The sequence below is a fragment of the Salegentibacter maritimus genome, from assembly GCF_016236975.1.
Lineage (GTDB): Bacteria > Bacteroidota > Bacteroidia > Flavobacteriales > Flavobacteriaceae > Salegentibacter > Salegentibacter maritimus.
In genome coordinates, this window is record NZ_JAEHNY010000008.1 from 57,672 (window position 1) to 115,342 (window position 57,671).

Consider the following 57,671-nt stretch of genomic DNA (forward strand, 5'->3'; position numbering starts at 1 on the left):
AGATATGGAATCACCTAACATGCTTATGCGGGATCCGGTGATGTATAGATGTTTACATAAAAACCACCATCGTACCAAAGATAACTGGAAAATTTATCCAATGTACGATTGGGCCCACGGAGAAAGCGATTTTATTGAAAGTATTTCTCATTCTTTTTGTACTCTAGAATTTTTACCACATCGCGAATTGTACAATTGGTTTATTGAAAAAGTTAGTAAGGAAGGGGAATTGAAGCCCAAGCAACGAGAATTTGCAAGAAGAAACCTAAGCCATACCGTAGTAAGTAAACGAAAGCTTATGCAACTGGTAGAAAAAGGCGTGGTAAAATCCTGGGATGATCCTAGAATGCCTACCATTTCGGGATTAAGAAGAAGGGGCTATACACCAAATGCTATTAGAAAATTTGCCGATTCTATAGGAGTTGGAAAACGCGAGAATATGATAGACGTGGCACATTTAGAATTTTGTGCCCGTGAAGATCTTAATAAAACAGCACCACGGGTTATGGGTGTTTTAGATCCTGTAAAATTAGTAATTACTAATTACGACGAAAGTAAAGAAGAGTGGTTGGAAGCCGAAAATAACCCGGAAGATGAGTCGGCCGGGAGCAGGGAACTGCCCTTTTCAAGAGAGCTTTATATAGAAAAAGAAGATTTTAAAGAAAGTGCCAATAGAAAGTTTTTTAGGTTAACCTTAGGAAAGGAAGTTAGGTTAAAGAATGCCTATATAATAAAGGGCGAAGATGTTGTAAAAGATGCCGAAGGAAATATAACCGAAATTCATTGTACGTACGATCCAAAGAGTAGGAGTGGAAGTGGGACCGAAGAATCTATGCGAAAGGTAAAGGGCACCTTGCATTGGGTATCTGCCAAACACGCACTGGAAACCGAGGTAAGGCTTTACGACCGTTTATTTAGTGTAGAAAATCCAGATGGCGATAAAGAAAAAGACTTTATGGAATTTGTTAATCCAGATTCTCTTAAAGTAATAAATGCCTATGTAGAACCTAGTTTAAAAACGGCCGGGATTCAGGATAAATTTCAGTTTCAACGCATCGGATATTTTTGTGTGGATAAAGAATCTAAAGAAGGGCAGCCTATTTTTAATCGTACAGTAGGCTTAAGAGATTCCTGGGCAAAAAAGAAATAAGTTGGTGTTGATTTGGTTAAGTTGCTTTTTAAGAATAATTTAGTAAAGCATTTTAACATATTAACCGGTTATTAACAGCATTCGCTTTATCCATCTTGTATATTTGGATTTAGTATTAACTTAACTAATAAAAAACTATTATGGCAAATACAGGAAATACACTATTAGCATTGATTACCGGGGCTGCAATTGGAGCTGGTATAGGTATATTATATGCTCCCGATAGCGGTGATAAAACCCGTAAAAAATTGAAGGACGAGTCTAAAAAAGCTCAGGATAAACTGAATAAGAAGTATGCTGAAACTTCTTCTAATTTAACCGAAAAAGCAAAGCAAGCTCGTGTAGATTTTGAAACGCGTTTAGAAGAAACCCTTTCCTCAGCAAGTCATAAGGCCGATGATATTCTTTCGGCTATGGAAACTAAATTGGAAGAGCTTAGAAAGCAAAATGCCAAATTACAGAAAGACGGGGATGGAAAGGATAAACCTAACAAAGCAGTAGTATAGAGAAACATTTTTATGGCTTTTGAAAAACTATCTAATAGTATAGATGAGTTAAATTATAATTTAAAGGCATTTGCACATAGCAATTCCGAATATTATAAACTCCAATTCTTTAAACAGGCAATGAAAGGGGCTACAGGTCTCGTGTTTGGTATTTTATTGGGTATTTTTTTCATTTTCGCCGTAATCCTCGTTTCCGTGGCATTGGCAATTTTAATTAGCCAGGCTATTGGTTCTCCCAGTGCCGGTTATTTTATTGTTGGAGGTTTCTATTTTTTAATTTTTATATTAATCTTTCTTTTCGGAAAAAAACCAATTGAAAAATTACTGTTGGTAAAGGCTTCTAGGAAATTTTTTAATGACTAACTATTATGAAGGAATACAGTTCATTTAAAGAAATAGATAGGGATTTGGAAATTCTGAAGCTGCAAACAAAAATAGATCAGGAAGAAATAAAATTGAATGTAGCGCAGGTTAAAAGCTCGCTATCTCCCTTATCCCTTGCCGGAAGTATGTTTGGATCAATTTTACAAAAAGCCCTAATACTTAAAGCCGTAACAAAGATTACCGGGTTAAAGAAAGTAACCGCTAAAGTAAAGACTTAGACCACTTCTTATAGATATTGAAGAAAGGTTTGAAAGTTTATTTTTCCCATCAATTCGAACTTGTTTCAGAGCCTGCTCCGGAATTTGTTTGGAGTTCTAAAAAGTTAGATTCTGAAATAAATTCAGATTGACTTATGATAGAAAAATAAAGCTTCAAACCTTTCTTATTTGGTATCGCCAAAGGGTATAATATCCAGAGGTTTGCCTAGAAATTAAAAATTTGTTTTCAATGAATACCTTGTGGGCTTGCCCTGAGATACTTTACTTACGCAAGAAGAGTTTTATTTATCTCCTTTTCGAATTATCCTGATCCTTTTTTCCCTGTTCAATTTCTTCATTTTTTTTGCGCATAGCTTCTCCAATTTGGTTAGATGCTGTAAAAGAAGCCACCATATTATTTAGCATATCGCTTCCTGCCTGTGGAGAATTAGGCAATAAAATAAGATTGCTGTTGGTTTCTTCACCAATGGCCTGCAAAGTATCGTAATGTTGAGTTACCACAATTAGAGCTGATGCCTCCTGAGAGTTTATCCCAACATTATTTAATACATCTACACTTTCTTCAAGGCCTCTGGCAATTTCCCTTCTCTGGTCGGCAATTCCCTGCCCTTGTAAACGTTTGCTCTCTGCTTCGGCTCGTGCTTTGGCGACAATGCGTATTCTTTCGGCCTCTCCTTCGTATTCTGCGGCCACTTTCTCGCGTTCTGCCGAGTTTATTCGGTTCATGGCTTGCTTTACCTGTTCGTCGGGATCTATGTCTGTTACAAGCGTTTTAATGATGTTATAACCATAATCTTGCATAGATTGATTGAGCTCACGATTAACCGCAATTGCAATATCATCTTTGCGTTCAAAAACATCATCCAAAATCATTTTTGGAACTTCGGCCCGCACTACATCAAAAACATAGGACGTAATTTGATCTGATGGGCTTTCCAGTTTATAGAAAGCATCGTAAATATTGTTTCTAATTACCTGAAATTGTACCGAAATTTTTAGCTTAACAAATACATTATCCTTGGTTTTGGTCTCTACCAACACATCAAGTTGCTGTACCTTTAAATTAATTCTACCGGCAATTTGGTCTATTACAGGAATTTTTAAATGAAGTCCGGAGTTTTTAATACTTCTAAATTTTCCAAAGCGTTCAATGATCGCGGCTTTTTGCTGTCGCACGGTAAAAATCCCGCTAAAAAGAATCAATAGTATTAAAATAATAGCAATGGGGAGAAAAAGATAACTAAGCATAGTAGAATTTTATAGTTTGATTGTTCTCTAATATAGTGAAACTTTGCTCGATAATTGAGTTTAAGATTACAGGGCTTGCCTAAAAATCAAATTATATTTTCCAAAAATAATGGCTAGGGGTTCCCAGCCGGGTAGTTTAGTTAGCTATGCGGTAGAGGTTAAGAATAAAAAATAGGCTGTTTAAAAAACCTAGAAAAGGTCGAAGCTGTCTGAAAAGGTTTTAAAACCGTCATCTTGAATTTATTTCAAAGCCTGCCCCGATTCTTTATCGGGGATCTAACGTGTTGGTAATTAAAAACCTGTTAGAAGCTGAAACAAGTTCAGCTTGACGAGAATAGACTTTTCAGACAGCCTACTTTTATATGTAAACCTGAATTAATTTATCCCAGTGTTTCTATTGCTTTTTGCAAGCGGGAAATACTTTCTTCTTTGCCTATCATTTCGGCAATTTCGTAAAGATCGGGTCCCTGCATAGCACCCACCAGGGCTAACCTAAAAGGCTGCATTACTTTTCCAAAACCAACTTCTTTTTGTTGTATCCAGGCTTTTACTTCGGCCTGTACGGCTTCGGCTTTAAAATCTTCCTGTTCTTTTAATACCTCAATTAATTCCTGCATCAAACTGGCCGTACCTTCTTTCCAGGCTTTTTTTGCATTTTTAGGATCATATGAAGTAGGGGCAATAAAGAAAAAATAACCCTGTTCCCATATATCATTTACAAAAACAGCACGCTCTTTCATTAAGCTTACTACTTTTAAAACATAGTTTGAAGAAACTTCAATTTCCTTTTTCTCAATTATTTTTTCCAGTTTTTCAGCGATTACTTTTTCATCTGCTTCATGCATATAATGTTGCTGAAACCACTTGGTCTTTTCTGGATCAAATTTAGCTCCGCCTTTATGTACACGGTCTATTTCAAAAGCTTCAACCAGTTCGTTTAGTTTAAAGAATTCCTGCTCAGTCCCCGGATTCCATCCTAAAAAGGCCAGCATGTTGGTGACAGCTTCCGGAAAATAGCCATCTTCTCTATAGCCTGCCGAAATTTCTCCTGAATTTGGATCTTTCCATTCCAGTGGAAATACCGGGAAACCTAACTTATCTCCATCTCTTTTGCTTAATTTACCTTTTCCCTGTGGTTTTAAAATAAGCGGTAAATGGGCAAATTTAGGTGCATCCCATCCAAAAGCTCGGTATAACATAAAATGAAGTGCTAACGATGGCAACCATTCTTCACCACGTATTACGTGAGAGATTTTCATTAAATGATCGTCTACAATATTCGCTAGGTGATAGGTTGGCATTCCATCACTTTTAAATAAAACTTTATCGTCTAAAGTGCTGGTATCAATTTCCATTTCACCTCGAATTTCATCTGATATGTGAAGCATTTCATCTTCTGGAGATTTAAACCTTATTACATAATTCTCATCGGCATCTAACTTATCTCTCACTTCATCTTCAGAAAGGGCAAGGGAATTCTGCAATTTCATTCGGTTATGCCAATTGTAGATAAAAGTTTTCCCATTTTCTTCATGCTCTTTTCTATGTGCATCTAATTCTTCGGCAGTATCAAACGCATAATAGGCCAAATCTTTTTTTATAAGTTCTTCGGCATATTTTTTATAAATATCTTTGCGTTCACTTTGGCGGTAGGGACCATAATCACCTTCTTTCCCCGGACCTTCATCAAAAGGAATTCCGCACCAATTTAGGGATTCAACAATATAATCTTCGGCGCCTTCTACATATCGGTTTTGATCGGTATCTTCTATACGCAATACAAAATCTCCCTTATGTTTTTTGGCAAATAAATAATTATATAAAGCCGTTCTAACCCCTCCAATATGTAAAGGGCCGGTTGGACTTGGCGCAAAACGCACGCGAACTTTAGCAGGCATATGTTATTTTGTTTTTTAATTGCAAAGATACAACCTTATTAAACGAAACCTAATGAGAGTCTTATCAATACTCCGTAGAAATTACTGTATAATCTAGATTAATCCCGATGACTTTATCCGGACTTTTAGATTTGTCTTAAAACAAAAAACTTTACGTTTAATGCCTCGATGGCTTGCCATGATATAATTTACCTCCGCTAAAATTGTTGTATTTTTAAGCTTTGATTATGGAAAATTTTAAACAAATTAAAGGAAAGTTGGCAGGCTTTATCAGGAAGTTTTACCTGAATAAATTGCTAAAAGGAGTAATCTTATTCCTGGGCATTGGTTTGCTTTATTTTTTGGTGGTGTTAGCTATTGAACATTATTTTTGGTTGGAACCGGCAGCAAGAACTTTTCTTTTTTGGATTTTTATTGGGGTAGAGGCAATGCTTTTGGGCTACTTTGTTTTAATGCCCATAACGAAACTTTTTAAATTTTCTAAAGGGATAAGCAATGAAGAAGCTTCAAGAATAATAGGAGCACATTTTCCTGAGGTGAATGACAAATTATTGAATATACTTCAGCTAAAAAAAGATACGCATCAATCAGAATTATTGTTAGCAGGAATTGAACAAAAATCGGCTCAATTAAACAAGGTTCCTTTTACCCGTGCCGTAGATTATAAAGAGAATAAAAAATATTTAAAATACGCTTTATTTCCACTGATTTTGATTTTAGGTCTTTTGGTAAGCGGCAATATAAATCTTGTGGCTGCGCCTCTGGACCGACTGGCAAAATATAATACTCAATTTGAAGCCCCTGCACCATTTGAATTTATAATCTTGAATGATTCTTTAAAGGCCAGGGAATTTTCTGAATATAAAATCCTGGTAAAAACAAAAGGAGATATTATTCCCGAAAAGCCTGAAATTTCTTACAACAACCAAACCTATTTTTTAAAACAAATCGCGCCCGGAAGTTTTGAATATACATTTAAACGACTTCAGAATGATTTACAATTTAGATTACATGCCAATGGAATAAATTCTAAAACTTATACGCTTAAAACATTAAAAGTACCCAAATTATTAGATTTCAATTTAAAACTTACTTATCCCAATTATATAGGAAGACGAAGCGATAGCATAAATGGTTCAGGAAATATAACTGTTCCGGAAGGCACAAAAATTACCTGGGATTTTATGACCAGAAATACTGGAATAGTTAATTTTTCGACTAAAGATTCGTTGATAAAATTACCGGTTCAAAATACAAATGTTCAGTATTCCCAAAGCCTTTATTCTAATTTAAACTACAGTCTTAGTACATCAAATACTTCCATTAAAAACTTTGAAGCAATAGACTATTCTATAAATGTAATTAAAGATGAATATCCCAAAATTGAAATTCAGCAGAAAATAGATAGTATTGACGGTCGTACCCAATATTTCTATGGTAAACTTTCAGATGATTATGGTTTAAATAGCTTGAATTTGATTTATTATATTGATAATAAGGTAGATAGTGTTAAAAAGCAGGAAATCTTAATTTCTAAAGCTGCTTTTGATGATTTTCACTATACGTTTCCCGGAAATTTAGATTTAATACCGGGAGAGACCTATAATTTTTATTTTAAAGTTTGGGATAATGATGGTGTGAATGGAAGTAAGAGCAGCAAAAGTTCCATTTTTAGTTATAGAAAACAAACCGCGGCCGAAATAGAGGAGGAGCAATTAGAAGAGCAGGGCGAATCTATAAATAAACTTAGCGAAAGCCTGGAGAATATAAAATCTTCAGAAGAAGAGTTGGAGGAACTCAATAGACTTCAGAAGGAGAACATAAATCTGGATTATAATCAGCGTAAAAAACTTGAAAATTTTATTCAGCGACAAAAGCAACAATCGGAAATGATGCGGAATTATTCTGAAAAACTCAAGAATAGCTTTGAGCAAAATCAGGATGAATTCAATACAAATTCTCCCGAAGAAGAAGAATTGAAAAAGCGTTTAGATAGAAATGAAAAGCGCTTACAGGAAAACGAAGCCTTATTAGATGAATTACAAAAAATAGCCGATAAGATTAACCGGGAAGACTTAGGAGAAAAATTGGAAGAATTGTCTAAAAGAAATCAAAGTGAAGAACGAAATTTAGAGCAACTTCTGGAATTGACGAAGCAATATTATGTAGAAGAAAAACTACAAAAATTATCCAGGGATTTATCTGAACTTTCAGAAAGACAAGAGAAATTATCAGAAAATTCTGATGTAGATAAACTTAAAAAACAGCAGGAAATTTCAGCAGAATTTGAAGAATTCCGTGAGGAAATGGATCAGTTGGAAAAGGATAATAATCAATTGCAAAAGCCAAAAGATCTTCCCCGGGATGATGTTGACGAAGAAAGTATAAAAAATGAATTAAAGGAAGCAGAAGAGAATATTGAAAGTGGTAACGAGCAAAAGACAAAAGAGAAGCAAAAAAATGCTGCACAACAAATGGAGGAAATGAGTCGAAAAATGCAGCAACGCTCTATGCAACAAAGTGGAGAAGCATTAAAAGCAGATATCGAAACACTACGACAAATATTGGATAATTTAGTCACCTTTTCTTTTCAGCAGGAAGATTTGTTTGAAGTTTTTAATAAGATTGATATAGACAACCCGGGCTATGCTTCTAAGCTTAGAAGGCAAAGCGATCTTCGAGAAAATTTTAGACATATAGACGATAGTTTGTATTCCCTGGCCTTAAGCAACCCTATGATTACAGAGAATATAACAAAAAACTTAACCGATATTGAATTTGAAATTGATAAATCCCTGGAACGGCTGGCAGAAAATGAATTGTCTCGTGGCACGGCCAGTCAACAATATGTAATTACCGGTGCTAATGATTTGGGCGTTATGTTAAGTGAAATTTTAGCTATGATGCAACAACAGGCCAATCCGCAATTAGGAAAAGGGCAGGGGGAGCAGTCAGATTTTCAACTTCAGGATATTATTAAAAAACAACAGGAAATTAATAAAGATTTCCAGGAACAGCAACAGCAGAGAAATGGAGAACAGCAGGAAGGTAAAAGGCCTGGAGAGGGAATGGGGGAAGGAGAAATGGAACAACTCTATGAAATTTATAAAGAACAGCAACAACTCAGGCAAAGATTGCAGGACTTAAATAAGAAAAATGGTTCTGTACAGGGCAAGCAAATTGAAAGGGAAATGAGGAAGGCTGAAGAGCAATTGCTTAACAAAGGCTTTGATGCGAAAAATCTTCAACAATTGCTAAAATTGGAACACCAACTAATGGAATTGGAAGATGCACTTTTGCAACAGGGAAGAAATAACAAACGGGAATCTGAGACCAACCTAAAAGAATTTAATAATTCTGCTAAAGATCAAAGTATTAAGGCTAAAGAATATTTTAATTCTATCGAAATTTTAAATAGACAAAGCTTACCTTTGCGGCAAATTTATAAACAAAAAATAAAAAATTATTTTGAGCGAACAGATAATTAATTTTTTTTCGGAAAACGATTTTGAACTTCAGGATGAAAACAAGATTGATTCCTGGATAAGAAATGTAATTGCTTCAGAGGAAAAGGACCTGGGAGAAATCAATTATATTTTTTGTGATGACGATTATCTGCATAAGATCAATCTTAAATTTTTAAATCACGACACCTATACCGATATTATCTCGTTTGATAATACCGAAGGGAATGAGCTTAATGGTGATATTTTTATTAGTACCGATAGGGTGGTTGAAAATGCTAGGGAATACAAAGTTGAGTTTAACCAGGAAATAAAGCGGGTTATGGCTCATGGTATTTTGCACCTATGTGGATATCGTGATAAAACTGAAAGTGAAGCTGCTTTAATGCGACAGAAGGAAGACGAAAAGATTGCATTGTTCCACGTGGAACAATAAATTTAGAAAGAAGAAATTTTATGTTCGAAAGTGAATATGATGTTATAGTTGTAGGTGCTGGGCACGCAGGAAGTGAAGCTGCGGCTGCGGCTGCTAATATGGGCTCAAAAACCTTATTGGTAACTATGAATCTTCAAAATATTGCGCAAATGAGTTGCAATCCCGCTATGGGTGGAATTGCAAAAGGGCAAATTTTGCGGGAGATTGATGCTATGGGTGGCTATAGCGGTTTGGTGAGTGATACCAGTGCTATTCAATTTAAAATGCTAAATAAATCTAAAGGTCCTGCTATGTGGAGTCCCCGTGTGCAGAGTGATAGGATGATGTTTGCTGAGCATTGGCGATTACGCCTGGAGCAAACACCTAATTTAGATTTTTATCAGGAAATGGTAGCCGGTTTAATCCTGGAAGGAGATAAAATAAAGGGGGTGAAAACCTCACTTGGTTTAGAAATTAAAGCTAAATCTGTAGTCTTAACCAACGGTACTTTTTTAAATGGCTTAATTCATATTGGCGATAAGAATTTTGGTGGGGGTAGAGCAGGAGAAAGAGCTGCCACAGGTATTACAAAAGATTTGGTTGATGTAGGTTTTGAATCGGGGAGAATGAAAACCGGAACTCCTCCAAGGGTTGATGGTAGGTCTTTGGATTATTCTAAAATGATAGAACAACCCGGTGATGATCAACCTACTAAATTTTCGTTTTTAGACGAAACTAAGTCTTTAGAAAAACAGCGTTCCTGTTATATGACTTATACTTCTCCTGAAGTACATAATATTCTTAAAGATGGCTTTGATAGATCGCCTATGTTTAATGGGAGGATTCAAAGTATAGGTCCTAGGTATTGTCCAAGTATTGAGGATAAAATTAATCGATTCGCCGATAAGGACAGGCACCAGCTTTTTGTTGAACCCGAAGGTTGGAATACTGTTGAGGTGTATGTAAACGGTTTTTCTACATCGCTTCCGGAAGATATACAATTTAAAGCTTTGCGCTCTGTGGCTGGCTTTGAAAATGTGAAATTCTTTAGACCCGGTTATGCTATTGAATACGATTATTTCCCGCCAACGCAATTAAAGCATACTCTGGAAACTAAACTGGTAGATGGTTTGTTTTTTGCCGGTCAAATTAATGGAACTACCGGTTATGAAGAAGCCGCTTGCCAGGGTTTAATGGCCGGTATAAATGCCGCATTAAAAGTTCAGGAGAAGGACGAATTTATCATTAAAAGAAACGAGGCATATATTGGGGTGCTTATAGACGATCTTATAACAAAGGGTACTGAAGAACCTTATAGAATGTTTACTTCTCGTGCTGAATACAGAACTTTGTTGCGTCAGGATAATGCCGATTTTAGATTAACTGAACGCTCTTATAAATTAGGTTTGGCATCTGAAGAACGTATGCGGAAGATGGAAGATAAGAAACAGAAATCTACCGATTTTGTAAAATTTCTAAAAAATAAAAGTGTTTCTCACGACGATGCAAACCCTATTTTAGAGGCGAATAATTCTTCGCCTATGAAACAAAGTGATAAGATTTTTAAAATATTTTCACGGCCTAATATCACCATGAATGATGTTCGAAAATTTCCGGGGGTAGAGGAATATATTCAAGAGAATAATTTGAATACCGAGATTTTAGAACAAAGCGAAATTCAGGTAAAATATTCCGGTTATATTGAAAAAGAAAAAAATAATGCCGACAAATTGAATAGGTTGGAGGATGTAAGAATTCCTCAGGGCTTTGATTATTCTAAGATAAAATCTATGTCGTTTGAGGCCAGGGAAAAATTAAAAAAGGTGCAGCCTACTTCAATCTCACAAGCCTCAAGAATAAGTGGGGTAAGTCCTAACGATATTTCGGTTTTGTTGGTTTATATGGGGAGATAATTTAAACGTTCCACGTGGAACAAGTCTAAAAAATTGAAGCTTAAAAGCTGTATTTATTAGTACTAATAAAACTGTTTTAAGGAAGAAGTATGTTTAATTGATTTTAAAATTTAGCTTGGTTCATAACTCAAATATTCAATCTCGATTCTTGTTTAATTCTAAAATGGATTAGGTTACAGAATTAATTGGAATCTTATAAAATTGAATAGCAACCTAAAACTATATTAAAAATCTAAATAGAGATCGCTATTTTATTTGCGTGTAATTCTTGTAATTTGAAAGGATGCCATTCTGAAAAGGATGGCAGTTTTATATAGGATGCTTTTCAAGAAATAATGGGAAAATCACATTTTAAAACCCTGTTCAAAATTTTATGTAATGGCCAATAAAAAATTTCATGTAATCTGTAAAGATCATTTAGTTTCCGGTGAGGAATTTCGGTTACAATTAAGAAGCGATTTTGAGATATTGGAAACCATTCCAAAACCTGAAAATGTTTCGGCTTATTACCAAAGTGAAGATTATATTTCTCATACAGATGCCAGTAAAAGTTTTACCGATAAAATTTATCATGTAGTTAAAAATTTTATGCTCCTACAAAAATTGAAGTGGATCCATAAAGTTACAAAAGGAAATAACTTATTAGACATCGGGGCAGGGACAGGTGATTTTTTAGTGACGGCAAAAAAGAAAGAATGGAATGTTGCCGGAGTGGAACCAAATACACAGGCAAGAAAATTGGCCCAGGAAAAAGGGATTGAACTTAAAGAAGATTTAACTCAATTTAAAGATGCTTCTTTAGATGTGATAAGTATGTGGCATGTTTTAGAACATGTTCCAGATTTAGATTCTCAAATTGAAAATTTGGCTCGTTTGTTAAAACCAAATGGAGTAGCGGTTATAGCCGTTCCTAATTTTAAAAGTTTTGATGCAAAGCATTACCGCAAATTTTGGGCTGCTTATGATGTGCCAAGACATCTTTGGCATTTTTCCCAACAAGGCATTACCGAATTGTTTAAAAAGCATAATTTTAAAAAGATTCAAACAAAACCTCTGGTTTTCGATTCATTTTATGTAAGTCTGCTTTCCGAAAAAAACAAAACAGGACAACCAAATATGTTGAGGGCATTTAAAATAGGTTTGCAATCTAATTTAAAAGCACAGAACACTTCAGAGTATTCTTCACTGGTTTATTTCTTTCAAAAAACTTAAAATTCGCATTTTAAGCTTGTTTAAGCGCTTTTTAATGAATTCACAATACCTTACCTGTCTTTATCTTAGAAATTAGCTTATTCTTAAGCTATTTAAGTTGATTTCTATTTGTTTAATTTATTATAGTTAAGTTGTATATAAGTATTTCTTATATACAGTTTATAGCTTAATTTTGATTTATATTGAAAATTAAGTTTGCCTACATTTGCTGCAAATAAATTAAACTAATGATGAAAAAATTTTTAATGATTTTGGTAGTTGCTGTTTTATTAACATCCTGTGACCAGGAAAAAACAGCTTATGTAGATACCACTAAACTTATTCAAGAGTACAAAGAAATGAAAGATGTAGAGGCCGACTTTACCTCTAAATCAGATTCAGTAAAAAGGCAACTAGATTCTATTGCCAGAGGATTTCAACAAGAAGTTCAGGCTTACCAGCAGGAAATGAATTCTATGTCGCAGTCGCAGCGTCAGGAAAAAGAGCAGGAACTAATGCAAAAGCAACAAAGAATTCAGCAACAACAGCAAATGCAGGGCAATAGACTTAGAGAGCAGAGCGACGCTGTTATAGATTCTATTATAAATAAAGTAAAAGATTATGTAGCAGATTATGGGGAAGAGAATGGTTACACTTATATTTTTGGCTCTAACGAGTCGGCAAATATAATGTATGCGAAAGATGGAAAAGATCTAACCCAGGAAATTCTGGATAACTTGAATAAAACTTATAATAAGAACTAAATAGAGGTTCTGAGGATTTTAAGTAGGTCTGAGAAGTCATTCTTTTCGTCAAGCTGAACTTGTTTCAGCTTCTAAGTTAATTTTACCTAGATCCTGAAATAAATTCAGGATGACGAGTTTAGAAAACTTCTCAGGCCTATTCTATTTTAAGACATTAAAAAAACACCAAAAATTACCACAACAAAATATCCGGTTATGGTAAATGCACCGGCATAATCTTTAGCAACCCTTTGCCCAAATAATAGCATTAAAAGGGTAATAGCGGCTAATATGCACGAATAAAGCGCTATGGTAGGGTCGTTATAGGCTATTAGCCAAATGGCTCCCAGAATGGCCGCAAAACCGGTAATTATTTCAATAATCATAATTATTCCTACCATTAATGGCACCTGGCCCGCAAGAAAGGTTCCTGAAAAATGTTCTTTTAACCAACCGGTATTTCCTTTCCAATCGGTGGCTTTATCTATCCCGGATTGTAAAAAGGTAATTAGAATAAATAATAGAATAAGTATTTCGGTAATATTTGCGTAAAGGTTTTCCATATTGTTAAGCGGCTTTTTTATGTAAATATCTGGTTAATCTAATAGATAGGTCGGTAAGGATTATTTTTGCATTTCCGTTTCTTTCTATGTGATAAATGGCTTCTTCCAAAGCGGTAATAATATCTTTAATATTGTTGCCGTGCACAAAAGGAGCAAATTTTTCCAGTTTAAAGCCCGGTGTCTCCGGCTCCAGATATACCAGTTTTTCGGCTTTGTAATTTAACATTAAGGCCTGTCTAAAAAAGTCTATACAATAGAGTAAAAAGCTTTTTTGCGATTCACGACCCATTCCGGCAATTTCTTCGCTCCAGGCAATAAGTTCTAAAACCGTAGCTCTATTTCCTTTTGCTTTAAAAGCGCTACGCACCCAATTTATAAACCAGGTTTCAAATTGCTGATCGCTACTATCTTTTTGTAATAAATGTAAAGCACGGGTATAACTCCCATTGGCCTGGTGTGCAATTTTTAAAGCCGCAGGTTTACTACAGTTTTCATTTTTTTCTAGAAACGAGGCAATTTCATCTTCAGGTAAAGGGGGAAAATGCAATTTTTGACATCGGGACCTAATGGTTTGTATAATTTGTTCCTCGTCTTCAGTTATTAACAGAAAAAGCGTATTATTTGGCGGTTCTTCAATTAATTTAAGCAATTTATTGGCCGCTGCTGTATTCATCTTTTCGGCCATCCAAATAATCATTATTTTAAATCCGCCTTCATAGGCCTTTAAAGAAAGAGATTTAACAACTTCCTGGGCTTCATCTACCCCAATTTGGCCCTGCTTATTTTCAATTCCCAGTTTTTGGTACCATTCAAATAAGCTTCCGTAAGGATTTGTATTTACAAATTCCCGCCATTCTTCTAAAAAATGCGAAGAAACCGGGTGTTTTTTTATTTTTTGATTGGCAGCAACCGGAAAAGCAAAATGAAGATCTGGATGTGCAAGTTTTTTAAAGCGTTCGTTGCAATTACTATTTCCGGTGCTATTGCTGCCTTCCTTATTTTTACAAAGTATGTATTGTGCATAAGCAATGGCAAGTGGTAAAGTGCCACTACCGGTTTTTCCTACAAATAACTGCGCATGAGGCACACGTCCATTATCGGCAGTAGTAGTAAGATGTTTCTTTAAATGCTGTAAACCTATTATTTCTTCAAAAAGCATAAGCAAATATAAAATTTATATACACTTTAATGTCTTTGGAAAAATTTATATTTGTAAATAGTACAGGCTTATTGAAAGTACACTGTACTTAATGTTAATCAACCTAACCAGATAATTTGGTAAAAAAAAGAATTTGAAAATGAAGACTTTAAACGATTTTAATTTTAAAGATAAACAAGCATTAATAAGAGTAGATTTTAATGTCCCGTTAGATAAAGATTTAAAGGTAACCGATGCAAATAGGATTGAAGCTGCAAAACCAACTATTATTAAGGTATTAGAAGATGGTGGAAGCGTAGTTTTAATGTCTCATTTAGGAAGGCCCGAAGGCCAGGAAGAAAAATATTCTTTAAAGAATATTGTAAGTAAAGTTTCAGAAGTTATTGGGGTAGAGCCAAAATTTGTGAATAATTGTGTTGGAGAAGAAGCTCAGGCCGCTGCCGATAATTTAAAACCCGGTGAAATACTTTTATTAGAAAACCTTAGATTCCATAAAGAAGAAAAAGCGGGAGACGAAAACTTTGCAGAGCAGCTTTCTAAACTGGGTGATATTTATGTAAACGATGCTTTTGGTACTGCTCACCGTGCTCATGCTTCAACTACTATTGTAGCAAAGTATTTTGATAACAAATGCTTTGGTTACCTATTGGAAAAAGAGATAAAAAACCTGGATAAGGTGCTTCATAGTGATGAAAAACCGGTCACAGCGGTATTAGGAGGTGCTAAAGTTTCTTCTAAAATTACGGTAATCGAGAATATTCTTGATAAAGTAGATCATCTTATTATTGGAGGCGGAATGGCTTATACTTTTATTCTTGCCAATGGCGGTAAAATTGGAAATTCTTTGGTAGAAGAAGATAAACAGGAATTAGCTTTGCAAATACTTAAGCAGGCAAAAGCTAAAAATGTAGAAGTGCACCTTCCGGTAGATGCTATTATTGCCGATAGCTTTTCTGAACAGGCCTCTACCGATGTGAGTAAGATAAACGAAATTCCAGATGGCTGGATGGGACTGGATGCGGGCCCTGAGAGCATTAAGAACTTTGATGCTGTAGTACAGAAATCGAAAATTATTCTTTGGAATGGCCCATTAGGGGTATTTGAAATGGATAAATTTTCAAAAGGAACCATAGCCCTGGGAGATTCAATTGCTGAAGCAACTAAAAACGGAGCCTTTTCTTTAGTTGGAGGTGGAGATTCTGTTGCAGCCGTTAAGAAATTTGGTTTCGACGAAAAGGTAAGTTATGTTTCTACCGGTGGTGGAGCTATGCTAGAAATGTTAGAAGGAAAATCCCTGCCGGGTATCCAGGCAATTGGAGAATAAACGTACTAAATAGTTCTATTTTACGTTCTTTTTAAAATCTTGAATATTATGGTTAAGCATATAATTTTATCACTTGTATTACTTTTTGGAATTAGCTTGTACGCGCAGGAAGAAAACCAAAAAAAGCAGGTAGAGAAAGCTAATTTTAGAGTACAGATCTTTCAAAAAGTAGATAGTAGTGAAATTATTCTTGCTCATCCAGACCCTGAATTCAGGGATAAATTACCAATTTCGGCTGTAATTAGGGACTCTTCGGCGGTATCGCTGCAAGATTTACCTCGTGCAGCCGAAATTGATTCTGTTTGGCGGGCCCAGCTTACCAATTCAGATCTTTTTAACTCTATGTATAAAAGCATTAGGGAACAGGAGTATGAAAAACACGTAAATAAAGAACTTCCCACCGATACTTTAAAGGCCAGGCTGGCCAAATTAAATGCGCGTACCCCTTTTAATGTCCAATACCATCCGGTTTTGGAGAATGTTATAAATTCTTACTTAAAGCGGAACAAGAAAGCTATGGAACGCCTTATGGCGTTAAGCGAATATTATTTTCCAATGTTTGAGCAACAATTGGATAGATATGATATTCCGTTAGAAATTAAATACCTGGCCATTGTAGAGTCTGCTTTAAACCCAAGGGCAAAATCCTGGGTAGGGGCTACGGGGCTTTGGCAGTTTATGTATAGAACCGGGAAAGCCCATGGTTTGGATGTTAGCAGTTATGTAGATGAGCGTATGGATCCGCAGAAGTCTACCCAGGCCGCTGCAGAATATCTGGCAAACCTATACCGCACTTTTGAAGATTGGGATTTGGTATTGGCTTCTTATAATTCTGGTCCCGGAAATGTTTCAAAAGCAATTCGTAGAAGCGGCGGATCTAATAATTACTGGGAATTAAGAAGGTTTTTACCAAGGGAAACTGCCGGTTATGTTCCTGCCTTTTTAGCTACCCTTTATCTTTTTGAATATGCCAACGAGCATAATTTTCAACCCCCGGCCCCCGAAATTGCTTTTTTTGAAACCGATACAATTAAGGCAAAACAATTAATTACGTTTGAACAAATCTCTAAAGTTACCGGAGTAGAAGAAGAGATGCTTCAGTTTCTAAACCCAAGCTATAAATTAGATGTAATCCCTTTTATAGAAGGTGAAGATTATATGATAAGACTTCCTGCCACTGCCAGCGGTGCTTTTGTAAGCAATGAGGCGGCCATCTATAACTTTGCCAAAGAAGAGCTGGAAAAGAAAGAAAAAGCCCTTCCTGAATATGTAAAAGCTGAAAATAAGATTAGGTACCGGGTAAAAAGTGGAGATTATTTAGGAAGAATTGCAGAAAGATATGGAGTAGGGGTAAGCAGTATTAAGCGTTGGAACGACCTTAGGGGCAATAATATTAGAATTGGGCAGTATCTTACTATTTACCCCAGAAAGCCCGGTGTAACCAGCCAAAATGCTTCTGCCGGAAATAGCCAAAACAAAGCTGCCAAAACCTATACAGTTAGAAAAGGAGATTCACTTTGGAGCATTTCCAGAAAATTTCCGGGAGTTACGGTACAGAATTTGAGGTCTTGGAATGATATGGGAACTAATAGCCTAAAACCCGGTATGAAACTTAAACTTTCTAAGGGCTAATCATTTCAAACCAAACTAAAAACAATGAAAAAAACATTATTTCTTCTATTCAGTGTAGTTTTTCTAATCTCCTGTAATGAAAATGGAGATAAAAAAGAAGAACGAATCTTATCAGATTCCTCGGGAAATATAAATCAAATCACCTTAATTATAGAGAATGAACTTTGGGAAGGTAAGGTTGGTGAAGCTATAAGAGATAATTATGCAGCCGCCGTAGAGGGTCTTCCACAAGAAGAGCCTATGTTTTCTATAAGCCAAATCCCGCCAGAGACTTTTAGTGGTTTTGTACGCAGAAATAGGTCTTTTATCTCTGTTCAGGAAGGCGATAAGGCTGAGGCCAGAATAGTTAAAGATTTGTATGCCCGCCCACAAACCGGGGTAATCATCTCGGGTGAAAACGAAGAAGAACTTATTCATGTAATTAATGAAAGCTCCAAAAAATTAGTTTCGGCCTTTAAGGAAACTGAAATGAAAGAGAAACAACGCCGAATAGGCAAGTCTCTAAAAAAGGATGGAAAGCTCGAAGAAAAGTTTGGTTTATCACTCAATTTCCCATCAGCTTATCGATATGCACTTGAAGAAGATAATTTTGTGTGGATACGAAAGGAAATCCCAAAAGGGAATATGGAAATCCTTATCTACGAGGTGCCAATTAATCAAATTGAAGCCGATACCAATACTATTGGAAATATTATAAAAATGCGTGATTCTATTGGAAAAGCCCATATTCCAGGGCCTACCAAAGGTACCCATATGATAACAGAGGCCGCCTACGCACCTTATCTTTTCGAAACCGAGATTGATGGTAAATTTGCTTATGAAACCCGTGGAACCTGGGAAGTAAAAGGAGCATTTATGGCTGGCCCATTCTTAAATTATGCTATTAAAGACGAAACCAACAATCGGTTCTTAGTGGTAGAAGGATTTGTTTTTTCACCTTCAAGGGGTAAAAGAGATAATATGTTTGAGTTAGATGCTATTCTACAATCTGCAGATATTGAATAGAGCATAAAAAACAATAAAAAAGCCCAAACTAAATTGTTCGGGCTTTTTTTATAAGGTAGATCTTTGTTTATTTTTTCTCGTTAGAAAAATTTTTGTCATCAGAAGGAACTTTGTTTTCGCCATCTTCATCTTTAGAAGCGTCTTTAAATTCTTTAATTCCACTACCTAATCCTCTCATCAATTCAGGAATTTTTCGACCTCCAAAAAGAAGCAAAATTACCACAACAATTAAGATAATTTGTGGGGCACCAATGGCTAATGGTAAAATAAATGCATTCATAATATATGATTTTGATATTACAAACTTAACAAGAATTAAATAATTACAACGCTATTATAGCTTAAATTTAAGTTATACTTGAAGGTAAAACTTAATTTTTAAGCATCTTAAAGTCAAAAACAAGCTTCTGTAAATAGTATATTTAGGATTGAAATAAGTTTTTAGAGAAGATTGGTGCACTTAAATTATCTTTGTACGTGAATTATGACCGAAAAAAAAAATAGAAAAAAAATAACCAGGAAGTTGCTTCATAAGTATCGAATGATTATAATAAATGAAGATACATTTGAGGAGAAACTTTCTTTTAAATTAACCCGGCTGAATGTTTTTGTAAGCATTACGCTAAGTGCTATAATTCTTATTGCTGCCACAACCTATATTATAGCTTTTACACCGCTTAAAGAGTATATACCGGGCTATTCTTCTGCAGAGTTAAAACAACAGGCATCTCAATTAGCTTATGAGTCAGATTCCCTACAACAGGTTTTAAAACTTAATAATCAATATTTAAATTCCATAAAGGATGTGCTAACGGGGAAAGCCGATACTTCCAGTCTTAGTAGAGATTCTCTTATAGAAAACCCTATAATGGGGCAGGAGATTGAACCCATAGAGCCATCCCGGGCCGATTCCCTTTTGCGGGAAGAAGTTTTACAGGAAGACAAATACAATGTTTTGCCATCGGCCACAGATAATATAGATTTTTCCCTGTTTCCACCGGTTAAAGGAACAATTTCGGAAGAATATGATGCCAAAGAAAAGCATTTTGCCGTAGATATTGTGGTGGCTAAAAACACACCGGTTAAGTCTGTAGCCGATGGCCGGGTAATTTTTTCTGAATGGACTACAGAAACCGGTTACGTAATAATTATTAAACACGAATACGGTTTGCTGTCTGTATACAAGCATAATGCTTCTTTGTCTAAAGAACAGGGCGAAAATGTGAGAAGGGGAGAGGTAATTGCCACTGCCGGTTCTACCGGAGAATATACTACCGGCCCACATTTGCATTTTGAACTTTGGAACGAAGCGGTGCCTGTAGACCCTACAGATTATATTGATTTTGACTAATAAATCACGACCTTTGTGATGCTAAGTCTATTATAGAAGTAGAATTACGCCATTTAATTTTAAAAAAACCTATGTCTTTAAAATCGTTTGGAGCCAAGATTTTCGCTAAAACTATTCGCAAACAAATAGATAATTGGGCTTCTAAACCTGAGGCCACCCAAGAAAAAATATTTCAGGATTTAATAGAGAAGGCCAAAGACACCAAATTTGGCAAAGATCACGATTTTAAGAATATTAAATCTTATAGCGATTTTGCCAAAAAAGTGCCGGTTCGTGATTATGAAGAACTGCGTTTTTATGTAGATAAAATGGTGGCGGGCGAACCCGATATTTTATGGCCTGGCAAACCTTTATATTATGCGAAAACATCAGGTACCACCAGCGGTGCAAAATATATTCCGCTTACCAAAGATTCTATGCCTTCGCATATTAATGCTGCCCGAAATGCAATTTTATGTTATATCGCCGAAACCGGAAACGCTAAATTTGTAGACGGGAAAATGATCTTTCTTCAGGGAAGCCCCGAAATGCAAGAGAAAAATGGGGTGAAACTAGGTCGTTTGTCAGGCATAGTAGCGCATTACGTACCTTCCTACCTTCAGAAAAACCGAATGCCAAGTTGGGAAACTAACTGTATAGATGATTGGGAAAAGAAAGTTGATGCTATTGTAGAAGAAACCAGGAACGAGAATATGAGCGTAATTAGCGGTATTCCATCCTGGGTACAAATGTATTTTGAAAGACTTCAGCAGAAAACCGGAAAAAAAGTAGGAGAGTTGTTTCCCAATTTTGACCTGTTTATTTATGGCGGGGTAAATTATGAACCTTATCGCTCTAAATTTGAAAAGCTTATTGGGAGAAAGGTAGATAGCATAGAGCTATATCCCGCTTCAGAAGGATTTTTTGCTTTTCAGGATAAACAAAGCGAAAAAGGAATGTTGCTGCAGCTCAATTCGGGAATGTTCTACGAGTTTATAAAAGCCGATGAATTTTTTGACGAAAACCCTAAAAGGCTTAGTATAGGCGAAGTGAAGACAGGCGTTAATTACGTGATGCTGGTTTCTACCAATGCCGGTCTTTGGGCCTATAATATTGGAGATACTGTACAATTTACCAGCACTAAACCCTACCGGGTTATTGTTTCGGGAAGAATAAAACATTTTATTTCGGCTTTTGGGGAACACGTGATTGCCAAAGAGGTTGAAGAAGCGATTCAGGAAGCTACTTTAGCTACAAATGCCCAAATAAGTGAGTTTACCGTAGCCCCGCAAATTACCCCCGAAGCTAAGGAATTGCCTTATCACGAATGGTTTATAGAGTTTGAAAAAGAGCCTGAAGATTTGTTGAAATTCAGAGACATCCTGGATAAAAGCCTTCAACAGCAAAATTCTTATTATTTTGATCTCATAGAAGGGAAGATTCTTCAGCCATTAAAAATAACAAAAGTTCCACAGAATGGTTTTCAGCAGTATATGAAGTCTATTGGCAAACTTGGCGGACAAAATAAATTGCCGCGCCTGGCCAACGATCGTAAAATCGCCGAAGTCCTGGAAAAAATTATAAAAGCATAAAAAATGATAAATCTTAAATTACTGGGCCGTACCCGTGCTCAAGAAAGTACACACGCTATAGAACGTATGTATATAACCATGCGTCATCTTTTTAATCGCGGTTTTTATAAACCTATGGGCGTTTCCGGTGAAACTTTAAGGGAATCTTTACTTATTCTTCGCCCCGAAATTTACGGTTCTATTGCCGATGATAAAGCTGAGTTAAGCGGATTGCTTTACGTGATAGACCGTTTGCCAAAAGGAATTGAAGAGTGTAGGTTTATAAACCTTACCAGTGATGAAGGTTATGGTAATTCGCATTTTAAGCCCATTGTTCCTCCTAAACGCCGGCGTAACTGCTACAGGATAGATGATGAGCAAATGAATATTGAAATAACCCGCGGCCGTTCTGAAATTTATGATATTCTTACGCACCTTACTTTTCTTTTTATAGAATCTCATAAAATAATGCGTCGCGTAATTATAGATGAAGAAGGCAGTGTTACCCGAGACTGGCAAAAGCTGGAAAAGGCGGTGCTACAGGGAGAGCCTCTAGACCAAACAGAACGGGAAATTGCGTTAACCCATACCGCAAATATTTTAGGTAGAACTTTTTATGAAGTCCAGGAAATCTATCCAAAATTCTCCCTTCCGGGAAATACAGAACGCTTTTTAAATATAATTTACTGGTTAGGAAAACTCGCTATTGCCGAAACCGTTAATAACAATAAGCGAATTATAACTTTTAGCCCTGTATTGCGAGAGCGTTTAGGGCATCATATTCACGGAGAGATTTGGGCCGATAATATTAAACAGCATCTTATAAAAGAGAATTTAATGCACCGCCCATTGCACATTATTAGTGCAAATATGCATAGTGTTATGAACACGCTTTACACTCCTTCGGCCTTAAAAACAGAGCTTAAAAAGAAAAAGCCGCTGGAAATTTATGAAGCCCTTAGCGATAGTGCCAATGGTAATTTGCGAAGTAAAGTTATGAAGGCTGCTTTAGAGACTGGCATGAGCTTTTTGGAAGACAAGAGCGGAACCAATATTGACGTGCAAATCTTTGATACCGCTAAATTAAATGGGAAATACGGCTCGTGGGATATCAAAACTGAAGAAGAAGCACCGGTTATTATTGTGATGGATTATGCCTTTGGAGAGCAGGCTTATGAAACCATGGATGAGTTGCTGAAACCTTATAATTTTGAAGGTAACGAGATTAAAATGAATGTAGAGTCTATCTCAATTATGGGAAAAGCCGGGATTCTAGAAGGTGGAAAAGGCGATATTATGATTCCTTCTGCCCATTTGTTTGAAGGTACTGCAGATAACTACCCGTTTAAAAACGAACTTAGTCGTACCGATCTTGAAGAGAACAATATTGCGGTTGTAGATGGTGCAATGATTACCGTTTTGGGTACCTCTCTTCAAAACAGGGATATCCTTAAATTTTTCCACGATTCTACCTGGAACGTAAGCGGATTGGAAATGGAGGGGGCCCACTATCAAAAAGCCATTCAGGCGGCTTCGAAATTACGGGGTAGTATTCGTAACGATGTAAAGGTGAGATATGCTTATTATGCTTCAGATAATCCTTTAGAAACCGGTAGTACCTTAGCTTCAGGAGGATTGGGAACCACAGGTGTAAAGCCCACTTATTTAATCACCGAAAAGATTCTTGAGCAAATCTTTAAATCCTAATTTATGAAAATTGAAGAAACGCCTTTAAAAGACTGTTTTATCATAAAACCCGAAATTTTTAGGGATAAAAGAGGACTCTTTTTAGAAAGTTACCACAAAAAAAAGTTTATAGAATTAACCGGGATAGAAAAGGAGTTTGTTCAGGATAATCAATCTATTTCCAAAAAAGGCGTTTTACGCGGAATACATTACCAAACCGGGGAATTTGCCCAAACCAAATTGGTTCGTGTAATTTATGGGAAAGTTTTGGATGTGGTAGTAGATTTAAGGCCAGAATCCCCCACTTTTAAACAGAGCTTTAAAATTATTTTGGATCACGAGAATTTATATCAACTCTATATCCCCAAAGGCTTTGGTCACGGTTTTATAACTCTTTCAGATACTTCGGTTTTTGCTTATAAATGCGATCAATATTATATGCCGGGTTCTGAGGCCGGGATTATTTATAAAGATCCCGATTTGGCGATAGATTGGGAATTTCCGGAGGAAGAAATGATTATTTCAGATAAAGATTTAAAACAGCCGTTTTTAAAAGAGGTTTTTTAATGAAGAATATTCTCATAACCGGTGCCAATGGTCAATTAGGAGCTTGTTTTAAAAAGATTTCGGGAGATTATACTGAATGTAACTTTATATTTAAATCTTCTTCGGAAGCCGATATTACCGATAAATCTAAATTAGTTAAGCTATTTGCTGAAGTTAAACCCCATTGGGTAATTAACTGCGCCGCTTACACCAAAGTTGAAAAAGCCGAAGCCGAAGAAGAAAAAGCCTTTAAAATTAATGCTGAAGCTTCTAAGAACCTGGCTGAGCTTTGTGTAGCTAACCAGGCAAAACTGGTTCATTTTTCTACCGATTATGTGTTCGATGGTAAAGCTGAAAAGCCTTATAAGGAAACAGATAAAACCAATCCCATTAATGTTTACGGGGCTTCAAAACTAAAGGGAGAGATTTTAATTGCTAAAACCTTAAAAGAGCATTTTATTTTTAGGACCTCCTGGTTGTATTCAGAATTTGGGCATAATTTTTATAAAACTATTGGGAGAAAAATAGACGAAAAGGCCGAGCTCAATATCACTACTTCCCAAACCGGAACCCCAACAAATGCAAATGATTTGGCAGGGTTCGTAGTGGAGATAATCGCTTCAGATAATAAAAACTTCGGGTTATATCACTTTAGCAATTTGGGACAGGCTACCTGGTACGATTTTGCAAAAGAAATTTTGGAACTTACAGGAAATTCAGAAGAAATAGTTTTAAACAAGAGCAATAATTTTAAAACCATAGCCGCAAGGCCTGATTATAGTGTGTTAGATAAAACAAAATTGCAACAAGTGTTTTCAATACCTATTTTAGACTGGAAAGTGAGTCTTAAAAACCTAATTAAGATATAAATCTGCTAGAATTTCATTAATTTGAACTTAAATCTTATCAAATGGCGAAAAGAATACTTATAACCGGCGCGGCAGGCTTTTTAGGCTCCCATTTATGCGACAGATTTATAAAAGAGGGCTACCATGTAATTGGAATGGATAACCTTATTACCGGAGATCTTAAGAATATTGAGCATCTTTTTAAGCTGGATAATTTTGAGTTTTTTCATCACGATATTACCAAATTTGTTCATGTGCCCGGCGAATTAGATTATATTCTGCATTTTGCTTCTCCTGCCAGCCCAATAGATTATCTAAAGATTCCAATTCAAACCTTAAAAGTAGGTTCGGTGGGAACCTGGCATTGCCTTGGTTTGGCTAAGGAAAAAAATGCCCGTATTCTCATTGCCTCTACTTCTGAAGTTTATGGCGATCCCCAGGTGCATCCCCAAAGTGAAACATATTATGGCAATGTAAATACCATTGGCCCACGTGGAGTATATGATGAAGCAAAGCGTTTCCAGGAATCTATTACCATGGCTTATCATCGTTTTCACGGTTTGGAAACCAGAATTGCGAGGATTTTTAATACTTACGGCCCCAGGATGCGTTTAAACGATGGACGGGTAATTCCCGCGTTTATTGGCCAGGCGCTTCGCGGTGAAGATCTCACTATTTTTGGTGATGGCTTGCAAACGCGTTCTTTTTGCTATGTAGACGATCAAGTTGAAGGAATTTATAGATTGCTGCTAAGCGATTATTCCGATCCGGTGAATATTGGAAACCCTGATGAAATTACCATTAAAGATTTTGCAGAAGAAATTCTAAAGCTTACCGGTACTAACCAACAAATTGTATACAAGGAATTGCCCGAAGACGACCCACTAAAAAGACAGCCCGATATTAGCAAAGCGAAAGAGATTTTAGGCTGGGAACCAAAAGTTGCCAGAAGCGAGGGAATGAAAATTACTTATAAATATTTTAAAAGCCTTAGTGCTGAAGAGCTCGAGAAAAGCGAACACAAAGATTTTTCAGGACATATAAGACGTTAAATTCAAGTATGAAAAATCCCCTGGTTTCAATAATTATGCCTGCCTTTAATGCGGAAAATTTTATTGAAACCGCCGTAGCGTCGGTTATTTCTCAAACCTATTCTAATTGGGAATTGTTTATTGTAGACGATGCTTCTACCGATACCACTTTTTCTAAAATTGAAACGCTGGCAAAGCAAGACCCCCGAATTAAAATATTTCGAAATCAACAAAATTTAGGTACCGGAATAAGTAGAAATAAAGGCATTAAAGCTGCGCAGGGAGATTTTATTGCCTTTTTGGATGCAGATGACCAATGGAAACCAAAAAAGCTGGAAATACAGCTTAGAGTAATGCAACAGAAGGATGCACTGGTTTGTTTCTCCAGTTATTTGCAAATAGATGAAGGCGGAAACTCATTAAATAAAATAATTGAGGCCCTTCCTGTTTTAAGTTATCAAAAACTGCTAAAATCAAATTACCTGGGCAATCTTACCGGAATTTACAATGTTAAAAAGTTAGGGAAAATTTATGCTCCCGAAATTAGAAAAAGACAGGATTGGGCACTTTGGCTGGAAGCGGTTAAACGATCTGGCCGGGCTATGGGAATTCAACAGTGTTTAGCGAAATACCGGGTAAGAAAAGGATCTATTTCCGGGGACAAACCACAAATGCTGAAATATAATTTTTATATCTACCATAAAGTATTAGGTTACAATTTTTTTAAAAGCAGTTTTTGTATGCTGGTATTTTTAAAAGAGCATTTTTTTGTAAAAACTAAACAAGTAAAGAAGCTTAAATGATGTACACCTTCCAGTCCTGAAAGCTGTCAGGATTATTTTAGGGCATTTTTTAGAAAAATAATTGAATTCGTGGCGGTAAAAATTACAATTCTGAAATAAACTGTTTTAATTTCCCGCTTTTATTTCGCTTCAGGATACTTTTTCGCTCAAAATTTACCTGAAGGTTTTTGCCTACGTAGGTTTCAATAGCCTGTATTACTTTTTGCTGCTGATCTTTGGAAAAAACTTCCTGGCTCACATATTCAATGCTAAAAGAATCGGGGGTAATTTGTTTTACGATAAATTCTTTGATGTTTCCGGTATCTTCAATAATGCTTTTTGTTACATAATAAAAGGTGAGTCCCGGTACCACTTTGCCATTAGGGAGTTTGGCGATATCGTTGGTTCGGCCAATTAATTTTTCTAAAATTGGCTTTTTTGCTGTGCTTTTAACCGAAAGTATGCCTGTATCTCCAATTTTATAGCGAATAATGGGATGTGCTTTGTTGTAAAGTGAGGTAATTACTATGTTTCCTTCGGTCCCTGAAGGCACCGATTTATTTTCTTCATCAAGTATTTCCACAAATAGATCTTCAGAATTCACAATCCATTCGTTGTTCTGGTCTTCAAAAGCAATAAGGCCTACTTCACTGGCACCATATTCGTTTACTACCGGAACCCCAAATGCGGCTTGCATTAATTCCCTGTCTTTTTTAAACAAGCGTTCAGAGGTTACTATACAGAGCTTTAGGTTTGGACAAACCTCTTTTAAAACCAGGTTTTTCGTTACCATAAACCTGGCAAAAAGCAATACAGCACTGGTATAGCCATTAATATAGCTAAAATTTGACTTTTGAAATCGCTTTAAAAATTTCTCCATTTTTTGTTCACTAAGATCAAATATGGGAAATCTGCGCCGTAAACTAATTCGGTCTTTAATGCGCTCCTGAATGTTTCCGTATAAATCTAAGGGAATACCGTAAAATCTGGCCTGCAAGGATTTGTTGAGGTCTATACCGTGCCACTGATACCTGTTTTGAAACCCTGCCCAACTCAAGGCATGGGTAAACTTATCTTTGGCAAAAATAAAGGGCGTCCCACTACTACCGGAGGTTTTACCAATATATGCTGTATATTTTGTAAAGCCTTTAGTAAGTCGGTTTTCTAATTTTTGTTGCAAATCGGTTTTGGTCATTACCGGTACGTTCTCCCAGGTAGAAAAACTCTCTCTTCCAAAAAAATCTTTATAAAAGCTATTGTTTTTTAAGTGATAATCAACAATTTCCCGTTGCTTTTCTAAAAGATAAGTTTCGTAGTGTTCTTCGGGGATAGCTTGTATTTTTTCCAATGTTTTTTGTGCCCGGTCTATGGGGAATTTATTCAATTGTAGAGAAAGTTTAAACCAGTCCAAGGGCAAAAAATCTTTTTTATCAAAAATAATTGGTGCTTCAATTTACAAACAATTATTTTTGAAGCCATAACTAAAATCACTTCAGGATGAAAATATTAATTCTAGGCGCGGGCGGGCGCGAACACACTTTTGCATATAAATTGGCACAGAGCCCAAATTGTTCTCAACTTTTTGTAGCTCCGGGGAACGCAGGAACCGCCGAGATAGCTAAGAATATAGATCTTAAAGTAACCGATTTTGAAGCAATTAAAGACTTTGTGCTTCAGGAAAAAATTGAAATGCTGGTGGTAGGTCCTGAAGATCCACTGGTTGCAGGTATTACCGATTTTTTTGCAGAAGACTCTGCTTTAAAACAGGTTAAAGTGATTGGCCCCTCTAAGCGTGGTGCCCTTTTAGAAGGAAGTAAGGAACGTGCCAAGGAGTTTATGGCCATGCATAAAATACCTACCGCCTCCTATGAGAGTTTTACTAAAGAAAGCCTGGAAGCAGGAAAAAAGTTTCTGGAAACTTTAAAACCACCCTATGTTTTAAAAGCTGATGGCCTTGCGGGCGGAAAAGGGGTTTTAATTTTAAACGAGCTTGAAGAAGCCAAACAGGAACTCCAAAATATGCTGGCCGATAATAAATTTGGAGCCGCAAGCGAGAAAGTAGTGATTGAAGAGTTTTTAGATGGTATTGAATTAAGCGTTTTTGTTCTTACCGATGGTAAAAACTATAAAATTATGCCAACGGCCAAGGATTATAAAAGAATTGGGGAAGGGGATACCGGTTTAAATACCGGAGGAATGGGTGCTATTTCGCCGGTTCCTTTTGTTGATGATGATTTGATGCAAAAGATTGAAGAGCGCATTGTAAAACCTACTGTAAACGGACTTCAGGAAGAAAATATAGATTATAAGGGCTTTATCTTTATAGGGCTTATAAAAGTGAACAATGAACCTTACGTGATAGAATATAATGTGCGTATGGGAGATCCTGAAACAGAAGTGGTATTACCAAGAATAAAATCTGATCTCGTTGAAATCTTTGAAAAGCTTTCTGAAGGAAAACTAAACGAAGCAAGTTTAGAGGTAGATGAACGTGCGGCAACTACAGTTATGTTAGTATCTGGAGGCTATCCTGAAGCTTATGAAAAATCTAAAGAGATTACCGGTTTTGATAATGTAGAGGGCTCTATTGTATTTCACGCTGGAACCAAAAATGAATCAGGTAAAGTTGTAACTAGTGGTGGCCGGGTTATTGCCGTAACTTCATTTGGGAAAGATTATAAAGAAGCACTAAAAAAATCTTATCAAAATGCAGCTAAACTACATTTTGATAAGATGTACTATAGAAAAGATCTTGGATTTGATTTATCCTAAAAACGAGTGTGCAGTTGGATCGTAATCGTCGTCTTGAATTTCGTTATAATGTTTTAGCTGTTTCATCCAATAAACAATAGCCGCGAAGCAAATTATAACGAAAATAAAGTTTAGGGCATTAGCAGCCCACCAGGAATCTAATTCCAGGTCTCTAAAAAAGTCAAAAGGAATAAATAATATCTCCTCAAACAAGTAGGCGATCCCTTCAAATATATCTGTTAACATTTTAAATGAATTTAAGTTCAATTTACTGCAAAGTTATATTAAAATGTCTCTGTAGACGTTACAATAACTAACTTTGTTGCCTTTAAGGATACAAAAATATAAAAAACCACAATGCTAACAAGCTTTTTTGGTAAATCAAAACCTGTAAATGGTATAGTGATCACTCTTTTTTTGATCCTGTTTTTTACGATCGCAAATTTTAGATCGTGGTTTTTAGATTTTGAGCTACTTATTTTTCTGGAGAAATTTGTAGTTTTAGTATGCCTTATTCTGAGTGTTTTTATACTAAATTTTATCGCTAAAAAGAACGAACTTACTCAACGTAGTGCGTATAAAATTTTATTTTTCGCGATATTTTCGGCTTCTTTTTTTAGTCTTTTAAAGAACCATCAGGTTATTTTCGCAAATTTATGTGTGCTTTTTGCCTTGAGAAGGGTTATTAGTTTACAAACTAAAAAAGTGGTACAACGAAAAATCTTTGATGCTACCTTTTGGATATGTATCGCCTCCCTTTTTTATTTCTGGGCTATTTTGTTTTTGGTGGTAGTCTACGCAGGAATTATCTATTATTTGCCTAAAGCTAAAAATTGGCTAATTCCGCCTATTGCAGCCCTAACGGTCACTTTATTGACCCAAAGTTTTCATATTATAGCCTACGATCAATTTTATACGCTTGGAGAGTGGTTTCAGTGGAATTATTTTGACTATTCAAATTATCAGGATCCTAAAATCCTTATTCCAATAAGTATAATTTTAGCCCTGGCGCTTTGGTCACTGGTTCAATTCTTTTCGGTAGTGAATAAAGCAAGTGTCTCTGTAAAAGCTTCTTTAAACCTGGTATTACTTAGCTTGCTAACAGCTGTTGGGGTAGCCATTTTTGCACCCACCAAAGATGGAAGTGAGCTTATTTTCTTTTTTGTACCGCTTAGTATTATTGTTTCTATTTATTTTGATCAAAAAAGCGATAAAGTATTTAGGGAAGTCTTGCTGGCATTACTTATCTTAATGCCATTGTGTATTCCCTTACTTTTTTAAATGAATCTACCGGTACCTAGAAGTAAAATAAGAAAGGCCGTCAATACGAATATAGATGTCTCCGGAAACAATATAATTCACTGGATAAGTTGGCTAATACGGCCTGGATGTATAAATTTTTTTAAAGTAGGTAAAGGAATCAGCATAAAAAGGATTAAAGCTGCAGCCAACAGATTTTGAAATAACAGCATATTTGTACAGGGTTAATCAAGAAGATACCAATCAATAGATAAGAGAGATTGAGGGGCTAGGGTATATCCTATATTTAGACCCACCCTACAAAACACAATATGGTACTAATTATCATATCTTATATACCATTGTAAAATATGATACCTTTGCACCTGGAGGTAAAACCAGACTTCGGGTTTATTATCGCTCTAATTATTGTAAAAAGAATCATTTTACAATTTGATAGCGCAAGCGAAGTTTAGGTATATATTTTTCAGTTATAATAATGAGGGATTAATGCCTTCAGAAGAAATAAAAGAAATAATGAGCCGTTTTGGAGATTATGATTTGGCCACTAGAAATTATAGGCGCTTTAAAGCCGATAAAATCGAAAACCGGAATCATAAAGCCAATAACACTAAAGAATATCTACACATTTTAGAAAAAAAAATAATTTATGTTTTCAGATAAAGCAAATAAGATTTTTCAGGAAGTAATAGCAAAATACCACGAAAAAGATAGCGTGGATCAGCCATTTAATAATCCTTACGATAGCGAAAATGAATTAATAGAACATTTATTGTACAGAAAATGTTGGATAGATACTGTACAATGGCATTATGAAGATATTATTCGCGATAAACATATAGATCCGGTTGATGCTTTGGACTTAAAGCGCCAAATAGACGCTTCTAACCAGGACCGTACCGACACCGTAGAATATATTGATAGTTATTTTCTGGAAAAATTTAAAGAAGTTACGCCAGAAAAAAATGCTACCATTAACTCTGAAAGTCCGGCCTGGGCCATAGACAGGCTCTCTATTTTAGCTTTGAAAATTTACCATATGGATGAAGAGGCTAACCGGGAAGATGCCTCGCAAGAGCACCAAATGAAGTGTAAAGCGAAGCTTGATGTGTTATTGGAGCAACGTGTAGACCTTTCTTTGGCCATAAACCAATTGCTGGAAGATATTGCCGCCGGGAGAAAATATATGAAAGTCTACAAACAGATGAAAATGTATAACGACGATGAGTTAAACCCTGTTTTAAGAGGAAAATAAGCCAGTTTATTGGCCAAAACAAAGGAGGCTGTCTAAAAAGTCTATTCTCGTCAAGCTGAACTTGTTTCAGCTTCTAACATGTTTTTAATTACCAACACTTTAGGTTTTGAAATAAATTCAAGATGACGGTTTTAAAACCTTTTCAGACAGCTTCTTAATCATTCGATAATAATGGCAGAAAATCACCAAAATCCTAAAGACTTTTCTTCCGTTTCTTCAAACGAAGCAGCGCATATTCTGGTGATTCGTTTATCGGCTATGGGCGATGTAGCGATGACCGTGCCCGTTTTGCGAGTTTTAACAGCCACGTATCCCAATTTAAAAATTAGCGTTTTAACCCGGGGCTTTTTTAAACCAATGTTTGAAGGAATCCCCGGGGTTTCGGTTTATAAAGCCGATATTAAAGGAGTGCATAGTGGGGTGATTGGATTGGCCCGGCTGGCAAAAGAACTTAGGGATTCCGGAATTGATAAAGTAGCCGATTTGCATAATGTTTTACGAAGCAATGTGCTGAAATCTGTGTTCTATTTGTTTGGAATCCCAGTGAAGCAAATTGATAAAGGCCGAAGCGAAAAGAAAGCACTTACCCGCGAAAACAATAAGGTTTTTAAACAATTAAAACCCACCATACAACGCTATGCCGATGTATTTGAAGCTTTGGGCTATCCTTTAGATCTAAAGCAACATCAATTTCCGGAAAAGAAAAAGCTTTCAGAAAAAATAAGGAAGCTGCTGGGCAACGATTCTAAAAAGTGGTTGGGGATAGCCCCTTTTGCACAACATGCATCAAAAGCCTATCCGACCGATTTAATGGAAGAGGTTTTAAATGAACTAAGTGAAAATTCAAAAATCAAGGTTTTATTATTTGGTGGTGGGGCCGCAGAAGAGGAAAAATTGGAAAGCTGGGCCAAAAAATTTAAAAATACCCTTAGTATTGCCGGCAAATTAACTTTGGCCGAAGAATTGGCACTTATTACCAATCTTGATGCTATGCTTGCTATGGATAGCGGAAATGCCCATATGGCTGCTACGTATGGAATTCCGGTTATTAGCCTTTGGGGCGTAACACATCCCTATGCCGGTTTTGCCCCCTTTAACCAAGCCCCCGAAAATAGTTTACTTCCTGATTTGGAGAAATTCCCGAAAATTCCAACTTCCGTTTACGGGAATAAATTTCCAGAAGGTTATGAAAAGGCCATTCGTAGCATTCCTTCTAAAAGTGTTTTAAAGAAAATTGATGAGGTTTTATTTTAAAATGTATGTAAAGTAAGCTATTAAAAAACAGTCTGGTTTATTTTCAATTACAAGCAGGTTGTAACTATTTTTTACTACAAACCGGGTAGAATTGGGATAGATTGGCGTTGACCTTCATTATAATAGAAAATTTACAAGGCAGCTCAAAATTTAAATTTAATGACTCTTTAATATTTACGGAAATTGAGTTTTCCGAAATTCAAGTCTCTATCCTAAAAGGGTTAAGCTTATTATCTGAAGAGTTTAGTTACCTAAATAGTAAAATTAAAATGCCTTTAGCTCAAGAAGAGTTGTCTTTTCCTTTTTCTTATGATATAGAAAGCATTTATTACCTTAACCAAAAAAGTACACTATCTTCTAATTATACAGTTTTTCTCAGAAAAAATGAAGCAAGTTTTTTAGCGACATTTTGGGAAATTTCTTCTGGAGAAACTTTAATGTTGGATGGTATCTGGACAGGTTTTTAATAACATAGAAGTTGAGTCTTTAGCAAACGAAATTGAATAGTTATTTTGTTATGAAAGCCGAGTATGCACTAGAAATTTAAGAAAGTAAATGAGTTTTTAAACCCTGGCGATCTAATGGCAACGCCTTGCATTATAGTTTAAATAGTTAGATGTGATTTAGACTAGAAACTGTAACAAAAAATGAGACTTTCTGTCTTTTAGAGTACATCATCAATCAAAATAAAAAATGAAATACTTAAAACTTCTAACACTGTTTGCAGTTATCAGCTTCAATTTGAACGCTCAGAACAATTTAAATTTAGAAAACAATCAACAGGAAAAGGCATCTTATGTTATAAAGAATGTGAATGTGATTCCAATGACTAATAATAATAAAGTCATGGAAAATGCAACAGTTGTAATCCAAAATAAAAGAATACAATCCATTAATGATTCTATTCCAACGAACGCAATAATTATTGATGGAACCGATAAATGGCTCATTCCCGGATTTATTGATATGCACGTTCATAATCTAGCGGATGGGCCGTATAAGTCTTATCCTACAAAAGGTCCTGCAATACACTTTGATACACAAAATTTTATGACACTCTACGTAGCAAACGGAGTTACTACTGTATTCGAGTTAAGTGCAAGAGCAGAACATATTGGGCAACGAAACGAAATTTTAAGAGGAGATGTGGTAGGTCCAAGAATTGCTTTGGCGGCATTAATAGACGGGAGTAATGCAAATATGACTGCTACAACACCATCTGACGGAAGACAAACCGTTAGACTTGCAAAAGGTGAAGGTTATGAGTTTATAAAAGTATATTCTCAATTGAATATTGAGACCTATAAAGCTATTATTGATGAAGCAGAGAAACAGGGAATCAAAGTTGTGGGTCACGTTCCTGCCGCATTTGAAGGAAAACCTGCCGAGGATTTTTTTGTTCCTCACTTTGGGTTAATCGCACACGCAGAGGAATTATCAAAACAAACGGAAGAGTTCAGCTTTGAAAAAGCACAAGAGTATGCACGTTTGGCTAAAAAAAATGGTACTTGGTTAATTCCTAATTTATCCAATCTTGTTTATATAGCAAAACAAGCACGTTCGCTTGATAGTGTATTAAACCTTAAAAGTTTTAAGTTTGTCCACCCGCTTATGCAGAGTAAATGGATTGAATCCAATCAGTATTACCAGGGTACAAATGCCAAACGTATTGCTTACTTCGATAAGCTCGTAGACTTTCATGTTAAAGTAGTTAAGGCTTTTAAAAAGGAAGGTGTTCCAATGGTTACAGGAACGGATGCAGGAACTTCTGGAATTGTATGGGGGTTTTCACTTCACGACGAACTTAAATTATTGGTAGAGGCAGGCTTAACTAATGAAGAAGCTTTAGCCTCTGCAACCCGATTAGGCGCTGAATGGCTTGAAATTGACGATAAAATTGGAACAATCGAAAAAGGAAAGTTTGCAGATTTAATTCTATTAGATAAAAATCCGTTGAAGAACATTAATAATACCCGCAAAATTTCTGGTGTCTTTATAAATGGCAAATGGATTGATGAAAATAAACTTGATGATATGCTTTCTTATGTTGAGGAGTGGAATAATGCCAATAAAGAAAATTATAATTGGAAAGAGGTGATAAGAAAAATAAGAGGGAGATAAATTAAAACTATGCCTAATAACTAAGCTTTCCGAGAAGATAAATTCGAAGCGGGCGGTATTGCTAAAAATGAAAGTATTTTTTACTAAGCCGGTTTCTTGCTAGTGAGCCATATATGGGATTTAGTTTAATGAAATACATATAATTATTATAAATATTTGTACATAAAAAAGAGGCTGTCTGAAAAGTCTATTCTCGTCAAGCTGAACTTGTTTCAGCTTCTAACATGTTTTTAATTATCAACACGTTAGATCCCCGATAAAGAATCGGGGCAGGCTTTGAAATAAATTCAAGATGACGGTTTAAAACCTTTTCAAACAGCTTCTTTAAAATAGATACTAAATAAATTATCCTTTTAGGTTTTCTTCAGTTTTATTGGGTAAAGTCTCAAAGCCCATATTGTAAAGTGTAAAGCCAAAAATATCGGCATATTCTTCAATAATCATACTGGTAGGCTTTCCGGCTCCGTGCCCGGCTTTGGTTTCAATTCTTATTAAAGTGGGGTTATTACCGGCTTGTTTTTCCTGCAATTCAGCAGCAAATTTAAACGAGTGTGCAGGTACTACACGGTCGTCATGATCTCCTGTAGTAATTAAAGTAGCAGGATATTCTGTTCCTTCTTCAACATTATGAATTGGTGAATAATTGTAGAGATACTCAAACATCTCTTTGCTATCTTGAGATGTTCCATAGTCATAAGCCCAACCTGCACCGGCGGTAAAGGTATGGTAACGTAACATGTCTAACACCCCAACGGCCGGCAGGGCTACTTGCATAAGATCTGGGCGTTGGGTCATGGTAGCTCCTACTAAAAGTCCGCCGTTAGACCCTCCGCGAATGGCCAGGTAATCGCTAGATGTATAGTTTTCTTCAATAAGGTATTCGGCAGCTGCAATAAAATCGTCAAAAACATTTTGTTTCTTCAATTTTATCCCGGCATCGTGCCATTCTTTACCATATTCGCCACCACCCCTAAGGTTTGGCACGGCATATACGCCGCCTTGTTCCATCCAAATCGCATTTGCGGTATTAAAAGAGGGCGTTAAACTTACATTAAAGCCTCCGTAGCCATAAAGTATTGTTGGGTTCTTACCGTTAAGCTCAAGGCCTTTTTTATGGGTGATGATCATAGGAACTTTTGTTCCGTCTTTTGAAGTATAAAATACCTGTTTGCTTTCGTAATCTTCGGGGTTGAATTTTATATTTGGTTTATTATAAATCTCAGAAGTCCCTTCTTCAATATTGTATTTGTAAATCGTACCCGGAGTTACATAATTGGTGAAAGAATAATACAATTCCTTATTTTCTTTTTTAGTTCCAAAGCCACCTGCAGAACCAACTCCCGGAAGTTCAACTTCACGAACCAATTCGCCTTTATAATCATATTGTTTTACTTCTGAAACTGCGTCTACCATATACCTGGCAAAAAAATAGCCTCCGCCGGTAGAAGGGCTTAATACATTTTTGGTTTCAGGAATAAAATCTTCCCAGTTTTCAGGACCGGGATTTGCAGCGTCTACGGTTACAACTTTACGATTAGGTGCTTCTAAATTAGTAACGATAAATAATTTACTTCCTTCATTTTCTATAACATAAGTATCAGAATCTTCGTGATCTAAAATGCTTACCAATTCTGAGTTTTCTTTAGATAGCTCTTTCATAAAAAGTTTTCCTCCTGAAGTAGAATTCCTGGCAGAGATAAATAAAAATTGATCATCTTCTGAAACACTACCACTAACATAACGATGCTTTTGTGCTTCTGAATCTCCAAAAATTATTTGGTCTTCATTCTGTGGGGTTCCCAGTTTATGATAAAACAGCCTATGTTGATCTGTTTTTGCCGAAAGCTCGCTACCCTCGGGTTTTTCGTAGCTGGAATAGTAAAAACCTTCGTTGCCTTTCCAGGAAATCCCACTAAATTTTACATTTTGGATCGTGTCTTCTATACGTTCTTTATTTTCGGTATCTATTACAATCACTTTCCTCCAGTCGCTACCGCCTTCAGAAATGGCATATGCCGCTTTGCTACCGTCTTTAGAGAAACTTAAACCGGCCAGGGAGGTGGTGCCGTCTTCGCTAAATTTATTAGGATCTAGAAAGGTTTCTGTTTCACCATCGTCCCCTTTTTTTCTATAAACCACATATTGGTTTTGAAGTCCGTCATTTTTATAAAAATAAGTATAATCACCTTCCTTAAAGGGAGCCCCTATTTTTTCGTAATTCCATATTTCAGAAAGTCGTTCTTCGAGTTCTTTTTTATACGGAATACTGTTTAGATAATCAAAAGTAACCTCGTTTTGGGCTTTTACCCATTTTTCTGTTTCTTCGCTTCGGTCGTCTTCCAGCCAGCGGTAAGGGTCTTTTACTTCGGTCCCAAAATAATCGGTTACCGTATCTACTTTCTTGGTTTCTGGATAGTTCAAAGTAATTTCTTTTTCTGATTTAGAATCGTTGCACGAAGCCAGGACGGCAAGGGCAAAAATTCCGGAGAATGTTTTTTTCATAAATTATTATTAATGAGGATAATGCCAAATGTAATTAATTTTAGAATGTATTTTTATAAAGTTGATAAATTAATGATGGCCGTATTATTAATAATACGGCCATCATTAGTAGAATTAAAAGTTTAACTATTAGTGGTCATGGTCATGGTCATGGTCATGATCGTTACCATCACCATCATGATCCCCTTCTATATGAAGTTCAAGAAAGGCTTGCGACTCGTTGCCGGCAGCATCGGTTACAAATAAACCAAAATGGTAATGCCCTTCGCTAATATGCTCTCCATTAATTTCAGCAGGCACTGGAATATGATGATGAGCTTCAAAGCTTTTTTGTCCTGGTTCTATTTCAAAAACCTCACTGTAGCTCCACGGATTATCCTTATGCCCTTCCTGTTTTGCAATGGCGTGTGTATGCCCGTCAAAAGCATTGTGAATTTCCACCTTATAAGAAGCCAATTCTGTATTATCGGTTAAAAGTGCATCAAAATGAACTTCCCCTCCCGGGGCGATTTCTTCTCCGTCTACTGGATCTGAAATTACAATTTCCGGAGCTTCTGTGTCTATTACATTGTCATCGTCTTCACTACAAGAGGCCAGGAATAATGTTGCGGTAATACTAAATAAATAAACTAATTTGGTTTTCATTTTTAAATTTTTTTATGTTTTTCTCTATATCGGGATTGAAATTTTATGTTTTTATTTTTTATATGGGAAATTACTTTTGAAAGGTGGCCCACGTAGCAGAAAGTTAAAATTAGGTTGCTGTACATAATTTTCCAGGCAGCAGTGTTTTATACGATTTCTTAGCGTTTCGCTTTTGTGCGATTTCTTTAACTTTTCTTCGCTTAAGATTAAAGGAGAGAATCCATTTAGATGGTAGTTGCAGGTATGATATTCAAACTCATTTGACTTCTTAAAAACAAGCTTGCTATTATCGTAGGAGTGATGCTTTACGACAAAATAATGCATAGCACTTACTCCCTGCGGAAATAAAAACACGGCAAGTAAAAAGATGCTGATATGTTTTTTAAGCTTTTGCATTATTTGATGGGTATCTTCACCATTAACTGGATGTTTCTACCCATTTCAGGGATTTCCAGGGCCCGGTAAAAATTGGTATGGTTAAAATATTTAGTATTAAAAATATTGCTAACCTGAAGGTTTATGGCCGCTTTAAAGTTTGCTATTTCGATATTAGTCCTTAATCCACCACCAAAAACCTGATAACCGGGAGTTATTTCTTCATTTTGCGCAACCCTTTCCTGTTGAAAGGCAAAAGTGCTATTGGCAAAGATTTCGGTATTTTTAAATGTTTTAGACTTATGGGAAAAATCGTAACCTATTTCAAGAAAACCATTTACGGGCGGGGTAAAAGGTAAAGGGAAGTTGCGGGATTTGTCACTGGTTACCTGTCGGTTATATAAATATTCAAAAGTAAATTGGGTATGCCACTTTTCTGCAAAAGCTGTATAAAAATCGAACTCTACTCCGGTTAATAGTGCTTCACTTTGAGTGAATTGGTAAACTTGTCCGGCGTGTGGTAAAATTGAAAATCGTCCGCTGGGGTTTAGAAAAATGTAATTTTCAAAATAATACAGATAAGGGCTTAGGGAAGCCTTTAAATCGTTTTTACGGTAATTCAATTTTGTATCTAAAACATAGCCTTTTTCAGGGTCTAAATTTGAATCGCCCCGCTCGTGCCTAAAAGAACCGTGGTGAATACCATTGGCACCCAGCTCTATGGCCGTAGGTAGCCTAAAACTGGTGCCGGTATTTATAGAAAAGTCCCAATTTTTGTGGAAATTAAATAGCGCCCCGGCCATTACATTTACGTTGCTGAAGTTCCTGGTTGTTTGTTCGCTACGGGTGGCATAATCTGTAGCGGTGGCTGTGGTGCTTCCATTTCCAATTAAATATTCATATAAATTGCTATCGTAAAAGCTTTCAATTTTAATCTTGCTAAGATCCAGTCTTGCACCTGCATTCAAATTGATGTTTTTTGAAACCCGGTAGGAATGTGTGGCATAAATTCCCTGGTTAACGCGAGCGTATTCCGGGAGCAAAAAATTGTAACCACTAATAGTATTATCCTGAAGCTGGGTTTGAACCCCAATAGAAGTAGTATGATTTTCAATAAAATCTTTAGTAAATTTCACCTGGGCGTCATAAGTGTTAAGGTCAAAATTGAGCTCTAAATCTGGGTTAACTGCAGGGGCTAGCTGCCCGGTATAATGTGTATGGAACCGGCTCCATTCCTGCCGGTGGTTATTTTGGAAACCTAAGATAGCTTCTAGCTTGAAGTTGTGAAAGAACCATTCATTTTTATTGATAAGCTTTAGATGGTTAACCCGCTGAAACGGATACTCGATATTTCTTTGGTCCCCATCGTCCTGTACCCTGTTTGTAGAAGGAATACCATGAGCCCCAGGAAAAAAACCAGATTTAAAATAAACATTGCTAATGCTAAGGCTTCCTTTGTAATGCTCTCCCAAATAACCCACCTGTCCATATAAATTAATCTCTTTTCCTGCGGTGTTTTTTAGCCTATTATTAAAAATAGGGACATTTCGGTTTAAGTATACAATAGTATCTGTAGGTACCGAATAATCTCCAAATTCACTTCCGGTGGCTTTAATTTTATAAAAAAACCGCTTATTTCTTAAGGCCAAATTGGTTGAAGCGGTCAGAGTATTGTTCACGCTTTTGGTAAGTCCAATTACTTCGCCTGAAAGCCCTTCCCCGGGCACTCTATCATTAATTATTTTTATAACTCCGCCAATGGCGTCGCTACCGTGTTCTATAGCACCAACACCTTTTATAATTTCAATATCTTCTACAGAGAATGCGTCTATTTCAAGCCCATGGTCGGCACCCCATTGCTGGCCTTCCTGTTTAATACCGTTTTCGGTTACCGCTACACGGTTAAACCCAATTCCGCGAATTATAGGTTTAGATGCACCTGCACCAATTTCAGAAGCATTCACGCCGGGTAAGCGTTCCAGGCTAGTAGCCAGTGAGCCAGAAAATTGTTCCTGGAGGTACTTTTTGTTAACTTTTTCGATATTTTCAGAAGACCTTCTGCGTGCATGGCTATTTATAAAAACTTCTTCTAAAGCAGCAGCGTCTTCTTTTAGTTTAAAATTAACCACAGTATCTTCAGCCAGTGAGATTAGTGTATCTAAAGTTCTAAAACCAATATATGAAACGTTGATACGATGCTCACCTTCCTTTAAAGCACCTATGCGGTAGCTGCCATTTTCCCCGGCTAAGACAAACCGGTTATTTATATGAATATGAGCTCCTAAAAGAGCTTCATCCTGTTCATTTACAACCCTTCCCTCCAATGTTAATTGTTGGGAAAAAGTAATTGTAGGAAAAATGGTAAAAAGCAATAAAACAAATTGTAATTGTTTCATAGAGAAAAATACTGTGATTAATAAAAAGAGAATACAGTAAAATCAACTTTTAAAAAGTTCGATTTTATGCTTAAAAATTATTTAGCTAATCACAGCTGGAGGAGCCCTAAGGGAAAATAATCGGTTGGGAAAAAGGTTAACTGTTTCTGCTAAAGAGATAGCGTAAACTGTTTCTTTTTGGGGAGTATATATTTCGTAAGTAAATATTGAGGGGGCATCAATATTGGAAATTTGGAAATCACATACATCACAATCTATAGATGCCTGGGTAAACTCTATACTTATTGCTGAATTGCTTTCAGAGCTTACTTCATGATGAAACGCGTGCAGGGCAGGCAGAAGGCTTGCTGCTAATATCACTATACCTAAAATAGTGCTTATATGTACGCTAATTTGTTTCATTGGTCACAAAAGTAGAAAACCGGCTCATAATTACAAGCCGGTTTCTTTCTTTTAACAAAATTAGTCGAAATTTACACCAATTTATTTTCAACCAGGTATTCGGCAATTTGTATAGTGTTGGTAGCGGCGCCTTTTCTAAGGTTATCGGCTACTATCCACATATTTAAACTTTTGGGTTGCGAGTAATCCCGACGAATCCTACCTACAAAAACATCGTCTTTGCCTTCGGCATAAATAGGCATTGGGTAAGTATTGGTGTCTGGATTGTCCTGTACATTTACTCCCGGGAATTCACTTAATATTTTTCTTACTTCGGCTTCCTCAAAGTCGTTTTCAAATTCAATATTCACAGATTCTGAATGCCCGCCAACCACAGGAATTCTAATCGCGGTTGCACTTACCAATACCGATTCGTCTCCTAAAATCTTTTTGGTTTCTTTGGTAAGCTTCATCTCTTCTTTGGTATAGCCGTTTTCCTGGAAAACATCGCAATGTGGCAAAGCATTCTTATGAATAGGGTAGGGGTAGGCCATTTCCCCTTTTTCATTTTTATATTCGTTTTCCAATTGTTCTACAGCTTTTACGCCGGTACCGGTTATAGACTGGTAAGTAGAGACAATAACTCGCTTAATTTTAAAAGCGTCGTGCAATGGTTTTAATGCCATTAATAACTGGATAGTAGAACAGTTAGGGTTGGCAATAATCTTGTCTTCTTTTGTTAATTCTGAAGCGTTAATTTCGGGAATTACCAGTTTTTTGGTTTCATCCATTCTCCAGGCCGAAGAATTATCTACTACCGTTGTTCCGTTTTCGGCAAATTTTGGAGCCCACTCTAAAGAAGTTTCGCCCCCGGCAGAAAATAAGGCGATATCAGGTTTAATATCTACCGCAGTTTGAAGACCAATAACTTCATAGTCTTTTCCTTTAAAATTGATCTTTTTTCCTACAGATCTTTCAGAAGCTACCAGGTATAATTCAGTAATTGGAAATTCCCTTTCGGCTAATACTTTTAGCATAATTTCGCCAACCATTCCGGTGGCACCTACCACTGCAATTCTCATAATTATATTTTTTTGTCATTTCCGCAATTCGACTAAGTCTAGCATAAACTTTGGCGGAAATCTTATTTGTTTAATACATGTTATTAACAACAAGCCGCAAATTTATTATCCCTGGCTTAACTTACATAGTTTCAGTCCTTAAAATTGAAAAGAATTATTGTTTTTAAACTAATTTGTGATTTTAGTTAAAAAAAGACCCCGCAGTTTCCTGTGGGGTTTAGTTAAATTACGACATTTTTAATATGAGCAGTATAGCGGTACTCGTATCTTAAGTTCTACTGTTTTGTTTTTTTAACTCATCTCTAATTTGAGTAAGTAAATCTTCCTGGGTGGGACCTTTTGGTTCTACTAACTTTGGAGCCTCTTTTTCTTTTTTGGTCTTTTCGTAGGCACGCAGTACTAAAAATATAAAAAAGGCAACAATTAAAAAGTGAATGATCGTATCTATTAAATTTCCATAGGTAATTACAGCGGCTTCAGCTTCTTTTGCTGCTTCAAGGCTGTTGTAAGAAGCGCCGTCTAAAGAGATAAACTTCTGTGAAAAATCGGTTCCACCTGTTATTAAACCTATTATAGGCATAATAACATCGGCCACTACAGAAGCGACAATTTTATTAAAAGCAGCACCTATCACTACTGCAGTTGCAAGAGCTATAATATCGCCCTTGAGAATAAATTTCTTAAAATCTTTAAAAAAACTCATGCTAAATTTTGGTTAGATTACTAGAAAACCAAATTACACAATAATTGAATATAAAAGGAATTAAATTAATTAGTCGATAATTAAGCGCTTTACTCGTTGTGAGATACCGGTAATAAGTTCATAGGTAACAGTGCCTCCTTTTACTGCTAAATCACTAGCCTGCTGTGGGCCACCAAAAATAATTACTTCATCACCTTCATTACAGTCAATACCTGTAATATCTACCATAATACTGTCCATACATACAGTACCTACAATAGGAGCGTACTGTTCGTTTATAAAAACTCCAGCTTTTTTATGGCCATAAATACGTTTTATGCCGTCTGCATGGCCTACGGGCAGGGTAGCGGTTTTTCCAGTTTTCTCTGCTTTAAAAGCTCGCCCATAACCTACCGTATTGCCTTTTTCTAAATATTGAATCTGAGAAATAATAGTTTTAAAAGTGGCAACAGGTTTAAGTTTTTTGTTGAGGTTTTCATCGTTGGCAAAGCCATAAAGTCCCAGGCCGCTTCTTACCATAGAAAAAGCAGCAGAAGGATAGTTGAAAATCGCTGAGGTATTACAAAGGTGCAATAAGGGTTCGTAGCCAATATCCTGTATAAGTTTGCCTGCCAGTTCTTTGAATTTATAAATTTGAGAAAGGGTGAATTCCCTTTCTTTCCAGTTTTCGCTGGCTGCTAAATGAGTAAATGCCGAAACTACTTTAACAGATTGTGTGCGCCTTAAACTTTCGGTAATATGGTGGTAGTTAGCCTCGGTAAAACCAAGCCTATTCATACCCGTGTTAAACTTTATATGTACCGGATAGTTGTGTTGCTTTTGTTTTTCAGCTAATTCTATAAAAAGCTGAAGTGTTCTGGCGCTATATAAATTAGGCTCCAGGCAGTGTTCAATAATTTGCGGATAATTTACAGGTTGCGGATTTAATATTAAAATAGGTGAAGTAATTCCTGCTTTTCTAAGCCTAACTCCCTCTTCTGTATAGGCAACCGCAAAATAATCGGTACCTAAACTCTCCAATTTTAGGGCTATGGTATCAGCATCATGACCATAGGCAAAAGCCTTAATAACCGACATAAATTTAACACCCGGTTTTAGCTGGGATTTTATCGTTTTAAAATTATGAGCTAAGGCGTTAAGGTCTATTTCCAGAACGGTTTCTTCGGCTTTAGGCATTTTTATTCTTTAATTTAGCTTGTAATTCTTCGGCATCTTTCACATCAAACTTATTCACTCTTTCTTTAAGCATAGCCTTATAATAAGCAGCACGGCTTAAAGGTTCGTACTCTTCATTCTCCCCAAGAAAAACCAAATCGTCATTAATTGCTTTTCTGTAACTAAATTGAGCCAGGTTTCCGGTATGGGTACAAACGGCATGTACTTTGGTAACATATTCTGCCGTGGCCATAAGATAGGGCATAGGGCCAAAGGGGTTTCCTTTAAAATCCATATCCAATCCTGCTACAATTACCCGAATTCCCCTATTGGCAAGATCGTTACAAACCGTTACAATCTCATCGTCAAAAAACTGGGCTTCATCTATACCTATCACGTCGCAGCCATCGGCCAGAATCCTAATGTTGGAAGCCGAAGGCACGGGAGTAGACCTAATTTCATTAGAATCGTGAGAGACCACCATTTCCTCGTCGTAACGGGTGTCTATGGCAGGTTTAAAGATCTCTACGGTTTGTTTGGCAAACTGGGCCCTTTTTAAACGGCGAATCAGTTCTTCGGTCTTGCCCGAGAACATACTACCGCAAATAACCTCAATCCATCCAAATTGCTCTTCGTGATTTACTGTATTTTCGAGAAACATTTTGTAATTTTCAAATCGAAATGGGAACTTGCCCTTTTTGATAAAGTTGGAACAAATTTATTAAAAATACAAGCTGTTAGCGGCTCGTAATTACTAAAGTTATTAAAGTGGGCTATACGAGCCCGATTAAAACCGGGGAGCTAAGTATTGCAAAGAGAAATCAATAATCCCGAATAAAGGTAAAAGTTAAGGACTGCTGGGGGAGTTTAATGAGTAAGGCACTTTTTTTGCAGCTATATTAGCTGTTGGTTGGTGCGTAAATACTCCTGGGAGGCTTGGAACTCGTAAGTTTTCCTATTTAAAACTTTATAGGTTTCTCCTAGGTGATTTTATGGATATTTGAGTTATTGTAGATAAAATTGGGTTTATAAATATTGCTAAAAAGATGAAAAACAGACTTAAAAAAAGCTTAGTAGAGCTTGCCGAAGAAATAATTTCGGAAAAGGAAAAGTTAGATACCAAAGCCCTTAAATTAAAGGCAGCGAGCTTATATGAGCAGCTTTCTATATTGAATTTTATGGAACAAAACCTCGAGGCACTTGAAACTCCTGAGGAAGTTCCGAGCCCTAAAATAGAGAAGAAGCCCGAGCAGAAAGAACCAATGCAGTATCAAAGGGACGATTATGCGCCAGATGGAACAGAATACCGAAAGGATGCCGATGCCATTACCGAACCTAATACAGAAAAAATAAAAGATATAGTTGCACAAATGCCTGCGGAATCTGAGCGTGTAGATGAACTTATAGAACAGGAAAACCCTAAACCACAGGCCCCTCCGGCACAACAATCTCTTCAAATGGATATAGAAGAGCAATCAAAACCTAAACCCCAGGCGCCTAAAAACGATTTTAGAAATATTGGGGTAGATTATGATAACCTTCCAGATTTTACTCCTTTAAATAACAAACAAAAAGACCAAAGGCCTAAATCGGTAAACGACAGGTTGAAAAAAGGAATTAATATTGGCCTTAACGAACGTCTCGCATTTATAAAAAATCTTTTTGATGGAAATACTTCAGATTACAATCGGGTAATTTCCCAATTAAATACCTTTAGCTCTCTAGAGGAAGCTCAAAAATTCATCCAATTGGTAGTGAAGCCAGATTATAACCACTGGGAGGGAAAAGAAGATTATGAAGAGCGGTTTTTGGCCAAAATAGAGAATAAGTTCAGTAATTAAAACTGTTTTAATGGCAAAATTGTTCCTGGTGCCGACTCCAATAGGAAATTTAGACGATATGACTTTTAGGGCTGTAAAAGTGCTAAAGGAGGTTGATACCATACTTGCGGAAGACACCCGAAATAGTGGTAAACTTCTAAAGCATTTTGATATTGGTACGCCTATGCAAAGTCACCATATGCATAACGAGCATAAAACCGTAAATCATATTGTTGACCGGATTAAGAGTGGAGAAGACATAGCATTAATTAGCGATGCCGGTACGCCCGCTATTTCAGACCCGGGATTTTTATTAACACGGGCCTGTGTGGAAGCAGGTATAGAGGTAGATTGTTTACCCGGGGCAACAGCTTTTGTCCCGGCGCTGGTAAACAGCGGTTTCCCTAACGATAAATTTATTTTTGAAGGATTTTTACCGGTAAAAAAGGGCCGGCAAACCCGTTTAAATTTATTGGCAGAAGAAACCCGTACCATGATTTTTTATGAGTCACCCCATAAATTACTAAAAACACTAAAGCATTTTTCAGAATATTTTGGCCAGGACAGGCCGGTTTCGGTTTCAAGGGAAATTACCAAACTGCACGAAGAAACCATTCGCGGTACAGCCACCGAGGTGCTTGAACATTATACAAATAAACCTCCTAAAGGTGAAATTGTTATTGTGGTAAAGGGGAAATCTTAATGCAACAACTGCTAAAAGAAGCCCGGAATTGTAAATTTTGTGAAAAGCATTTACCGCTTGGGGCAAAGCCTATCGTAAATGCCACTAAAAATTCTAAAATCGTTTTAATTAGTCAGGCGCCGGGTAGAATAGTGCATCAAACCGGGGTTGCCTGGAATGATCAAAGCGGAAAAAAGCTTCGGGAATGGTTGGGGGTAAACGAAAATACTTTTTACCAGCCTAATAACTTTGCCATTCTGCCTATGGGCTTTTGTTATCCCGGAAAAGCTAAAACCGGAGATGCACCACCCCGAAAGGAATGTGCACCTATGTGGCACAATACTATACTTTCAGAATTAAAAAATATAGAACTTACAATTCTTATTGGAGCCTATGCAACAAATTATTACCTGCCCGACGATTTAAACCTTACCCAAAAAGTAAAGGCTTACCGGGATTTTTTGCCCAATTATTGGTGTTTACCACATCCTTCGCCGGTAAACCGGTTTTGGCGCACTAAAAACCCCTGGTTTGAGGAAGAAGTAGTCCCTAAATTACAAAACAGGATCCGGGATATTATTGCTTAGAGTAATCTTGTTACCAGGATTTAAATTTTCTGTAAATCAACAAAATCAAACTTTTTCCCGCTAAACAAGCCTTTGTCCGAAAGTTTTAGATCGGGAATTACCAAAAGAGCCATAAAGGAAAGCGTCATAAAAGGAGCTTTTAGAGTACTGCCCAATTCTTTGGCCATTTTATCTATTTCCTGGTATAATTTGCCGGTTTCCCAGCCATCTTTATCGCTAATAATTCCGGCAATTGGTAGCGGTAGAACTTTTTGATCATTTTCATTCACGCTACAAATTCCGCCTTTATTTTCAATGATGAGGTTTACCGCATTGCAAATCTCTTCGTCTGAAGTTCCCACCGCGATAATATTATGCGAATCGTGCGCAACCGAGCTGGCGATGGCTCCTTTTTTCAACCCGAAATTCTTTATAAACGCTACCGCAGGAGCTTTGTCTTCATACCGGTTAACCACCGTTATCTTTAAAATATCCTGTTCAATATCTGAAATTAGTTCCCCCTTCTTTTCTAAAGCTTTCTGCTGAATTTTATTAGTAATAAGTTCTCCATCCAGGGCTTCGATTACTTTTATAATATCTCCAGCGGCTTTTATTTTAAAATCTTCCGGGTTTTTAGAGGAAGTATTAAAATTATTCGGCTTTTCAAAGGCAGAAGATTTGATGTGAGAGTTACCGTTTTCAGCAACTAACTTACCGCTGATATAAGTTTGTAAAACTTCAAAGCTGGTTAGGTCATTTACCACAATAAAATCGGCTGGATCGTCTATTCTTAGTTGTCCAACTTCCAAATTATAATGATTCACCGGATTAATACAGGCAACTTTCAGTACTTTAAAAACATCAATTCCTTTGGCAACTGCTCTTGCACAAAGCTGGTTAATATGCCCTAAAATCAGGTCGTCTGGATGTTTATCATCAGAGCAAAACATCATATTTTTATAATGTTCGGGAAGCAAACCTATAAGCGCTTCAAAATTTTTGGCGGCACTACCTTCACGAATAATCACTTTCATGCCTAAGCCAAGCTTTTCGGCTGCTTCTTCTGCGGTATAGCATTCATGATCTGTAGAGATACCCGCTTCAGCATATTTTTTGGCATCGTCGCCGCGTAAACCGGGCGCATGCCCATCAACGGGTTTTTGAAAATGTTTGGCCCAGGCAATTTTCTTAAGTACTTCTTCATCTTTAAAAATTACGCCGGGATAATTCATCATTTCGGCAAGATATTTTATTTCAGGTAAGGCCAATAAATCTTTAATAGCTTCAGAATCAATAATCGCTCCCGAAGTTTCAAAACTGGTTGCCGGCACACAGGAAGGCGCACCAAAATTAAATTTCAACGGACTCTCCTTTCCGTTTTCAATCATAAACCTAACGCCTTCTTTCCCTAAAACATTGGCAATTTCATGCGGGTCGGAAACTGTGGCTACCGTACCGTGAATTACAGCCAGACGGGCAAACTCTGTGGGGACCAACATAGAACTTTCAATATGAATATGTGCATCTATAAATCCGGGAAGTAAAAAGCTTTTTACATTGTGTTGCTTTTCTTCAATCTTTGTGATTTTCCCGTTTTCGATGCTGATTTCTGCAGGAAAAATCTTTCTGTTTTGAATATCTACGTACTGTCCCTGTATAATTTTGGTCATATTTTATCTATAAATCCTGAAGTGTGAAAGTAGGGATTATTATTAATTACTGAAATTTTTTGGAAGTCGGTTTTAGTGAAATCCCTCTTATTTTGATTGAAATACAATACGTATTTTTGGGAAAAAATTACAATGCGCTGGACTATAAAACCTAAACCCGACCCCTTATTAGTTGAAAGATTAGCCGAAGAATTGGGGGTAGAAACACCCGTGGCAACATTGTTGGTTCAGCGGGGTATTTGTAGTTTTGAGGCCGCCAAAAAGTTCTTTAGGCCCAGCCTGAAAGACCTGCACGATCCATACCTGATGAAAGACATGAATTTGGCGGTAGACCGAATTCAGCAGGCCATCGCTTCCGGGGAAAATATTATGGTGTATGGCGATTATGATGTAGATGGGACTACCAGTGTAGTCCTCATGGCTTCTTACTTAAAAACCCTTACCGCAAATATCGCCACCTATATTCCCGATAGATATACCGAAGGTTACGGGGTTTCCTACTGCGGGATTGATTTTGCAGCCGATAATGATATCTCCCTAATTATCGCGCTTGATTGTGGAATTAAAGCTATAGATAAAGTAGCTTATGCGGCCGAAAAAGGAATAGATTTTATTATTTGTGATCACCACCGGCCGGGAGAACATATTCCCGAAGCTGTGGCAGTTTTGGATCCCAAACGGGAAGATTGTGAATACCCCTATAAAGAACTTTGTGGTTGTGGGGTTGGTTTTAAATTAATTCAGGCCCTAAATACTAAAAGAGGGGGAGCTCCTGAGGTTTTATTGCCTTATTTAGATCTGGTTGCTACAGCCATTGGTGCCGATATTGTGCCTATTACCGGGGAAAACAGAATTCTGGCTTATCATGGGCTGAATGTAATTAATGTAGCCCCAAGAATGGGTTTTAAAGCAATTTTAGCTCAGGTTAAAAAGGATAAACTCACGATAACCGATGTGGTGTTTATTATTGCACCGCGTATAAATGCCGCCGGAAGAATGAAGCATGGTTTGCATGCGGTAAATTTACTTACCGAAGAAGATGAGGCTACTGCTATGAATTTTGCCGCAGAGATAGAGAGTTTTAATGCGGAAAGAAAGGATACCGATAAAGCAATAACCGTGGAAGCACTTGCCCAGATTGAGGACTTAAAAGAGCAGGAACGATATAGTACCGTGGTGTACCATGAATCTTGGCATAAAGGGGTAATTGGGATAGTAGCATCGCGTTTAACCGAAACCTATTATCGTCCCACCCTGGTTTTTACCAAAAGTGGGGAAAAGCTGGCTGCTTCAGCGCGTTCGGTGAAGGGATTTGATGTGTATAATGCCCTGGAGGCCTGTAAAGAACATATAGAACAATTTGGCGGGCATAAATATGCAGCGGGACTCACTTTGGAAGCTTCGGAATATGAAAATTTTAAGGTAAAATTCGAGTCGGTGGTTTCTGAAACTATAGATAGGCGGCTGCTAACTCCCGAAATTGCTGTAGATGCCGAAATTGACCTGGATGAAATTACTCCGAAATTCTTTAGAATTTTAAAGCAATTTGCTCCTTTTGGCCCGGGTAATATGAGTCCTGTTTTTATGACCCAAAACCTTAGTGATACCGGTTATGGCAAATGTGTGGGTGCCGATGAAGCACATTTAAAATGCCGGGTAAAACAAAGGGGTAAAGAACCCGTTTTTGATATGATTGGTTTTGGGCTGGGAGAGAAATTCGAGACAATTTCAGAAAAGAAAACTTTTAAGGCGGTGTATTCTTTAGATGAAAATGAATGGAACGGGAAGGTTTCCATTCAGTTGAAATTAAAAGATATCAGTGAATAAATTACTTCTATTTAGATTCATTTTAAATAAAAACTTTATATTTGACTAAGCTTCCTGGAAATAAGGTAAGTGGTTAGGAAATGATAGTTGAACTTTGAGCTTGGTTTCAAAGTTTTTTAATCTCGATTATCGAGAAAAATATTTTAAAATGGAAGATGTAGCTTTAATTTATCATAACAAATTGGGGATTTCCTTTAGGTGGAAAAATAACTTACCAAACGCCGATCCCGCACGGGTACAGATGGTTTTTAAAGATATGGGCTTTTATTTATTACCCGAAGAAATTAAGCACTTCTCCAGCAATATACAGGCAGCTAAATATTATAATTGCGGTAATTGTAGTAGAGAAAAATCCTGTAGGAATATTCTTTTGAGATCTCCACTTGAAAAAATGGATTTTGCGGTAAGTGCCATAGAGCTGGAACAAATTTCAGATTTAATAGAGGGAACTTTATTTAAGTTAAACCTGGAAGATTATTTAAACGGCTGTGGGAAGAATTAATTTTAGAACAGAATTTATTTTTAAACTTTTTAATATGGTTTTTTCTTTTTTGCATTGCCCAGAAAAGAAACAAAAAATTCTAGGCTTACGAAACTTTGTCTAAATTTATCATTCAATCCCTAAATTTTAGGAACTCGCCAATGAAATTTAGTATAAGCCTAAAAAACATTTTTGGCTCAAACAGCCTAAAATTTTACGGAATTTTCACTTCAAATTTTACAATAAATTTTCGATAGGCCAGCCAAAAAAATCGTATTACGAAAAACAACCCAACTTTTATAAAGTGCTGTCAGCACCCAATTATAATAAGTCCTTACAAAGTATTTCCAAAACCGTAGAACGCTATTTAAAAATAAGCTTTTTTCAATTACTTAATTTCTTTAAAACCGTCTTCTCACCATCAAAAACCGCGTAGGTGTAAAAGTCTATCCAATCGCCGGTGTTGATATAGGTAGAATTTCCGCTTAAATCTATTTCCAGGGGTAAATGCCGGTGACCAAACAGAAAGTAATCGTAATGTTTTTCTTTTAATTTTCTACGGCAATATTGAATAAGCCATTCTTTTTCTTCTCCTAAAAACTCCTGCTCTTCCTTTCCCGAAATTGCCTTGTTTTTTACCGAAAAATATTGTGCCAGCGGAATGCCTAAATCGGGATGTAACCATCGATAAAGCCATTTTGAAAACGGATTGGTAAATACCTTCTTCATGCGCTTATAGCCGTGATCCCCAGGTCCCAAACCGTCCCCATGGCCCACAAGAAAAGTTTTATCGTTAAAAGTGAATTCCTGTGGCTTATGAAATACAGGGATATTTAATTCTTTTTCAAAATAATCGTGCATCCATAAGTCGTGATTGCCTACAAAGAAGTATACGGGAATACCACTGTCTTTAATTTCGGCCAGTTTTCCTAAAACCCTCACAAAACCTTTAGGCACAGCGTGTTTATACTCAAACCAAAAATCGAATAAATCTCCGAGTAAAAATATGGCAGCAGCGTCTTCTTTAATTTCATCCAGCCATTTTACAAACCTTATTTCCCTTGGTTTGCTTTCTTCCTGGGTAGGTGCACCCAGGTGATTGTCACTGGAGAAATAAACTTTTTTGCCTTCGGGGATATTCATTTATTATAATTCTAAGCTGTAAATATAAATATTTTAAAAGACCTCACAGGTTTTAAAACCTGTGAGGTCTATGTGTTTTAAGCTTTCCGTTTTAATCTTTTTTTGAAGATTAGCCTATCGAGGCTGTCTTAAATGTCTAGTTTCGTCAAGCTGAACTTGTTTCAGCTTCTAAGATGTTTTTAATTACCAACACGTTAGATCCCCGATAAAGAATCGGGGCAGGCTCTGAAATAAATTCAGGATGACGATTTTAAGAACTTTTCAGACAGCTACCTTGTGTCTACTTCCCCTTCGCGTTTGGGGGCTTATTGATCGCTTGCATACCATTCAGCAAAACTGGATTCGGTTTCCTGTAGTTTTAGGGAATGTAGTTTTATATGCTCGGGTAAATACTTTTTAATCTTTTCAGCAAAATCCACTACCATATTTTCGCTGGTAGGCTGGTAATTTACCAGGATTACGTGATGCCCTCTATTTTTTAATTCCCCGGCAAGCTCTACGTGGGGGGTGTTTTTATTGAAAACCGTTGCGTGGTCAAACTGATCTACAATTTCAGATTTTACAATCTTTTTTAAGTCCCCAAAATCTATCACCATACCAAACTTTACATTGTCTTTATCGGTAATTGGCTCCCCAATCACACAAACACTAAGTTTATAACTATGGCCGTGAACATTTCGGCATTTTCCATCATAACCATACAGGGCGTGGCCGGTTTCAAAAGAGAACTGTTTGGTAATTCTAATCTTGCTCATTCTGCGTTATTTTTGGCAAAGTTAAGGGTTTTTTAGCGTTATATTTTTTTTCTAAACAATTAAGTTTCTGTTGTATATTTGTAGGCTTTTTTTATAAAAAATGAAAACCAAAACTGATTTAGAACTGTTTGAACAACTGGATTTTAAAGAAAATCCTTTCTACGAAAATATTATTACCAATTTAGTTGAAAATCACTATAGCATTGTAGATAATTTCTTTAATGCTGAAGAGGTTGCGATGCTTCGAAGGGCATTAAAATTAAAATTTGACGAATCCCAATTTAAAAAGGCTGCAATTGGTAATAGAACCAACGAAATTGTGGCGAAGTCTATTCGGGGAGATTTTATTCTATGGCTCAATGAAGCCGAAGCAGGGGAGGCTGAAAATTTGTTTTTTAATAAAATCAATTCATTAATAGCCTATTTAAACAAAACCTGCTTTTTGGGGATTTTAACCAAGGAATTTCATTATGCGCTTTATCCCGAAGGTACTTTTTACCAGCGGCATTTAGATACCTTTCAAAATGATGGAAGGAGAAAACTTTCTTTGGTATGTTATTTAAACGAAGAAGATTGGAAACCTGAAAACGGTGGGGAATTGGTAATTTATTCCGAAGAAAATGGGGAGGAGGTAGCCAAAGCTATTTATCCAATGCCGGGTAGGGTAGTGATTTTTGAAAGCCAGTTAATGGAACACGAGGTAAAACCGGTAAAAACTGCCAGGTTGAGTATAACCGGATGGTTAAAAACCCGATAATCGAGAATAAATTCTCCCAAATTATTTTCTAAACTAAACTACCTCTGGAAAAGCCCACGGGGCATTAGTTGAAACTATTTTTTAATTTCGAAGCAAGCTTTGGGGTATTATACCCTTTGGCGGTGCTAATAAAGCCTTATTTAATCTCTGGTTGAAAATTGGCCACAAGAGGTTAATTCTTGAATTTCTTATAAAGCACTACAACAATTAAAACAAGTGCTAAAATTAGCCAAAATCCCATTCCGCTTAAAAAGCTTAAAAATTCCCAGGTATCTTCTCCCATTAGTTCATACGTTTTTTCTGTTGCCTTTTTCTCCAATTATAACGCGCATAGAAGAAAACGGCAAGAATAAGTAAAATACCCAGCAAATACAGCCAGTTGCCAATAATAAACTCCCAAATGGTAAAACCCCATTCCTGTTCGCTGTTGGGGTCTCTATCTTTTGGTAAATGTTCCTGTAGTAAACTCATAAGCTTGTTTTCAAAGTGGAATTTACGTTTTTCCGGCCGGCAAATATGTTATAAGGATGCTAATTTAGAACTATAATTACCTGGCCTATTTACTTTTTATATTTGGCTAAAGCGTTTTTTGTAAAATCTGAAAGCACTAATTCTCCCGATATTGCTGCTCTTTCCGGAAGTAATTGCTCCCAGTGATCTGTATTTTTCCAAAGCATTTGCTTCATCTCATATAGGGCTTCGGGGTTATAAGATGCCAACTTTTCGGTAAAAATGGCTATTTCTTTATCTAAATCTTTTAGGTTTTCAAAAACACGGGCGTAGAGACCTTTATCTTTTGCCCAATAGGCGTTTTTCCATTCGTGGGCAGCCAGGCTTAGTTCACCCAATGCACCCACACCAATTTTGCGTTCTACGGCCGGGGCAATTACAAAGGGGCCAATACCTATGCTAATTTCTGAAAGCTTTATTGCGGCCGCATCGGTAGCCATAGCATAGTCACAGGCAGCAACCAGGCCTACGCCACCGCCAACTGTTTTTCCCTGAATGCGGCCCACGATAAGTTTCTTACATTTTCGCATAGCGTTTAAAACTTTGGCAAAGCCCGAAAAGAACAATTTTCCTGCCTGCATAGTTTCAATCGCTACCAGCTCATCAAAAGAAGCACCGGCGCAAAAGGCTTTTTCGCCTTCAGATTTTAATAAAATAATTTTTACGCTCTGGTCTTCCGATAGTTTGTAAAACTCTTTCTCCAGTCGTTCTAATAAGTCTGAAGGGAAAGAATTACTGGCCGGATGACCAAATTCTAAATGAGCAATCCCATTTTCTATATGTGTGTATAAACTTCCGTTTTCTCGTGTGGTTGCCATAAATTCATTTTTCAGTTAGCTGAATACTCAAATTTAGAAAGATTAGAATTGATATAATCCTTTTTAGTTTAATAATTTAAAATTCAATTTTAGAACAGAAACCCTACTTCTAACATTGATATGATTCATTAAAAAATTGATCATCAGTAATTTAATTAAAACCCTGGAAAAGCTTATTTTCCTAGTTCGCCCAAACAAGCCTTATACTGCTAAAAAAGATTCTAAAGCCCTGCTTTGAAATCTTAACACCGCGATTTTTCAAAATTTTCCTGAGTCTCACTGCGACTGCCCACTGAGACTGTAAACTGAGACAGCCAACTGCCCAATGAGACTACCCACTGAATCATACTTCTTTTTGCAAATATTTCCTTCGGAATTTAATAACCAGTCCGGCACTGCGAATAAGCATCCAAACAAAAAATGCGATCCATATACCATAGAGTTGTAGCCCAAAATAATCTGAAATTAACAGGGCAGGGGTAAAGCCCAAAAACGTGGCCACAAGCAATAGGTTTCGCAGGTATTTTGCTTCGCCCAAACCTTTAAAAATCCCATCGAACATAAAGGCGATGGCATTTACCGGTTGCATTAATAACACGATCCAGAATACCGAAGAGAAAATGGCCAATACCGCTGTGTCTTTATTAAAAACCAGGCCAATTTCATTGTATAAAAGTCCGCAAACAGCCATAAGGATAAAGGCTATCAAAACCGCGTATTTGCTAATTTTCTTACTGAGTTCCCATAAATTTTTATAATCTCTGGCACCCAGTAATTTTCCGCCAATCGCGTTTCCGGCATTGGCATAGCCATCTATAAAAAAGCTAAAAAACAACCAGATATTCATTAAAATACTTTGTGCTGCGATATAATTTTTCCCATAATCTGTTGCATAGGCATTTGCCAGGTATATTGCGAAATTTAAAGCGGCTGTTCTTACAAAGAGGTTGGCAGCCATAAGCAAAAGACCTTTTAGCCTGGGGTTTATATTCAGACTTAGCTTTAAGTGGAAAGGTGTCTTTTTAAAGAAAAACCAGAGTGCCATTACCAGCATGGTCCCCTGCGCAGCAAGACTGGCATAAGCAGCGCCTTTTAAATGCATGGGAGGTATAAGGCCGTCTATACCGTAAACCAAAAGAAAGTCCAGGCCAACGTTAACAGCCGCGCCTACAAGGCTGCACTTCATTGCCCAAAGTGTATTTTGAAGTCCGCGAAATACACCAAAAATGGCAAAGGTTACTAAAGTTAACGGGTACCCTAAAGCCCGAATTTGATAATAGTCTTCAGAATATTGCAAGATCAAACCTTCGGCATTATAGGCACTAAAGATTGCTTCGGCAAAAAAAGCGGTAGTAGCATAAATCACCAGACTAAACGCAAAATTGAAATAAATGGTCTGGGGAATAAGTGTTTTTACCGCGTGGAGCCGGTTTGCACCTAAATGTTGTGAAACAATTGCAGAAATAGCGGTTTTGGTTTGTGCTACAATCCAGATAATAGCCGAAAGAAATGAACCCACAATTCCCGCTGCAGCAAGGGCTTCAACCGAGTTTTTTTCTACATTTCCAATAACCGCAATATCAGTGAGTGAGATAAGCGGCTCGGCAATCCCGGCAATGATGGCGGGGATGGCAATTCGATTGATATTTTTAAAACTAACGGAAGATTCCAAAAAAAACAATTCTTTATAATCGGCAAATATAGAATGCTTTCTTGTAAAGCCTCATTTTACAATTGATTTCTTAAGGGTTTTTATCGGTTTTTTCTATGTGATTTGATAGTGGTTTTTCATAACAGTGAAAAGGATATTCATTTTTATGCGGAAAATAAACGTCCCCAAGTTTTATATACCCCCGGGTTTCATAAAATTTCTGATTGCGTTTGTTCTTGCTAAATGTATCTAAACGTATGGAATCATAGTTCCTGTTTATAGCAAATTCCTCGGCAAAATCCATCATTTTTCTGGCGTAAGCTTTTCCCCAGTAAGCCGGATGCGTAGCGAGCCTATGCACATAAAGGTTGTTGCCGGTCTCGGTAAGCCAATCAATATTCTGGTAAACCTTATCCATTTTTGGGGTGAGCACAATAATGGAAATAATAACTTTTTCTTCCTCAAAAACATATAATTCCTTATTCTGAATATCGGCTTGAAGTT

General features: G+C 36.7%; 55 protein-coding genes (2 of these 55 cut by a window edge). 32 read left to right on the plus strand and 23 right to left on the minus strand.

Translation table 11 applies throughout. From position 1 onward, the window contains the following. From I6U50_RS09875 to I6U50_RS09890, 4 genes are all read left to right on the plus strand, one after another. Window positions 1-1,150, plus strand: partial view of a glutamine--tRNA ligase/YqeY domain fusion protein gene (locus tag I6U50_RS09875; protein WP_198638724.1) — the 3' portion only. Its footprint begins 527 nt before the window's first position; 1,150 of the gene's 1,677 nt are visible here — the last part of the coding sequence; the start codon falls outside the window, past its left edge; it ends in the stop codon at window positions 1,148-1,150. Between the two features lie 140 nt (window positions 1,151-1,290). Further along, complete coding sequence (locus I6U50_RS09880; RefSeq protein ID WP_193712293.1) at window positions 1,291-1,656, plus strand: YtxH domain-containing protein; 366 nt, start codon at window positions 1,291-1,293, stop codon at window positions 1,654-1,656. A gap of 12 nt (window positions 1,657-1,668) precedes the next feature. Continuing rightward, window positions 1,669-2,019 (plus strand): phage holin family protein, encoded by a 351-nt coding sequence (locus I6U50_RS09885; protein ID WP_193712294.1) that lies wholly within the window; start codon window positions 1,669-1,671, stop codon window positions 2,017-2,019. Between the two features lie 5 nt (window positions 2,020-2,024). Then, window positions 2,025-2,258: a DUF6327 family protein gene (locus I6U50_RS09890; RefSeq protein WP_193712295.1), complete on the plus strand. Its 234-nt coding sequence runs from the start codon at window positions 2,025-2,027 to the stop codon at window positions 2,256-2,258. A gap of 285 nt (window positions 2,259-2,543) precedes the next feature. Here the strand turns inward: I6U50_RS09890 and I6U50_RS09895 are convergent, their stop codons facing one another. Together I6U50_RS09895 and gltX are read right to left on the minus strand one after the other, a co-directional pair. After that, window positions 2,544-3,506 (minus strand): SPFH domain-containing protein, encoded by a 963-nt coding sequence (locus I6U50_RS09895; protein WP_193712296.1) that lies wholly within the window; start codon window positions 3,504-3,506, stop codon window positions 2,544-2,546. Window positions 3,507-3,886: 380 nt separating this feature from the next. Next, entirely contained in the window at window positions 3,887-5,404 is a 1,518-nt protein-coding gene (gene gltX / locus I6U50_RS09900) for a glutamate--tRNA ligase (protein ID WP_198638725.1), read from the minus strand. 227 nt (window positions 5,405-5,631) lie between these two features. Here gltX and I6U50_RS09905 point away from each other — a divergent pair, with 227 nt between their 5' ends. From I6U50_RS09905 to I6U50_RS09925, 5 genes are all read left to right on the plus strand, one after another. Next, window positions 5,632-8,892, plus strand: coding sequence for a DUF4175 family protein (locus tag I6U50_RS09905; protein ID WP_198638726.1), 3,261 nt, complete (start codon window positions 5,632-5,634; stop codon window positions 8,890-8,892). Beyond that, window positions 8,885-9,304, plus strand: coding sequence for an rRNA maturation RNase YbeY (gene ybeY, locus I6U50_RS09910; RefSeq protein WP_198638792.1), 420 nt, complete (start codon window positions 8,885-8,887; stop codon window positions 9,302-9,304). Before I6U50_RS09905 ends, ybeY begins: the two co-directional genes overlap by 8 nt. Before the next feature lie 20 nt (window positions 9,305-9,324). Beyond that, window positions 9,325-11,196: a tRNA uridine-5-carboxymethylaminomethyl(34) synthesis enzyme MnmG gene (gene mnmG / locus I6U50_RS09915; protein ID WP_198638727.1), complete on the plus strand. Its 1,872-nt coding sequence runs from the start codon at window positions 9,325-9,327 to the stop codon at window positions 11,194-11,196. A 378-nt stretch (window positions 11,197-11,574) separates the two neighbouring features. Beyond that, window positions 11,575-12,408 (plus strand): class I SAM-dependent methyltransferase, encoded by an 834-nt coding sequence (locus I6U50_RS09920; protein ID WP_198638728.1) that lies wholly within the window; start codon window positions 11,575-11,577, stop codon window positions 12,406-12,408. Between the two features lie 227 nt (window positions 12,409-12,635). Further along, window positions 12,636-13,151, plus strand: a complete 516-nt coding sequence (locus tag I6U50_RS09925) for an OmpH family outer membrane protein (RefSeq protein ID WP_317192023.1) — start codon at window positions 12,636-12,638, stop codon at window positions 13,149-13,151. A gap of 146 nt (window positions 13,152-13,297) precedes the next feature. Here the strand turns inward: I6U50_RS09925 and I6U50_RS09930 are convergent, their stop codons facing one another. Together I6U50_RS09930 and I6U50_RS09935 are read right to left on the minus strand one after the other, a co-directional pair. After that, window positions 13,298-13,693: a DoxX family protein gene (locus I6U50_RS09930; RefSeq protein WP_198638729.1), complete on the minus strand. Its 396-nt coding sequence runs from the start codon at window positions 13,691-13,693 to the stop codon at window positions 13,298-13,300. Window positions 13,694-13,697: 4 nt separating this feature from the next. Then, window positions 13,698-14,852 carry a DNA polymerase III subunit gene (locus I6U50_RS09935; RefSeq protein ID WP_193712302.1) on the minus strand — a complete coding sequence of 385 codons (1,155 nt, stop codon included), beginning with the start codon at window positions 14,850-14,852 and terminating at the stop codon, window positions 13,698-13,700. Between the two features lie 139 nt (window positions 14,853-14,991). Here I6U50_RS09935 and I6U50_RS09940 point away from each other — a divergent pair, with 139 nt between their 5' ends. The 3 genes from I6U50_RS09940 to I6U50_RS09950 are packed head-to-tail and all read left to right on the plus strand — an operon-like array spanning window position 14,992 to window position 18,813. Beyond that, window positions 14,992-16,176 (plus strand): phosphoglycerate kinase, encoded by a 1,185-nt coding sequence (locus I6U50_RS09940; protein ID WP_193712303.1) that lies wholly within the window; start codon window positions 14,992-14,994, stop codon window positions 16,174-16,176. Between the two features lie 48 nt (window positions 16,177-16,224). Beyond that, on the plus strand, window positions 16,225-17,808 hold the full coding sequence (locus I6U50_RS09945; protein ID WP_198629586.1) for a lytic transglycosylase domain-containing protein: 1,584 nt from the start codon (window positions 16,225-16,227) through the stop codon (window positions 17,806-17,808). A 24-nt stretch (window positions 17,809-17,832) separates the two neighbouring features. Further along, the gene (locus tag I6U50_RS09950; protein ID WP_198638730.1) at window positions 17,833-18,813 is read left to right on the plus strand and encodes a DUF4837 family protein; all 981 of its coding nucleotides are present in this window, start codon (window positions 17,833-17,835) and stop codon (window positions 18,811-18,813) included. Window positions 18,814-18,880: 67 nt separating this feature from the next. On the opposite strand, the gene tatA is transcribed toward I6U50_RS09950, so the two are convergent. Beyond that, window positions 18,881-19,093: a twin-arginine translocase TatA/TatE family subunit gene (gene tatA, locus I6U50_RS09955; RefSeq protein ID WP_193712306.1), complete on the minus strand. Its 213-nt coding sequence runs from the start codon at window positions 19,091-19,093 to the stop codon at window positions 18,881-18,883. A 201-nt stretch (window positions 19,094-19,294) separates the two neighbouring features. Here tatA and I6U50_RS09960 point away from each other — a divergent pair, with 201 nt between their 5' ends. The 7 genes from I6U50_RS09960 (at window position 19,295) to I6U50_RS09990 (ending at window position 26,628) form a co-directional block, all read left to right on the plus strand. Next, entirely contained in the window at window positions 19,295-20,164 is an 870-nt protein-coding gene (locus I6U50_RS09960; protein WP_198629589.1) for a M23 family metallopeptidase, read from the plus strand. 71 nt (window positions 20,165-20,235) lie between these two features. After that, window positions 20,236-21,735 (plus strand): GH3 auxin-responsive promoter family protein, encoded by a 1,500-nt coding sequence (locus I6U50_RS09965; protein ID WP_198638731.1) that lies wholly within the window; start codon window positions 20,236-20,238, stop codon window positions 21,733-21,735. Between the two features lie 3 nt (window positions 21,736-21,738). Continuing rightward, entirely contained in the window at window positions 21,739-23,421 is a 1,683-nt protein-coding gene (locus tag I6U50_RS09970; RefSeq protein WP_193712309.1) for a DUF6909 family protein, read from the plus strand. Between the two features lie 3 nt (window positions 23,422-23,424). Further along, complete coding sequence (gene rfbC / locus I6U50_RS09975; RefSeq protein ID WP_198638732.1) at window positions 23,425-23,967, plus strand: dTDP-4-dehydrorhamnose 3,5-epimerase; 543 nt, start codon at window positions 23,425-23,427, stop codon at window positions 23,965-23,967. Further along, the gene (gene rfbD / locus I6U50_RS09980) at window positions 23,967-24,815 is read left to right on the plus strand and encodes a dTDP-4-dehydrorhamnose reductase (protein ID WP_198638733.1); all 849 of its coding nucleotides are present in this window, start codon (window positions 23,967-23,969) and stop codon (window positions 24,813-24,815) included. Before rfbC ends, rfbD begins: the two co-directional genes overlap by 1 nt. Window positions 24,816-24,856: 41 nt before the next feature. Then, window positions 24,857-25,846, plus strand: a complete 990-nt coding sequence (locus I6U50_RS09985; protein WP_198638734.1) for a UDP-glucuronic acid decarboxylase family protein — start codon at window positions 24,857-24,859, stop codon at window positions 25,844-25,846. 8 nt (window positions 25,847-25,854) lie between these two features. Next, entirely contained in the window at window positions 25,855-26,628 is a 774-nt protein-coding gene (locus I6U50_RS09990; RefSeq protein ID WP_198629580.1) for a glycosyltransferase family 2 protein, read from the plus strand. A gap of 82 nt (window positions 26,629-26,710) precedes the next feature. On the opposite strand, the gene I6U50_RS09995 is transcribed toward I6U50_RS09990, so the two are convergent. Further along, window positions 26,711-28,018: a phenylacetate--CoA ligase family protein gene (locus I6U50_RS09995; RefSeq protein WP_198629579.1), complete on the minus strand. Its 1,308-nt coding sequence runs from the start codon at window positions 28,016-28,018 to the stop codon at window positions 26,711-26,713. Window positions 28,019-28,104: 86 nt separating this feature from the next. Between I6U50_RS09995 and purD the strand changes: the two genes are divergently transcribed. After that, entirely contained in the window at window positions 28,105-29,379 is a 1,275-nt protein-coding gene (purD, locus tag I6U50_RS10000; RefSeq protein ID WP_198629578.1) for a phosphoribosylamine--glycine ligase, read from the plus strand. Here purD and I6U50_RS10005 read toward each other — a convergent pair. Continuing rightward, window positions 29,371-29,604 carry a DUF6341 family protein gene (locus tag I6U50_RS10005; protein ID WP_193712316.1) on the minus strand — a complete coding sequence of 78 codons (234 nt, stop codon included), beginning with the start codon at window positions 29,602-29,604 and terminating at the stop codon, window positions 29,371-29,373. The genes purD and I6U50_RS10005 overlap by 9 nt on opposite strands. Before the next feature lie 111 nt (window positions 29,605-29,715). Between I6U50_RS10005 and I6U50_RS10010 the strand changes: the two genes are divergently transcribed. The 6 genes from I6U50_RS10010 (at window position 29,716) to I6U50_RS10035 (ending at window position 35,248) form a co-directional block, all read left to right on the plus strand. Further along, the gene (locus I6U50_RS10010) at window positions 29,716-30,639 is read left to right on the plus strand and encodes a DUF6427 family protein (protein ID WP_193712317.1); all 924 of its coding nucleotides are present in this window, start codon (window positions 29,716-29,718) and stop codon (window positions 30,637-30,639) included. A 307-nt stretch (window positions 30,640-30,946) separates the two neighbouring features. Then, window positions 30,947-31,054: a hypothetical protein gene (locus tag I6U50_RS15940; RefSeq protein WP_317192025.1), complete on the plus strand. Its 108-nt coding sequence runs from the start codon at window positions 30,947-30,949 to the stop codon at window positions 31,052-31,054. Window positions 31,055-31,267: 213 nt separating this feature from the next. Beyond that, a complete protein-coding gene (locus I6U50_RS10020; protein ID WP_193712318.1) occupies window positions 31,268-31,873 on the plus strand; it encodes a DUF4254 domain-containing protein in 606 nt (201 codons plus the stop codon). 171 nt (window positions 31,874-32,044) lie between these two features. Next, a complete protein-coding gene (locus I6U50_RS10025; RefSeq protein ID WP_198638735.1) occupies window positions 32,045-33,127 on the plus strand; it encodes a glycosyltransferase family 9 protein in 1,083 nt (360 codons plus the stop codon). Window positions 33,128-33,228: 101 nt separating this feature from the next. Further along, complete coding sequence (locus I6U50_RS10030; RefSeq protein WP_198638736.1) at window positions 33,229-33,594, plus strand: hypothetical protein; 366 nt, start codon at window positions 33,229-33,231, stop codon at window positions 33,592-33,594. A gap of 226 nt (window positions 33,595-33,820) precedes the next feature. Next, a complete protein-coding gene (locus I6U50_RS10035; RefSeq protein ID WP_198629573.1) occupies window positions 33,821-35,248 on the plus strand; it encodes an amidohydrolase family protein in 1,428 nt (475 codons plus the stop codon). 345 nt (window positions 35,249-35,593) lie between these two features. Here I6U50_RS10035 and I6U50_RS10040 read toward each other — a convergent pair whose 3' ends face one another. The 9 genes from I6U50_RS10040 to I6U50_RS10080 all read right to left on the minus strand — a co-directional run bounded on the left by I6U50_RS10040 (window position 35,594) and on the right by I6U50_RS10080 (window position 45,148). Further along, on the minus strand, window positions 35,594-37,750 hold the full coding sequence (locus I6U50_RS10040) for a prolyl oligopeptidase family serine peptidase (protein WP_198638737.1): 2,157 nt from the start codon (window positions 37,748-37,750) through the stop codon (window positions 35,594-35,596). A 129-nt stretch (window positions 37,751-37,879) separates the two neighbouring features. Further along, window positions 37,880-38,395: a DUF4625 domain-containing protein gene (locus tag I6U50_RS10045; RefSeq protein ID WP_198638738.1), complete on the minus strand. Its 516-nt coding sequence runs from the start codon at window positions 38,393-38,395 to the stop codon at window positions 37,880-37,882. Between the two features lie 51 nt (window positions 38,396-38,446). Next, a complete protein-coding gene (locus I6U50_RS10050) occupies window positions 38,447-38,791 on the minus strand; it encodes a hypothetical protein (protein WP_198638739.1) in 345 nt (114 codons plus the stop codon). Then, window positions 38,791-41,166 carry a TonB-dependent receptor gene (locus I6U50_RS10055; RefSeq protein ID WP_198638740.1) on the minus strand — a complete coding sequence of 792 codons (2,376 nt, stop codon included), beginning with the start codon at window positions 41,164-41,166 and terminating at the stop codon, window positions 38,791-38,793. The genes I6U50_RS10050 and I6U50_RS10055 overlap by 1 nt, the downstream gene beginning before the upstream one ends. Before the next feature lie 81 nt (window positions 41,167-41,247). Next, on the minus strand, window positions 41,248-41,568 hold the full coding sequence (locus tag I6U50_RS10060; RefSeq protein ID WP_198638741.1) for a hypothetical protein: 321 nt from the start codon (window positions 41,566-41,568) through the stop codon (window positions 41,248-41,250). A 71-nt stretch (window positions 41,569-41,639) separates the two neighbouring features. After that, complete coding sequence (locus I6U50_RS10065) at window positions 41,640-42,629, minus strand: aspartate-semialdehyde dehydrogenase (RefSeq protein ID WP_198638742.1); 990 nt, start codon at window positions 42,627-42,629, stop codon at window positions 41,640-41,642. Window positions 42,630-42,897: 268 nt separating this feature from the next. After that, on the minus strand, window positions 42,898-43,332 hold the full coding sequence (gene mscL, locus I6U50_RS10070) for a large-conductance mechanosensitive channel protein MscL (protein WP_193711895.1): 435 nt from the start codon (window positions 43,330-43,332) through the stop codon (window positions 42,898-42,900). Window positions 43,333-43,401: 69 nt separating this feature from the next. Next, window positions 43,402-44,508, minus strand: a complete 1,107-nt coding sequence (gene alr / locus I6U50_RS10075; protein ID WP_198638743.1) for an alanine racemase — start codon at window positions 44,506-44,508, stop codon at window positions 43,402-43,404. Continuing rightward, complete coding sequence (locus tag I6U50_RS10080; protein ID WP_193711897.1) at window positions 44,501-45,148, minus strand: thymidine kinase; 648 nt, start codon at window positions 45,146-45,148, stop codon at window positions 44,501-44,503. The genes alr and I6U50_RS10080 overlap by 8 nt, the downstream gene beginning before the upstream one ends. A gap of 385 nt (window positions 45,149-45,533) precedes the next feature. On the opposite strand from I6U50_RS10080, the gene I6U50_RS10085 reads away from it, so the two are divergent. From I6U50_RS10085 to I6U50_RS10095, 3 genes are read left to right on the plus strand one after another with little or no spacing between them, the layout of a single operon-like run. Continuing rightward, window positions 45,534-46,328: a hypothetical protein gene (locus I6U50_RS10085; RefSeq protein ID WP_198638744.1), complete on the plus strand. Its 795-nt coding sequence runs from the start codon at window positions 45,534-45,536 to the stop codon at window positions 46,326-46,328. Window positions 46,329-46,338: 10 nt separating this feature from the next. Beyond that, on the plus strand, window positions 46,339-47,010 hold the full coding sequence (rsmI, locus tag I6U50_RS10090; RefSeq protein WP_198628873.1) for a 16S rRNA (cytidine(1402)-2'-O)-methyltransferase: 672 nt from the start codon (window positions 46,339-46,341) through the stop codon (window positions 47,008-47,010). Beyond that, the gene (locus I6U50_RS10095; protein WP_198638745.1) at window positions 47,010-47,576 is read left to right on the plus strand and encodes a uracil-DNA glycosylase family protein; all 567 of its coding nucleotides are present in this window, start codon (window positions 47,010-47,012) and stop codon (window positions 47,574-47,576) included. The genes rsmI and I6U50_RS10095 overlap by 1 nt, the downstream gene beginning before the upstream one ends. A 20-nt stretch (window positions 47,577-47,596) precedes the next feature. On the opposite strand, the gene ade is transcribed toward I6U50_RS10095, so the two are convergent. Beyond that, window positions 47,597-49,225: an adenine deaminase gene (gene ade, locus I6U50_RS10100; RefSeq protein WP_198638746.1), complete on the minus strand. Its 1,629-nt coding sequence runs from the start codon at window positions 49,223-49,225 to the stop codon at window positions 47,597-47,599. A gap of 132 nt (window positions 49,226-49,357) precedes the next feature. Here ade and recJ point away from each other — a divergent pair, with 132 nt between their 5' ends. Together recJ and I6U50_RS10110 are read left to right on the plus strand one after the other, a co-directional pair. Further along, window positions 49,358-51,052: a single-stranded-DNA-specific exonuclease RecJ gene (gene recJ / locus I6U50_RS10105; protein WP_198638747.1), complete on the plus strand. Its 1,695-nt coding sequence runs from the start codon at window positions 49,358-49,360 to the stop codon at window positions 51,050-51,052. Between the two features lie 148 nt (window positions 51,053-51,200). Continuing rightward, window positions 51,201-51,554: a hypothetical protein gene (locus I6U50_RS10110; protein WP_198628868.1), complete on the plus strand. Its 354-nt coding sequence runs from the start codon at window positions 51,201-51,203 to the stop codon at window positions 51,552-51,554. A 363-nt stretch (window positions 51,555-51,917) separates the two neighbouring features. Here I6U50_RS10110 and I6U50_RS10115 read toward each other — a convergent pair whose 3' ends face one another. Then, window positions 51,918-52,676, minus strand: coding sequence for a UDP-2,3-diacylglucosamine diphosphatase (locus I6U50_RS10115; protein ID WP_198638748.1), 759 nt, complete (start codon window positions 52,674-52,676; stop codon window positions 51,918-51,920). 305 nt (window positions 52,677-52,981) lie between these two features. After that, window positions 52,982-53,431: a 6-pyruvoyl trahydropterin synthase family protein gene (locus tag I6U50_RS10120; RefSeq protein ID WP_198638749.1), complete on the minus strand. Its 450-nt coding sequence runs from the start codon at window positions 53,429-53,431 to the stop codon at window positions 52,982-52,984. A 100-nt stretch (window positions 53,432-53,531) separates the two neighbouring features. Here I6U50_RS10120 and I6U50_RS10125 point away from each other — a divergent pair, with 100 nt between their 5' ends. After that, on the plus strand, window positions 53,532-54,188 hold the full coding sequence (locus tag I6U50_RS10125; RefSeq protein ID WP_198638750.1) for a 2OG-Fe(II) oxygenase: 657 nt from the start codon (window positions 53,532-53,534) through the stop codon (window positions 54,186-54,188). 282 nt (window positions 54,189-54,470) lie between these two features. On the opposite strand, the gene I6U50_RS10130 is transcribed toward I6U50_RS10125, so the two are convergent. From I6U50_RS10130 to I6U50_RS10145, 4 genes are all read right to left on the minus strand, one after another. After that, window positions 54,471-54,659: a hypothetical protein gene (locus tag I6U50_RS10130; protein ID WP_193711907.1), complete on the minus strand. Its 189-nt coding sequence runs from the start codon at window positions 54,657-54,659 to the stop codon at window positions 54,471-54,473. Window positions 54,660-54,748: 89 nt separating this feature from the next. Beyond that, window positions 54,749-55,516 carry an enoyl-CoA hydratase/isomerase family protein gene (locus tag I6U50_RS10135; protein WP_198638751.1) on the minus strand — a complete coding sequence of 256 codons (768 nt, stop codon included), beginning with the start codon at window positions 55,514-55,516 and terminating at the stop codon, window positions 54,749-54,751. A 343-nt stretch (window positions 55,517-55,859) separates the two neighbouring features. Continuing rightward, window positions 55,860-57,188: an MATE family efflux transporter gene (locus tag I6U50_RS10140; RefSeq protein ID WP_198638752.1), complete on the minus strand. Its 1,329-nt coding sequence runs from the start codon at window positions 57,186-57,188 to the stop codon at window positions 55,860-55,862. A 70-nt stretch (window positions 57,189-57,258) separates the two neighbouring features. Continuing rightward, a protein-coding gene (locus I6U50_RS10145; protein ID WP_198638753.1) for a GNAT family N-acetyltransferase crosses the window boundary here: on the minus strand, window positions 57,259-57,671 show its 3' portion. Its footprint extends 121 nt past the window's final position; only the last 413 of its 534 coding nucleotides appear in the window; the start codon falls outside the window, past its right edge; it ends in the stop codon at window positions 57,259-57,261.

Excerpts from the sequence above, each read along its gene's own strand:
- I6U50_RS10010 (WP_193712317.1), top strand. The coding sequence starts at position 29,716 with ATGCTAACAAGCTTTTTTGGTAAATCAAAACCTGTAAATGGTATAGTG.
- mscL (WP_193711895.1), bottom strand. The coding sequence starts at position 43,332 with ATGAGTTTTTTTAAAGATTTTAAGAAATTTATTCTCAAGGGCGATATT.
- I6U50_RS10115 (WP_198638748.1), bottom strand. The coding sequence starts at position 52,676 with ATGAATATCCCCGAAGGCAAAAAAGTTTATTTCTCCAGTGACAATCAC.
- mnmG (WP_198638727.1), top strand. The coding sequence starts at position 9,325 with ATGTTCGAAAGTGAATATGATGTTATAGTTGTAGGTGCTGGGCACGCA.
- rfbD (WP_198638733.1), top strand. The coding sequence starts at position 23,967 with ATGAAGAATATTCTCATAACCGGTGCCAATGGTCAATTAGGAGCTTGT.
- rfbC (WP_198638732.1), top strand. The coding sequence starts at position 23,425 with ATGAAAATTGAAGAAACGCCTTTAAAAGACTGTTTTATCATAAAACCC.
- ade (WP_198638746.1), bottom strand. The coding sequence starts at position 49,225 with ATGACCAAAATTATACAGGGACAGTACGTAGATATTCAAAACAGAAAG.
- I6U50_RS09935 (WP_193712302.1), bottom strand. The coding sequence starts at position 14,852 with ATGCTTTTTGAAGAAATAATAGGTTTACAGCATTTAAAGAAACATCTT.
- gltX (WP_198638725.1), bottom strand. The coding sequence starts at position 5,404 with ATGCCTGCTAAAGTTCGCGTGCGTTTTGCGCCAAGTCCAACCGGCCCT.
- I6U50_RS10040 (WP_198638737.1), bottom strand. The coding sequence starts at position 37,750 with ATGAAAAAAACATTCTCCGGAATTTTTGCCCTTGCCGTCCTGGCTTCG.
- purD (WP_198629578.1), top strand. The coding sequence starts at position 28,105 with ATGAAAATATTAATTCTAGGCGCGGGCGGGCGCGAACACACTTTTGCA.
- I6U50_RS10095 (WP_198638745.1), top strand. The coding sequence starts at position 47,010 with ATGCAACAACTGCTAAAAGAAGCCCGGAATTGTAAATTTTGTGAAAAG.
- I6U50_RS10110 (WP_198628868.1), top strand. The coding sequence starts at position 51,201 with ATGGAAGATGTAGCTTTAATTTATCATAACAAATTGGGGATTTCCTTT.
- I6U50_RS09985 (WP_198638734.1), top strand. The coding sequence starts at position 24,857 with ATGGCGAAAAGAATACTTATAACCGGCGCGGCAGGCTTTTTAGGCTCC.
- I6U50_RS09880 (WP_193712293.1), top strand. The coding sequence starts at position 1,291 with ATGGCAAATACAGGAAATACACTATTAGCATTGATTACCGGGGCTGCA.
- I6U50_RS10065 (WP_198638742.1), bottom strand. The coding sequence starts at position 42,629 with ATGAGAATTGCAGTGGTAGGTGCCACCGGAATGGTTGGCGAAATTATG.
- I6U50_RS10130 (WP_193711907.1), bottom strand. The coding sequence starts at position 54,659 with ATGAGTTTACTACAGGAACATTTACCAAAAGATAGAGACCCCAACAGC.
- I6U50_RS10080 (WP_193711897.1), bottom strand. The coding sequence starts at position 45,148 with ATGTTTCTCGAAAATACAGTAAATCACGAAGAGCAATTTGGATGGATT.
- I6U50_RS10060 (WP_198638741.1), bottom strand. The coding sequence starts at position 41,568 with ATGAAACAAATTAGCGTACATATAAGCACTATTTTAGGTATAGTGATA.
- I6U50_RS09920 (WP_198638728.1), top strand. The coding sequence starts at position 11,575 with ATGGCCAATAAAAAATTTCATGTAATCTGTAAAGATCATTTAGTTTCC.
- I6U50_RS10125 (WP_198638750.1), top strand. The coding sequence starts at position 53,532 with ATGAAAACCAAAACTGATTTAGAACTGTTTGAACAACTGGATTTTAAA.
- rsmI (WP_198628873.1), top strand. The coding sequence starts at position 46,339 with ATGGCAAAATTGTTCCTGGTGCCGACTCCAATAGGAAATTTAGACGAT.
- I6U50_RS09895 (WP_193712296.1), bottom strand. The coding sequence starts at position 3,506 with ATGCTTAGTTATCTTTTTCTCCCCATTGCTATTATTTTAATACTATTG.
- I6U50_RS10020 (WP_193712318.1), top strand. The coding sequence starts at position 31,268 with ATGTTTTCAGATAAAGCAAATAAGATTTTTCAGGAAGTAATAGCAAAA.
- I6U50_RS10045 (WP_198638738.1), bottom strand. The coding sequence starts at position 38,395 with ATGAAAACCAAATTAGTTTATTTATTTAGTATTACCGCAACATTATTC.
- I6U50_RS10035 (WP_198629573.1), top strand. The coding sequence starts at position 33,821 with ATGAAATACTTAAAACTTCTAACACTGTTTGCAGTTATCAGCTTCAAT.
- tatA (WP_193712306.1), bottom strand. The coding sequence starts at position 19,093 with ATGAATGCATTTATTTTACCATTAGCCATTGGTGCCCCACAAATTATC.
- I6U50_RS09970 (WP_193712309.1), top strand. The coding sequence starts at position 21,739 with ATGATAAATCTTAAATTACTGGGCCGTACCCGTGCTCAAGAAAGTACA.
- I6U50_RS10050 (WP_198638739.1), bottom strand. The coding sequence starts at position 38,791 with ATGCAAAAGCTTAAAAAACATATCAGCATCTTTTTACTTGCCGTGTTT.
- I6U50_RS09925 (WP_317192023.1), top strand. The coding sequence starts at position 12,636 with ATGATGAAAAAATTTTTAATGATTTTGGTAGTTGCTGTTTTATTAACA.
- I6U50_RS10085 (WP_198638744.1), top strand. The coding sequence starts at position 45,534 with ATGAAAAACAGACTTAAAAAAAGCTTAGTAGAGCTTGCCGAAGAAATA.
- alr (WP_198638743.1), bottom strand. The coding sequence starts at position 44,508 with ATGCCTAAAGCCGAAGAAACCGTTCTGGAAATAGACCTTAACGCCTTA.
- I6U50_RS09990 (WP_198629580.1), top strand. The coding sequence starts at position 25,855 with ATGAAAAATCCCCTGGTTTCAATAATTATGCCTGCCTTTAATGCGGAA.
- I6U50_RS09890 (WP_193712295.1), top strand. The coding sequence starts at position 2,025 with ATGAAGGAATACAGTTCATTTAAAGAAATAGATAGGGATTTGGAAATT.
- I6U50_RS10120 (WP_198638749.1), bottom strand. The coding sequence starts at position 53,431 with ATGAGCAAGATTAGAATTACCAAACAGTTCTCTTTTGAAACCGGCCAC.
- I6U50_RS09940 (WP_193712303.1), top strand. The coding sequence starts at position 14,992 with ATGAAGACTTTAAACGATTTTAATTTTAAAGATAAACAAGCATTAATA.
- I6U50_RS09930 (WP_198638729.1), bottom strand. The coding sequence starts at position 13,693 with ATGGAAAACCTTTACGCAAATATTACCGAAATACTTATTCTATTATTT.
- I6U50_RS09905 (WP_198638726.1), top strand. The coding sequence starts at position 5,632 with ATGGAAAATTTTAAACAAATTAAAGGAAAGTTGGCAGGCTTTATCAGG.
- I6U50_RS09950 (WP_198638730.1), top strand. The coding sequence starts at position 17,833 with ATGAAAAAAACATTATTTCTTCTATTCAGTGTAGTTTTTCTAATCTCC.
- I6U50_RS09945 (WP_198629586.1), top strand. The coding sequence starts at position 16,225 with ATGGTTAAGCATATAATTTTATCACTTGTATTACTTTTTGGAATTAGC.
- I6U50_RS09885 (WP_193712294.1), top strand. The coding sequence starts at position 1,669 with ATGGCTTTTGAAAAACTATCTAATAGTATAGATGAGTTAAATTATAAT.
- I6U50_RS10135 (WP_198638751.1), bottom strand. The coding sequence starts at position 55,516 with ATGGCAACCACACGAGAAAACGGAAGTTTATACACACATATAGAAAAT.
- I6U50_RS10055 (WP_198638740.1), bottom strand. The coding sequence starts at position 41,166 with ATGAAACAATTACAATTTGTTTTATTGCTTTTTACCATTTTTCCTACA.
- I6U50_RS10005 (WP_193712316.1), bottom strand. The coding sequence starts at position 29,604 with ATGTTAACAGATATATTTGAAGGGATCGCCTACTTGTTTGAGGAGATA.
- recJ (WP_198638747.1), top strand. The coding sequence starts at position 49,358 with ATGCGCTGGACTATAAAACCTAAACCCGACCCCTTATTAGTTGAAAGA.
- I6U50_RS10025 (WP_198638735.1), top strand. The coding sequence starts at position 32,045 with ATGGCAGAAAATCACCAAAATCCTAAAGACTTTTCTTCCGTTTCTTCA.
- I6U50_RS09965 (WP_198638731.1), top strand. The coding sequence starts at position 20,236 with ATGTCTTTAAAATCGTTTGGAGCCAAGATTTTCGCTAAAACTATTCGC.